We start from the raw sequence: 56,522 nt of genomic DNA, 5'->3' as shown, positions 1-56,522 counted from the left end.
GCACGGCGGCAGCGGACTGTCCGACGAGCAGTTCCGTGACCTGATCTCCCGGGGGTGCGCGAAGGTCAACATCTCGACCGCGCTCAAGGAGACGTTCATGAAGTCCGGTCTGGCCTTCCTCGAGACGGCGGCGGAGCGGCAGAAATGGGATCCGCCGTCGCTCTTCCGGGCCGTCCGCCAGGATGTCATCGAGTTGGCCGGTTCCCTGATGAGGCTCTTCGGCAGCGCCGGGCGGGTGGGCTGAGGCCATGCCCGCGCTCGTCTTCGACTGCGACGGAGTCCTCGCCGACACCGAACGCCACGGACATCTGCCCGCGTTCAACGAGACCTTCGCGGAATTCGGGCTGCCCGTGCGGTGGAGCAACCAGGAGTACGCGGAGAAGGTGAAGGTCGGCGGCGGCAAGGAGAGGATGCGGACACTCCTGACACCCGACTTCGTCGCTGCCGCCGGTCTGCCCGCCGACCCGGCCGCACTCGAGGAGCGGGTCCAGGGCTGGCACCGGCGCAAGACCGAGATCTACACCGGCATCATCCGCAGCGGACGCATTCCGCCCAGGCCCGGCGTACGGCGGGTCGCCGCGGAGGCACACGAGGCCGGGTGGACGCTCGCTGTCGCCTCCACCTCCGCGGAGGCGTCCGTCCGCAGCGTGCTCGAACTCGCCATGGGTTCCGAACTGGCCTCCCACTTCAGCGTGTTCGCGGGGGACGTGGTCCAGCGGAAGAAGCCCGCACCGGACATCTACGCCTTCGCCGTGCAGCGGCTCGGCCTCGCTCCCGAGTCGGCCGTCGCCATCGAGGACAGCCGCAACGGAATGCTGTCCGCACTCGGTGCCGGACTGGTCTGCGCCGTCACGACCAGCGCCTACACCGGGGAGGAGGACTTCACAGGGGCCTCCCTGGTGGTCACTTCGCTCGGCGATCCGTCGCCGGAGGAGACCGTCACCCGGGTGCTGAGCGATCCGCTGGGCGTCCGCCCGGGGCCATGGGTGGCGCTCGCCGACCTGGCCGCCCTGCTCACCGCCGGCGGCGACGAGGGCTCCACCACATCGGGTCCGACCGGGCCGCCCGGCGCCGCGCCGCCCGGTCCGCATCCTCGTTCGCAATGACGTCGCGGCAGTCAGGAGAATCATGCCATCGCCATCGCCACCCGTCGGCGACCTCGCCTTCGTCGTCCGGACCATGGCCCGGACGGCCGTCGACAACGAGAAGGCATTCGGTGACCTCGACGCCGTCGCGGGCGACGGGGACTTCGGGTACTCACTCGCCCGCGGCTTCGAGATCGTGCTCGCCGACTGGAACGCCCTCGCGGCGGATTCACCGGCCGACTTCCTGAAGAAGGTCGCTCTGGTGATCTCCAAACGAGTCGGCGGCACGTCGGGGCCGCTCTGGGGCACAGCCTTTCTGAGGGCGTCCGGGGCGGTGAAGGACCGGCCGGAGCCGACGGCCGCGGACGCGGTGGCCATGCTGCGGGCCGCGGCCGAGGGGATCAAGGCGCGGGGCAGGTCCGACCTCGGCGACAAGACGCTGCTGGACGCGTTGATACCGATGACCGACGCGCTGGAACAGCGGCTGGCCGGCGACGGACCGGCGGCCGGCGCGGCGGAACTCGCCCGGCTGGCCGCCACGACGGCACGTACCGCGGCGGACGCGACGACACCGATGCGGGCCCGACGCGGCCGGCAGAGCTACACCGGTGAGCGCAGCATCGGCTCGCCGGACCCGGGCGCGGTGGCGGTCGCGGTCATGGCGGAGCGCGTCGCGGCCGAGTGGGACGCGCGCGACTGACGGCGGACGACGGGCCCGGCTTTCGGACGGCCCCGCCAGGATCCGGGACCGGCACCACGAAGGAGTGGCGGGATGAAGAAGTTCGTCAACGACCCCAAGGACTACGTGGCGCAGATGCTGGAGGGGCTGGCTCTGGCCAACCCCGGGACACTGAAGTACGTCCCCGAGTACAACCTGATCATGCGCGCCGACGCCCCGCGGGAGAACAAGGTCTCCATCGTGCAGGGTTCCGGGTCCGGTCACGAGCCGGCGCACGTGATGACCGTCGGCAGGGGAATGCTCGACGCGGCCTGTCCGGGCGACGTGTTCGCCGCGCCGCCGGCCGACTCCGTCTACGAGACGGTCAAGCTGGTCGCCTCTGCGAAGGGTGTGCTGCTGCTCGTCAACAACTACACCGGGGACCGGATGGCCTTCGAGATGGCGGAGGAGCTGTCCCAGGCCGACGGGGTGACCGTCCGTACTCTCTTCATCGACGACGACGTGGCCGTGCAGGACTCGACGTACACCGTCGGCCGGCGCGGGGTGGCCGGCAACTTCTTCGTGATGAAGGCCGTCGGCGCGGCCGCGGAGCGGGGTGCGGACCTCGACGAGGTGCACCGGATCGGAGAGAAGGTCAACTCCGTCACCCGTTCCATTGGCATGGCGCTCACCGCCTGCACGCCGCCGGCGAAGGGGTCGCCGCTGTTCGAACTGCCCGAGGACGCGGTCGAGATGGGCGTGGGCATCCACGGCGAGCCCGGTCGCAGGCGCGAGAAGCTCCGGTCCGCGGACGCGATGGTGAGCGAACTCGTCGACGCGGTGGTCGACGACCTGCCGTACGTCTCCGGTGACCGCGTCGCCCTGATGGTCAACGGCCTCGGCGGCACACCGATCGGCGAGCTCTACCTGGTGTACGGGCGGGCTCACCGGCAACTGGCCGGGCGGGGCATCGAGATCGGGCGCAGCTACGTGGGCGAGTACTGCACCTCGCTCGACATGGCCGGAGCCTCCGTCACGCTGGTCCGGCTGGACGACGAGATCTCCGGTCTGCTCGCCGACCCCGCCGAGATCCCGATGCGTGTGTTCTGAGGGCCGACGCCCGCGCTTCCCGCTCCGACGTCCCGGTCCGCTGTGCGGCGCGGCGGTGCGCACGGTCGTCGGCTGCGGCGACCGTGCGCACCGTGACGCTCAGGGACGGACGCCGGTCACCAGGGCGCCGGGGCCGGTGGCGGGACCACCGGGGGCCGGTCGTCGCAGGTGATGGTGTTCGGCAGTTCCCAGGACGCCATCCAGGCGCCCGTCGTGCCGCCTCCGTCGTTGCCCCCGAGGTCCTGCGCCGCGAACTCGGAGCCCGTGGACGGGAAGTTGAACGATCCGCAGTTGTTGATGCCGACCGCGCCGACATTGCGGGCGTCCACGTTCTCGAAGGTCGCCGAGCCGGCGGAGCGGGCGCTGAGTACGGACGTGCCGGTTCCGTCCACGCGGATGTCCTTGAAGTGGACGCCCCGGATCGCGTACTTGTCCTTCACGGGGAAGTCGGAGACCAGCATGACCGCGTTGTAGGTGCTGTCGAGGAAGTGGTCGCCGGTGACCTCGATGTCGGCGTCGATGTCCCGTTCCAGGGCGTAGAACCAGATGGCGCCGAGCCCGATCTTCCAGTTGAGCTCGAACGGGCCGGAGCGGGCCGTGGTGTTGTCCGTGATCCACAGGTGTCCGGTGAACGGCTCGGCGCCGAAGCGGGAGCCGACCTGGATGGCGCTGCCCTCCCTGATGGGGTCGGCGACGAGGTTTCCGGTGACCGTGTTGTCGGTACCGCCGTAGAGAGCGATGCCGTTGGCGAGGACGGGCGTCTGCACGGTGTTGTGGGCGAAGACGTTGCGCGCGTTGCCGGTCTTCTCCGACCACATGGCCAGGCCGTCGTCACCGCTGTTGCGGACGAAGGTGTCCGAGACGGTGGAATCGGTGACCCCGGTATGGAAGTTGAGGCCGTCGGCGATCTGGTCGACGATCACGTTGCGCGTGATGCGCAGGCGCTTCATCGGGCCGTCGAACCACATGCCGACCTTGGTGTGGTGCAGATAGAGGCCGTCGATCGTCGAGTCGCTGAGGGCGCCACCGACGGCGTTGACCTGGTCGGTGTCGATGCGTTCACGGACGTCGCCCTCGACGGCGAAGCCGGACAGGTGGACGTCGTGACTGCCGCCGTCCGCCGCGTCCTTGCCGTAGAAGCCGACGCCGGTGTGGACGGAGCCGTCGGGGGCCGGGGTGTCCAGGGTGACCTGGTGGCCCTTGACGATCGTGTACCAGCTGCCCGCTCCGACGATCGTCACGTCGTCCACGACGATGTGCCGGTTCACCTGGTAGGTGCCTGGCGGCAGGTAGACGTCGAGGTGCCGCTTCTTGGCGTACGCGATGGCCCGGTCGAAGGCGTCGCCCGCGTCGCGCCGGCCGGTGGGGTCGGCACCGAACGCGAGAACGTTCGCCGCACGCACCTCGACGTGCGGCGCGGCCACGAGTTGCGTGTCGAGCACGTCGATCACGGTCCAGGCCGCGGCGCTGCCCTTGGGCGCCGTGAGGCGGACGGTGTCGCCCGCCCCGTACCGCTTGCCGAGCAGCAGCCGCTGCTCGTCGTAGAAGTGGCTGGGCCTGAACGGCTTGTCGACGGTGGGCGTCGGGGTGGTGGCGGCGGGGACGCATCCGCACTCGGTGATCCACCAGTCCGGGTGCAGCAGGTCGGCCCGGGGGTCGTTGGTGAACGGGTACTGGTTGTAGAGCCACGAGTACCGCGAGGTGAGCGTCATCGTGGAGCGGTGTCTGCCGTCGACGGCGACGTCGAGCGGTGCCGTGATGCCACCGCCTTCGGGCGCGTCGGGGATGCTGTAGCGCACGGTGAGGGCGTTGGCGGCGCGCGGCAGCGTGAACTCGACGTACTGGCCCGGCTTCAGGCGTACCGCGGTCCGGCCCGACGCCTCGGAGGGCAGGGTGTAGGCGGTGCGGTCGGGGCCTATGACGGTGCCGTCGGTCGACGCGTTCTCCGCCTCCTGCTCGGCGAAGTCCACCGCGGCTCCGCGCCCCGCGACCAGGGCGGGATCGAGCGCGGCCCGGGTCACCGCCGGGGTGCCCACGCCGGTGCCGTGCCCGGGGGACGCCGGGGCCGCGAGGGCTGCCGGGGCCGGAGCACCGAGCAGGAGAACGAGTCCGGCGGCCGCCGCCGTCACCACCGTGGCGATTCTGGCCGGTTTCCGCGCGTGGCCGCGGACCCGCTCCGCCGCCGCGCGCGTGCTGTACCGCGACATCAGATTCTCGTTTCTCTCGGAACGGACGAACGAGGACGGACGTGGGAGGAGCACGGTCGAACAGCGCCGGCTGAAGCCGGTGGACGCGCATGCGGAGACACTGGGGCCGCTCTGCATGCGGACGTGTGGAGGGACGGGCCGTGCCGGTGCGGTGACAGTAGGGCGTCGCCGGGCGCCCTCACAAGACGCCGGACGCCTCTTTCCAGCTTTCAGTACGAATTCTGCGTTGAATCATCGATTTCTTGCAAGGGCTCGACGGAGGTCGCGGAGGGGTCGGCCCGGCCGTCGGCTCAGCACTGCTGCACGCACTGGAGGTTCTCCCACCGCCCGGCGGCGATGTCCTCGCGGGTGGCCACCAACAGGTTCAGTGTGAACAGGTTGTAGTCGACGCCGTTTCCGGATATCTGGGCCAGGAGCACCAGCCCGTCCTGGTCGGGCGCCTCCTGCCACTGGTCGGAGAACCCGCCGATCTGCGCGACGGCGTGGGGCGCCGGCCCGCCGTGGACACTGTTGACGACCGCTTCCACGAAGCAGTCCAACACCTCGTCGTCCTCCTCTCTCCCGTCCTCGAAGGCCTCCGCCGCCGGAGAGCCGTACCAGTCGTGGTCGATGGTCAGACCCGGCAGGGCGTACAGCGGGCGGGGCTCGTACTTCGCGGCCTCGTGATCGTCCAGACCTTCGGGCGGTGGGCGCTCCGCGGTCGGGACACCGGCGGGAACGTGGAGAACGGCCGAGTCGTCCGGCTCGTACTTGAAGGTGGTGAAGAACAACAGTTCCCCGTCCGCGGGGAGTTCGATGTCGAGGCAGTCACGGGGCAGGGCCGCGCAGTCGACGCTCAGCACGAAGGGTCCGGCCCCGTCGGGCCATTCCACACCTTCGGGCAGCGAGGGAAGCCCGCCCGTGCGGCCGGCCGGCCGGAGGTCCGCCCGGCCGTGCTCCGGCAGGTCCTCGTACTTCACCAGGAGGACACAGGGCCGCAGCAGCCCCGCCAACTCCCTTGCCACGGTTGCCGGAACGCCGTGCTCCGCGGCCAGCTCGGTAAGGATGTGCTCGTTGATGAATGCCATGCCGGTGATCGTGTCAGGAGCCACCGACAACGGACCGGGCGGTTCTCGGGAGAGGACCGCCCGGGGACCCGAAATGAGGAGTTCGTACTCGCTGCCGCCCTTGTGGCGGGAGTTCAGGCGTGGGCGTTGTGCGATGCGGCGTGGTGGGCGGGCCGGCCCGTCTTGGGCGGCTCAAGGCGTCGCAGGGACAGGGCGGCGGTGAGGAGCAGGCCGCTGAAGACGGTGAGGAGGAGGGCGGAGACCCACATCTGCCGGCTTCCGGGCGACTGCCAGGCCGTCCAGAGGGTGGCTGCGCTCCACAGCAGGATGCCCACCATGTAGAAGGTGCGGACGCGGTGCAGTTGTCGCACGGCCCGCAGGAACATGACGCGTTCGGTCTTCGGTGCCATGGCGGGCCGTGTACCCCTATTCGACGGGACCACCGGCCGGGGCGGACTTTCCGCACCCGCGTCCCGCAACTTTCCAGGTGGCAGGCCGGAAAGCCGACTCGCCGGCTGCGGAGGCCTTCTCCGTCCTGGCTGGCTGTGGTGGCGCGGGGCGGATGACTGGTCCGCGGGTTCCAGGGAACCGGGCAAGGCACGCGTGCGTTCGAGCACGGGTGGATCACGTGGGGCCGGGGCGAGGGGTTCGAGCGATGAACGAGGCTCAGAGGTCGTTGCTGGACGGGCTGACCGTGGACGAGACCAGTCCCGAACAGCCGGTACTGCTGGACGGGGCAGGCGGCCCGATAGCGACATGGCGGGAGAACCATCCCTACGACCGCAAGGTCCGGCGCAGGGAATACGAACGGCAAAAGCGCGTCCTGCAGATCGAGATGCTCAAGCTGCAGCGCTGGGCCAGGGACACCGGCGCCCGCCTGATCGTCGTCTGCGAAGGGCGGGACGCCGCGGGCAAGGGCGGCACCATCCACCGGTTCACCGAACGGCTCAACCCCCGCAGCGCCCGCATCGTCGCCCTGGACAAGCCCACCGAACGAGAAACGGGACAGTGGTACTTCCAGCGGTACACCGCGCACCTGCCCGCACCGGGCGAGCTCGTCTTCTTCGACCGCTCCTGGTACAACCGGGCCGGTGTGGAGCGCGTCATGGGCTACTGCACCGGACCCCAGTACGAGCTCTTCCTCCGGCAGTGCCCCCGCTTCGAGGAGATGCTCATCGAAGACGGCATGACGCTGGTGAAGTTCTGGTTCTCCGTCTCCCGCGGTGAGCAGCGGACCCGTTTCGCCATCCGCCAGGTCGACCCCGTGCGGCAGTGGAAGCTCTCGCCCACCGACCTCGACTCCCTGGACCACTGGGACGACTACACCGTCGCCAAGATCGAGATGTTCCGTGCCACCGACACCGAACACGCCCCGTGGACCGTCGTGAAGAGCAACGACAAGCGCCGTGCCCGCCTCGAAGCCATGCGCAGCCTCCTCGCCCGCGTCGACTACGCCAGCAAGGACCCCGAGGCGGTCGGAACACCGGACCCGCTCATCGTCGGCCCGGCCGACACCCTCCTCGAGCCCGGCGAGGAGGAGTCCGCCCTCTCCCCCACGCCTCTCGCCCGCCACACCGAGGGACCCGGAAAGCACCCGACGGCCGGCTGACCGAGGCGACCCGGTCTCCGCTCGGGGCATGTCATGGATGCGGCCGAGGAGCGGGACTCTCGATCGTGCCGGCGAAGACGCTGAGCATCTGCCTGAGCTCCGTGAGGGCTTCGGTGTCATCGCCCGGGTGGGGTTGGCACGGAGACGGGGCCCCGCGCGGGACCCGCGGAACCCGCGTCGACGCCCGAGCCCGGCTGCGCCCCGCCCTGGACCGGCTGCGGGAGCAGTCGCACCCCGAGTGGCGGCCCGGTCCGGCCCTCAAGGCGGCGGCCGACCAGTACGCGCTGTTCACCCCCTACGCTCCTGATCTGACGCGCGCCGTGACGGCCTTCGACGAATGGATCAGCGGTCCCCTCCCACCGGACGCAGGGTGGCTGGTGGGTGTGGCGGGGCCCGGACCGCGCCGCCGGTCGAGGGACGTCTCGGCCCGAAGTGCGATCGGCCGGTACCTCAGGGCCTCGTCGGCGATCTCCTCCGCCGACGAGGCCCTGGAGGCGCCTGCCGTCCTGTCTCGACACAGCGTCCCTGTCGGCATCCACCAGTCGGACTCCGCCTGGGTCATGAGGACGGGCGGCCGCCCACCACCCTGTGAACAGGCTCAGTAGGCGTAGATCGATGTCGCCTTGATCCGCCTGTACGCGCCCCATGTCGTGCACAAGGTGGTGCTGGACTTGTTGTACTGGGTGCCGTGTGCGGCGATCCGCCAGCCCGGGTAGGCGACGAAGCCGCCGCCCTTCTTGTACAGACCGCCGTTGCCACCCATGGTGTAACCCTCCAGCAGGTAGTGGTACCCGGCCGCGGAGCGCAGGTACACACACCCGTCGGCGTGCTGGTAGGTGCCGTAGAACGTCCCCGTCCGTGAGGCGGCCGCTGCCGGCGTGGCCGCCTCACGGACCGGGGCGGCCGCGGCCGGCACCGCGGCACCCAGCATGAGGGTCAACGTGCCCGCGGCCAGGGCCGCTGTCTTCCTCCTGGTCATGATCCCTGCCTTCTCCGGTGCTCCGCGTAGAGGGGCTCCGGCGTTGGGGTGAGGTGACGCCAGTGGCATCACGAGGCGAAGGCGCGGTCGGCGCTCCGCCGTTGCGGGACACGGGTCAGCCGGTGCTGTCCCACTTCCAGCCGCTGCAGTTGTCCCGCTCCAGAGGAATGCTCACGCAGACGCGGTACTTGATGGTCTGGCCACCGGTGAAGCCGCGGTTGAAGTCTGCGTAGGTGTGGCAGCCCTTGGAGTTGCGCAGCGTCTGCTTGCTCGCGCCGGCCCGCTGATACTGGGCGTAGGACGAGAAGCCGTCGCAGAGGGTGTCGGACACCCTGAAGTCGTCTGTGCTGCTCCAGTAGTTGACGCGGGCGGCCTCCGTGCCCAGGTGGTACGCCGAGGTCTTGCCGGTCGCGGACGCCGAGCCGATCTGGAGGAACGACAGGACGCCGATCGATGCCACGGCGATTGCCCCGCGAGTGAGCTGCCGGACGGACATGGTGGTGCTCCTCTGGTCTGAACGCGTGTGTGTGCCGGACCCCCACCGCACCCCCCGTGGCTGCGGTGAGGGTCCGGCCGGCGACGATCCGTCAGCCGGTGGGGATGAGGTAGTAGCAGTAGTGGCCGGCCCCGCCGTAGTAGGTGCCCCCGGTGAGTTGTGTGTCCTCGATCAGGTGGTTTCCCGTGGCGGGTCCGACGATCCCGTCGGCGTAGCCGCCCATCCAGGCGTCCTGCGCGCGCCGGACCCAGTAGTCGGTCCAGTTGCCGAAGACGCCGTCTTCCGCCATCGGGCGCGAGTGATAGCCGTCGACGTGCCACTTCACGGCCCAGTCGTTGATCAGGTGCTGGACGCACCACACGGCGTGTGGGTTGTTGTCGTAACCCATCGCGATGTTGGGTGCCTTGGCGGAGGCGGTGGGCGCGAGGGCCAGCGTGCCGGCGGCTACGGCCGCGCTCACGGCGCCGGCCATGACGAGCCGGGACTTGGTCAGTGCGCTGGGCATGTTCACCTTCCTGTGGGGAACCGTGCGGCCTGCCGAAAGGGCCGCCTGGTCCAGGAGACGTCGGGGGCGGTACGGGCTGGGCATCGCCGCGCTGTTTGCGCCACCGAGCTTGCGCCGTCGGCGCAACCTCGTGCCACAGCTGGTCGGCAAGTGCCGAAATGGCGGGACGGTGCGTCCGTGACCTGCGCTGATGCGGGGCGGGACGGGATATTGCGGGACGCTGGCCGGATCAAGTCGGTGCGGGCCCGGGAAGGAGCGGTGGCAGGCCTTTTCTCAGTACTGTGGTGGGGCAGCACGGCACGTGTGAGGAATGGAAGCGGATCATGCGGCGATGGAAGGCGCTCCCGGCGGCTTTGGATCCATCGGCGCGCGAACTCGTCCTTCAGCTACGTCAGTTGAAGGACGCGCGGGAGCTGAGCCTTGCTCAGGTGGCTGCCAAGACCGGGTACAGCGCCTCCTCCTGGGAGCGGTATCTCGCGGGCCGCAACCTGCCGCCGCGCCAGGCCGTCGAAGCCTTCGCCCGCGCGTACGGCGCGGATCCGGACCGTCTGCTGGCGCTCCACGAGGTGGCCACCGTCACCTGGGCCGGCGCCGCCGTGCCGGAGCGGCGGGCCGCCGCGCCACCGGACACACCCGCCGACCCGCCCGCTCCGCAGCCGGCACCGGAGCGTCCCCGGCGCGGTCGGAGGATTCGGATCGCCGTGGTCGCGGGCGTGCTGGTCATGTCCGCCACGGCGGTGCTGCTGGCGGTACGGCCGTGGCACGACAGCGGTTCCGCCGCCCCACCGAGCTACGTCTGCCGCATCACCCGTACCGACGGTCTCTGGTACGCGGGCCTCAGCCGCACCCGGACCGACCTCGTCCAGCAGGGCATGGCCGGGGCGGAGGTCGCCGAGGTCCAATGCCTGCTCAAGCGCGCCGGCTTCCCCCCTGGAGACGTCGACGGGATCTACGGGGACCTCACCCAGCGGGCCGTCAGGAGGTTGCAGACGAAGCACCACCTGGCCGTCGACGGCGTGGTCGGGCCGCATACCTGGAAAGCCCTGCGCGGATGACGGCGACCGGCGGGACCGGAAACCGGGCGGCGAAGGGAACCGGGGATCTGCCCCCGGAGACCGCCCGCCTCGTCCAGGGTCTGCGCGGCCTCAGGGACCGCACCGGTCTCAGCCTGGCCCGCCTGGCCGCGGAGACCGGCTACAGCAAGTCCTCCTGGGAGCGGTACCTCAACGGTCGGACCCTGCCACCGCGCCGTGCGGTCCTCGCGCTGTGCTCGCTGGCCGACGAACCGCCCGCGCGTCTCGTGGCGCTGTGGGAGCTCGCCGCCCGGGCCGGCAGCACGCCGCCCGCCCCGGCCCCGCCCGCCCCGGCCCCGCCCGCCCCGGCCGCGAGCGCCCCGGCCGCGGCAGAACCGCCGCCGACGGCTCACCGGCTCCCGCGCACGCCGGTGATGGCCGGGGTCGCCCTCGGCTGCGCCGTCGTGGCCGGACTCGTCGTCGCCCTGTGGCCCGGTCCGGGCGGGTCCTCCGCGCCTGCCCCGCGGTGCCACGGCGCCGCCTGCGACGGCAGGAGCCCGGCCAGCACCTTCTGCGGACTGCAACTGACCACGCTCGCGACGGTCCACGCCACAGGCGGAGCAGAGCTCGACGTCCGTTACAGTCCGCGGTGCGAGACCGTCTGGGCACGCGTCACCCAGTCCCAGGTGGGCGACCGGATCGACATCACTGTGCCCGGCGGTCACGTGCGCGCCGCCCAGGTGACCGACAAACTCGACGCGCAGGCCTACGTCTACACCCCCATGGTGGCCGTCGGCTCAGCACACGACGTACGCACGTGCCTCACCCTCGCGCGCGGTGGCGTTCGCCAGTGCTTCACGGAGCACCCCCCGCGCTGACGCCGACCCCGGCTCCCGGCCTCGGGGGGTCGACTGCGGCCTCCTCGACCGTGATCGGCCCCGGGCCGGGCCCGCCGTACAACGGAGCCGCTGCGACGACGGCCTCCGCCGGCCCGGGGCGGAGCCGGTCGGCACGCCGGGCCCTCGAGCCGGTCGCCGTGACCGGCCGGCGTGCCCCCTCGACGGGGTTCGGATTCGGGCGTTCGGGGCGCCGCGAACCGTACGGGCACCCGGAACCCGGCACGGCGGGCGGCACTCGCCGGAAGGCCGTCAGCACGGCTGGTCCGGCGGTGACGACGGGCGCCGATATCGAGTGCGAGTCGATCGCCGCGCTCGAGCCGGATCTGATCGTCGGTGTCGACGTGCCCTACCTCGCCAAGACGTACCGGAAGCTCTCGGCCGTCGCGCCGACCGCCGTCACGTCCTTCAGCGACGGTGCCTCCTGGTCCACGTACCCCGGCGCCACGGCCCAGTTCGTGAGCCGCACCGGCCAACTGGCCCGGTTGGGGTAGACATACGACGACCGTGGCGCGGCGGTCCGGGGTGGTTCGCCAACACATGGCGATCACGAACACGCTGCGAGAGGATGGGAATCCGCATACTCCCCGGGGACGCCACTTCGTCGCCACGTTTCGTGCTCGATCCAGTCCGCATCCGAACTGCGAGGCCGTCTCGGCAGACGGAGAGCCCGAGGACTTCGTTCGGCGCGTCTGTATAGTGGGCGGCTGCGAAGGGGAGTAGCCCTGTAATACCGGTCGTCGACACACTGGAACCCTCGGGTTCCCGGTGGCCGGGCTCGTTTCCGGTGAGGACGCGGGTGGGCGAGACCTTCGGCCCTTTGTCGACGACGTGTACTGCGTGTCGGCGGGGTCGAAGCTTCCGCCGTCTCCCTTCGCGGTTGTTCTCGATGCCCCCGCCGGTGCGGGAAGGCTGAGCGAGACCCGTGATCCATTTCGTACTGCTGATCGTCTGCGCGGTGGCGATCTATCTCTCCTGTGAGTGGTTCGTCAACGCCGTGGAGTGGCTGGGCCGGCGCCTCAATGTCGGGAAGATGGCGGTCGGCACGATCCTCGCCGCCTTCGGCACCGCTCTGCCCGAGTCGGTGGTGACGCTGGTCGCGGTGACCACCGGCGCCACCGATGAGGCCAAGAACATCGGCGTGGGCGCCGCGATGGGCGGTCCGCTGGCGCTGGCCACCGTCGCCTACGGGGTGACCGGTGCGATGCTGCTGCTCAAGCGCCGCAAGGAGCGCAATGCCGTCTTCGCCGAGACGGGCATGGCTCCCACCGATCCGGCCGACTACCCGGAGGCCGAGGAGGCCCTCGGAAGCGTCGCGGACATGAAGCGGCTGGCGAAGGACCAGAAGTGGTTCCTGCCGATCTTCGTCGTGAAGGTGGCGCTCGGCCTGGTGGCGTTCGCGTTCAAGCCCGCGCTTGGCCTGCTGTTCTTCGCCGCGTACGCCGTCTACTTCTGGCGGGAGATCCGCGGCGGTGACGACGGGGACGGCGAGGAGGACGAGCTGGAGCCCCTGAAGTTCCAGCCGAGGGCCGCATCCCCCGCCACGTGGGCCGTTGCCGCCCAGACCCTGCTCACCCTCGTGGTGATCTTCTTCGCCTCGCAGCTGTTCGTGAAACAGCTGGACGCGATCGGTCCGATGCTCGGCCTGTCCGCCGCGGTCACCGCGCTGTTGCTGTCGCCGATCGCCACGGAGCTGCCGGAGATCATGAACGCGGTGATCTGGGTACGCCAGGGCAAGACCAAGCTCGCGCTGGCGAACATATCCGGCGCCATGATGATCCAGGCCACCGTCCCCTCGGGCCTGGGCCTGCTGTTCACGAAGTGGCACTTCGACACCGCCCTGTTGTGGTCCGGGCTGATCACCATGGCCGCGATCGTCTATCTCCTGCTGACCATGCGCGCTCGCAGGCTCACCCCCGCCCGCCTCGCTACCGCGGCCGGTTTCTACGTGGTCTTCGCCCTCGGCCTCATCCCGATCCTCAGCTGACCGAGTCCCTGCCGCCCTGTTCCGGGCGGCGGCCCCTCCTGCCGACGACGCGGCTCTTCCGTCGGCGACCGGGCCCTTCCTGTTCACACCTGACTCGGTACTCGGCCAGCGAAGGAACGTGTTTCCACCATGACAGGACACGCACGCACCACCCCCAAGGACGACCAGAGCATCTCCCCGCGAGGACGTCGTCGTCGGGGCCGTCCGCGCCGCCGGATCGGACGCTGGATCGCGCTCGCCGCCGCCGTCCTGGTCCTGGGCGCGGCCGCTGCCGGCGGTTGGGCCTACACCCACCTCAACGGGAACATCAAGGGCGCCGACGTGGGCGACGCGCTGGGTGACAACCGGCCCGAGGCCGCGAAGGGCGGCCAGAACATCCTCGTCATCGGCTCGGACAGCCGCAAAGGGCTCGGCGACACCTACGGCAAGAACCTCACGACCATGCAGTCCGACACCCTGATGCTGCTGCACACCGGCGGGAACGGCAAATGGGCCACCGTCGTGTCCTTCCCCCGCGACTCATGGGTTCAGATCCCCGCCTGCGACCGCGGGAACGGCACCCGCTCCAGCACCCACCACTTCAAGATCAACGAGGCGTTCGCGATCGGTGGTTCCACCGGCGACACCGCCAAGGCCGCCGCCTGCACCATCAAGACCGTCGAGGCCAACACCCATGTCCGGATAGACCACTTCATGATCGTCGACTTCCGCGGGTTCACCGGCATGGTCGATGCCCTCGGCGGCGTCGAGGTCTGTCCCGAGCAGCCCATCCACGACAAGAAGGCGCACCTCGATCTGAAGGCCGGCTGCCAGCTCGTCAGGGACGACAAAGCCCTCGGCTACGTCCGCGCCCGCTACAGCGTCGGCGACGGCAGCGACATCGGACGCATAGGACGCCAGCAGGAGTTCATGCAGTCCCTCGCCACCCGCGCCAGGTCCAAGCTGTACAACCCGGGCGCGCTGTACGGGTTCCTCAACTCGGCCACCAAGTCCCTCACCACCGACCCGGCGTTGGCGGGCATCAAACCCCTCTACAGCCTCGCCGGCAGCGTCAAGGGCATCCCCACCAGCCGGATCGCCTTCCTGACCGTGCCGAACTATCCCCGCGAGCGCGACGTTCCCACCGACAAGGCGAACGTCACCTGGCAATACCCCGCCGCACAGCGGCTGTTCACCGCACTCACCCAGGACCACGAAACCACCCAGGCGGACCTGAAGAAGGCCACCGCACAGCTGCCACCCGCTGCCTACACCATCAACATCACGGTCCTGAACGGCACCGGCACCCCCGGCGCGGCCCAGACCACCGCCGACCGGCTGACCGCCCTCGGCTACCGGATCATCGCCACCGGCAACGCCCCCGCCCGCGTGGAGAACAGCACGCTCACCTACCCGCAGGGTCTCGCCGAACAAGCCCGGGCGCTGGCCGCTCGCCTGCCCGGACTCACACCGGCACGCTCCGACCAGGCCGCCCCCGGCACCCTCACCCTCACCGTCGGCCCCGACCTGTCCGGGCCTCAGGGCTGACACCCGCGCTCCCGGGCGGGACCGATGTGCCGACGCGGCTGCGTACGCCGGCACGGGAAACAGGCTCTGCCCGGGTGCCGTACCGACGTGTCCTGGCCCGCAGCCGCTGACACGAGCCACCACCCGCACGCCTTTCCCCGTCCACGAAATGTGACTGGTATGCCCAACGATCCAGATGCCCGCGAAGAAGCGGATCCGCCTCCGTCGAACGGCTTCGTGCCCGTGCCACGGTGCTGGATCTGCGGAGTGCTGGCGACCGTCGCCCAGGCGGCATGGCACGGCGAAGAGGGCCTCACCCAGCGGGACTGGCTGTCCGTGACGGGCAGCGGGATGCGTCACCGCATGCACGACCACGGTCTCCCGCCGATCGCATGAGCCACGCACCCGATTCCGCGCCGGTCCAGCTCACCGATCGGCTCGCGGCCTCATCCGCTCACCGCGGCCGGCGCGTAGCGACTGGGCGTCAACGGCGGCCCGCAGCGTCACGTGATGATGAAGATGCTTCCACAGCCCCCAGGGCCCCCGCCACCTCCGCCGCCTCCGCCCGGGCCTCCCGGTCCGCCCGGTCCGCCCGGTCCGCCTGGCCCGCCACCGCTGCCGTTGTCGGGTGAACCGCCCTGAACGCAGTCACCGCCTGGACCACCGCCGCCCCCTCCCCCGCCACTCCCTCCCCCGCCGCCCCCGTCGTCACCGCCGCCGCCGCCGGAGATGCTCACAGCCTGGCCGACGTCGCCGCGCGGGGGGAGGCCGCCCGCGAACGCGCAGTTGATGCCGGCGACAGCGGCCGTGGTCGACAGTGCGGCTGCGGCTGCGAGCGCCGCGCAGCGTTGCGGGAAAGTCATCGCTTCTTCGCCTCTTCACTGTGTTGGCGGCCGGCCCGGGCGGATCGGTCGCCACACGCGGCCGCCGGCTGCTCACCCTCGCGGGAACCCGTGGAGCGCGGCGGCCATCGCACTCCCTTTCCGGATTAACACGGAGGCGACGACCCGGCAACTCGAGCAAAGCCGGCTCCGCCGCGGCGCGGCTCCGTCAGCGGTGCGGTCCCTTGATCGCGAAGCGGGGCGACTCCCCCTCCCAGGGTTCGGGCTCGTGACAGCGCATGACCGGCTTGAACGCGGAACGCCGCCGGTGGTCCTCCAAGAGCGAGACGGCCAGGCAGTGGTGACCGGTGGTGCGTCCGGCCGTGACGGCGACGGCCTCGTCCTCGTCCTCGTCCTCGTCCTCGTCCTCGAGGTGTCCCGAAACAGACCTTCGGTATGAGGGGGTTGGGCGGGGCCTGGGTCTGACCGGGGTCATGACCGCACGAGACAGCGGCGGCCGACAGTGGGCAGTCCTCCCGGCAACATGCTTATCCGGACCGGGAGATGAGCGACAGCTCCCCCTGCTATGGTGCGCCGATGTCATCGATCAAGCAGGTCCAGATCACCTTCGACTGTGCGGAACCCGAGCGCGTCGCGCGCTTCTGGTGCGAGGTGTTGGGGTACGTCGGACCGCCGCTACCGGAGGGGTTCGCCACTTGGGACGACTTCGACCGCTCCCTCCCTCCTGGGCATCAGGGCCCGGCGTCCGCATCATGCGCTGATCCCTCAGGCGTGGGCCCGCGACTGTACTTTCAGCGTGTTCCCGAAGGGAAGGTCGTCAAGAATCGGGTGCATCTTGACGTGCGGGTCGGCACCGGACTCGTGGGTGAGGAGCGCGTGGCCACGCTGGAGGCCGAATGCGCACGGCTGGTCGCGCTCGGCGCGGTACGCGTACGACTGCTGCTCGCCGACGAGGACAACGAGTCGTGCCTAGTGATGCAGGACGTCGAGGGCAACGAGTTCTGTCTCGACTGAGCATCGTCCGAGACGGCGAGGCGCGGAGCCGTCTCCCTCGGGCCTCCGTCGAAGTGGTCCACATGGGCCGGGAGTTGCCCGGTAAGGGCGTCCCAGCGCCGCGCGGCGGTCGTCCGGGACCGCTCCCGGTGGCCGGGCCCGATCCCGGTGACGGCATCGGTACCCCTCAGGCGAGGTGCTCGCGGAACCACGCGACGGCGGCGCTGCTCGCCTTGTCGAACTGGGTGGTGTACGGGTCGAAGTGGCCGCCCGGGATCGTCCGCAGTCGCTTGGGTTCCAGCGCGCGCTCGTAGGCCGCGAGGGCCAGGTCGGTCACGGTGACGGTGTCGTCGAGTGCGACCACCATGAGCAGCGGGGTGGGCGAGACCCTGTCGACCCAGATTCCGGGCTCGTACATGCGCGCGGCCCGGGTGGATCGGACCGTGACCTCGTTCTCCCACACACCGTCGGGCTTGGGCTGGAGGTAGAAGTCGATGGCCTCCCGCGCTCGGTAGGACACGGGCACCGCCGGGTCGCTGCCGACGACGGCCAGGGTGCGGGGGGCCTCGCCGCGCAACTGGGCGCGCTCGTCCTCGGAGAATCCCTCCTCCAGGGCGGCGACGGCCTCGGGGACGACACGGCGCCTGCCCTGCTCGAAGCCACTGATGGTCGGCACCTGGGAGACCACGGCCCGCAGTCGGCGGTCGGTCGCCCCCAGGACCAGGGCGTGGCCGCCGGCGTAGCTGGTTCCCCACAGGCCGATCCGCTCCGGATCGACCTCGGGGAGACTCTCCAGGAAGGAGATGGCCCGACGCCAGTCGGCGATCTGCCGCCATGGGTCGACGTCCTGGCGCGGTCGGCCGTCGCTCGCCCCGAAGCCGCGGTGGTCATGGACCAGGACGACGAAGCCGTTCTCGGCGAAGGCCCGCGCGAACGGTTCGAGTCCGTGCTCCTTGACCGCGGCGTAGCCGTGCGCCATGGTGATCGCCGGATGCGGGCCCGGGCCGTCCGGCAGGAAGAGCCATCCCCGCAGCTGTACCGCGCCGTCGGCCTTGAACTGGACATCCTTGCGCTGGATCATGGAACAACCTTCTCAGTGGGGAGGGCCTTCAGCCCTGGTGGAAGTGCCCTGGGCCTCGGCAAGGAGGCGGTCGAGGTGGGTGGCGACGTGGGCCGCCTGCTCGATGTGGGCCCAGTGGCCGGCCTCGGACACCGCCAGCGCGGTCACGGCGGTGAAGCGGGGCGCGATCGCGTCGTCGACCATGTTTTTGGTGACGAACCCGTCGCCCTCGCCGCGCAGGATGAGCACCGGGCCGGTGTAGCCGCTCGGCCGTTCGCCGCGGGGGTGGCCGGTGTTCCAGCAGTCGGCGAGGGCGCGGACGACCTCCGGACGCAGATGCAGGCCGGTCGCCACCAGCCGGTCGCGTTCGGCCTCCGGGAACGCGGCGGACAGCTGTTCGCGTACGCCCCGCTGCCCGTCGGCGTCGCCGCCCAGCGAGCGGAACTGTTCGATCGTCTCGTCGGGCAGGTGTACGCCCGCGAGGGGGACCGGGGTCACCAGCACGAGTCCGCGGGCCCGGTCGGGTCGCTGCACCGCGACCAGTTCGGCCACGGCAGCGCCCATGCTGTGACCGACGATCACGAAGGGCTTGCCGAGGGCGTCGACGACCCGGCCCGCCTCGTCGGCGAACCGGTCGTAGTCGTAGGGGCCGCCCACCGCGTCACGGTCGCCGCAGCCGGCCAGGTCGAGAGTGACGCACTCGATGCCGGGGGTGGCGAGCCGGGAGATCAGGCGGTCCCAGGCGTACTGGTCGTCGAGGAAGCCGTGCACGAACACCACGGCGAGGTCTCCGTCACCGGTGCGCCGATACCGTATGCCGGTGTCGGCGACGCGTTCCGTCTTCATGGAGGTCCTCACTGTCCGGGAGTGGACGTCGCCCCGGAAGGGGACCGGTCCTGGCTTTCGATGGGGCGGTCGGTCGGACGTGCGTCCAGGCGCCGCGTCCGGTGGATCGCGTCGATCCCGGCCGACGGCCAGGTCGCCGGGTTCACCAGCGCGGAGTTCCTTCGGCCAGCTGCAGTTCGCCCCTCCCGAACGAGAAGCTCTCGTTCGGGACCGGGACCAGGGCGATGAAGATGTCGTCGGGCGAGACTCCGAGCGCCTCGACGACCAGCCTGTTGATGGCCGCGGACACCGCCCGCTTGTCCTCCAGGGGCCGGTGGGCTCCGAGGAGAACCGTGATGATCATGGCGTCCGAGCTGCGCTGCATGCCCATGAACGTCGGGTCGAGGAACAGTTCGTCCGCGCCGTGTTCGCTGATCGCGATGAAGCGGTCACCCTCGGGGATGCCGAGCCCCTGGACCAGCGACTGGTTGAGCGCGTCGGCGAGCGCACGCTTCTGCTGCGACGAGAAGCGGTCGGCGGGGATGTGGGCGTTGAAGACCGGCATGGGGGACTCCTTCGGGGGGTGCGGTGTCGGGTTGCCCGACTTGTTCGGGGGGCCTGGTCGAGGCCCCGGTCGTGGTGCTGCCGCCCCGGCCGTCCACGGCGCACGGCACGAGCCTGCGGGGCGCGGATGCGGTCGGGGTGGGGCGTCGGTGACGTCAGGCCCTGGTGGCTCCGGAGGGGGACCATTCGGCGGTGTCCACCGGCGACCATCCGTCCGGGCGCTCGTCGAGGCGGTGGCTGCGCACGCCCAGACGCTCGCTCAGGATGTCCGCGGGCAAGGGAGGGACGAACGCGTTGTCGGCCAGGGTGTACTCGGCGGCGAGGCGGCCGACCGCCGGAATCGCCGCGGTGTCGATGCGTCCGTTCCGGGCGTAGACGTCGTCCCGGATGTGGAAGCGCACGACCTTGCCCCAGACGACCTGGTCGTTGACGTCGCCGACCTGGATGATCCGGTCGAGCGTGCACTCCATGGCGATCGGGGAGCCTTTCACCCGCGGCACCTTGACCACTTCACAGGCCTCTTTGGCCAGGCCGACCTCATCGAACTCGTCCTGTGAGCCGTCGAACTCGATCGCGCTGCGATGCATCTCGTGGGCCTGTGGAAGCGTGACCAGGTTGGTGACGAACTCACCGCTGTCCCGAATGTTGACGAACGTGTCCTTGAGCGTTCCGTCCGACCGCGGCTGCAGGGTCAGGGACACCATCGGGGGGACCCTGCTCACCACGGTGAAGAACGAGATCGGCGCCAGATTGGCGACACCGGACGACGACAGGGTGCTCACCCAGCCGATCGCACGCGGTGTGACCGCCCCGATGAGGAGCTTGTACGCGGACCTCGCGTCCAAGTCGTCGCTGTTGATGATCACGTCGATAGCCTCTCTGGCGTGCACGGCGGCCCAGCGCTGGTGAGCCGCCCGTCTTCTCGGAGTCGCCCGGGGTCCGCTCCGCGATCGGCGTCAGTGTGGACGGGGGTTCCCTCGGGGGTGGGTGCGCCGCGCCGTCGCGGTCGCGGGATCAGTTGGCCGCGGACGCGAAGAACTCGAGGCCCTCGAGCACGTCGCGCCCCTTGGCGGTGTCGGCGTACAGCCGCGCCTGCGTGATCAGTCCGTCGGTCACGGCGAACAGCAGGAGGTGCTCGTTCTCCATCGTGCGGCCGTTCTTCGCCTTCGCCCGGGCCCGGACGGGGACCACCACGTGCGATCCGGCGTCGAGCACCGTGTGCAGGTCGTAGTCGAAGTACTCGTAGTAGTGGTCGAAGAGATCCTTGTAGAAGGCCACGAAGCCCTCGCGCCCGTGGAACGTCCCGCCGTAGGGCAGTGAGGTGGGGAAGTTGAAGACCACGTCCGGCGACATCAGCGCCACCAGGTCGGACGAGTCGTTCTTCTCGAATCCGGTGTAGGCGCGGTGGCAGGCATCGACGATCGCCTGGTTGCTCGACATGCTTCCTCCATGCTCGTGGCTGTGCGCGGTGCCGGGTGGACATGTGTCCACGCACCCCGGTTTCCGTCCGGTCGTACACGGAGGGACCGGAGGCCAGGGGGTGGCCCGGTCGGCTCGTGGGACACGCGGCGGGCCGGGGGCCCGACGGGGCTCGGGCGGTCACCGAGCGGCTTCGCGGACCGACGGAGCGGTGGTGCCGGCCGACGGCCCGATGTCAGCTAAGTTCCCATTCGGAACTCAGGAAGTCAAGGCTGAGTTCCAAATGGGGACTCTGGGGTTATCCTGACTCCATGGAGTGGCGTGAGATGGATCTGGGCAATTGCAGCGTCGCCGCGGCCCTGGGGCTGATCGGCGAGCGGTGGACCCTGCTCGTCCTGCGCGAGGTCTTCGCCGGGCTGCACCGCTTCGACGAGATCGCGGAGCACCTCGGGATCTCCCGTCGCGTCCTGACCGAACGCCTGGGGCAACTCGTCGGCGCCGGCCTGCTGGAGCGCCGGAGCTACCAGGAGGCCGGACAGCGAGCGCGCCACGAGTACCACCTCACGTCGTCCGCCCACGACCTGCAGTGGGTGCTGGCCGCCCTCCTGCAGTACGGAGACACCCATCTCGGCGGCCCGGAGGGTCCGCCGACCCTGCTGAACCACGCGGGGTGCGGCGGCCAGGTGCACGTCGAGCTGCGCTGTTCCTGCGGGCAGGAGGTCTCCGGCTCCGAGGTGGTGCCGATCACCGGCCCCGGCGCGGTCAGCACGTCCCCGTGACGGCAACCGGAGTCGCGCGAGCCGCTTGCCGCCCCTGAAGGAGGCATCACCATGACCGCATCCGCATCCGCATCCACTCCCCTGGCGTACGAGGTTCTGGTCCAGGAGGGGACACCCCGGGCCGGCGGCGAACGGCTGCCCAACGGTGAAGAGCTCGTCTCCTCTCCCCTGACGTCGACGCTGATCTTCGGGGACGAGGACGCCGTGCTGGTCGACCCGCCTCTCACCATCGAGCAGACCCAGCGGGTGGGCGACTGGATCGAACGCTCCGGCAAGCGCCTGGCCCACATCTACGCCACCCACGGGCATGGCGACCACTGGTTCGGCACCGCCGATCTCGTCAAGCGGTTCCCCGGCGCCACCGTCTACGCGACCCCCGGAACCATCGAGGTCATGCACCAGCAGGCCACCGAGGGCCGCGAGGAACTGTGGGACAGACGCTTCCCCGGCCTGATCCCCGACACCCCGGTCCTGGCCCGGCCCGTACCCCCCGAGGGCTTCCTGCTGGAGGGCGAGCTCGTCGAGGCCGTCGAGGTCGGTCACACCGACACCGACAGGACCACGGTCCTGCACGTGCCGTCGATCGGTCTCGTGGTGGCCGGCGACGTCGTCTACAACGGCGTGCACCAGTACATCCTCGAAGGCGGAAACGGCGGCCTGGAGGAATGGCTCGTGGCCCTCGACCGCGTGGCCGCGCTTCAGCCGCGTTCCGTCGTGGCCGGTCACAAGAACAAGGACCTGCCCGACGACCCGGCCACCATCGACGAGACCCGCCAGTACCTGCTCGACGCCATCCGGCTGCTCGGCCAGAACCCCACCCCCCGCGAGTACTTCGACCGGATGACGGCCCTCTACCCGGACCGGCTCAACCCGGGCCCGGTGTGGTACGGAGCGGTGGGCCTGCTCGGAGCCTGAAAGAGTGTTCGACGGTGGTCGACGGCTCGTGCGGGCGAGGACGTGCAGGACATACCGCTCGGCCGTGGAGGCCGGACTACCGGGATCCGTCCTCGGGCGCCTCGGCGACGGCGTCGAGGTCCGCCCACGCGGCGTCGGTCAGGTCGGTGGCGGCCCACGCGGCGGCGGAGGTGACCTCGTCGGAGGAACGGAAGCCCGCGACCACCCCGGCCACGACGGGGTCGCGGAGCGGGAAGCGGACGGCGGCGTGCGGGAGGACGGTGCCGTGCCGGGCGCAGACGTCGGCGAGGCGCCGGGCGCGGCGCAGCACCGCGTCGGGGGCGGGACCGTAGTCGAAGGTGGCGTTGCCGGGAGGGCGGGACCGGCTGAGCAGACCGGAGTTGAACGGCGCCGCGGCGACCACCGAGACGCCCCTTCCCGCGCACGCGTCCAGCAGCGGGCGGGCGGTGCGGTCGAGCAGGGTCCACCGGCCGGCCATCATCACGGTGTCCACGTCCGCCTCGGCGACGACCCGCAGCAGTGGGGCGACGGCGTTCGTGCCGACGCCGACGGCGCCGATGACACCTTGGTCGCGGAGGGCCACCAGCGCGGGCAGTGCCTGGTCGACGGCGGCGTCCAGGTGGTCGTCCGGGTCGTGGACGTAGACGATGTCCACGCGGTCCAGGCCCAGGCGGGTCAGGCTGCCCTCCAGGCTCCGCAGGACGCCGTCACGCGAGTAGTCGGGGCGGCGGATCAGCGTGTCAGGTACGGCGAAGCCCCCGGCGGCCAGGTCCGATCCGGTGGGTGCGGGGTGCGGTTCCAGCATGCGGCCGACCTTGGTGGAGACGGTGAACTCCGCTCGTGGCCGGTGGGCGAGGGCCTCGCCGAGCCGTCGTTCGGAGAGTCCGAGGCCGTAGTGCGGGGCCGTGTCGTAGTACCGCACGCCGACGTCCCAGGCGGTCTCGACCGCGGCCCGCGCCCGGTCGTCGTCGAGGGGGGTGTAGAGGTTGCCGATGGGGGCGGCGCCGAACCCCAGGGGGCTGACGCGGACGTGCGTACGGCCGAGCCGGCGGCCGGTCACGGGGCGATCCCGTACCAGCGCGCGGCCGTCGTGCCGAAGACCGCCTCGCGCTCGTCGGCGCTCAGCTGGTCGGTGAGCGTCTCGACCACGGCGAGGACGTCGTCGTACTCGGCCGCGAGCAGGCAGACCGGCCAGTCCGAGCCGTACATGAGGCGATCGGAGCCCACCGTCGCGAGCAGTACGTCGACGTACGGGCGCAGAGCACGGGCAGGGGCGGCTCCGGTCCGGGTGACCAGGCCGGACAGCTTCACGGCGACGTTGGGGCAGTCGGCCAGCTCGGTCAGCAACGAGGTCCACGGCGTGAGGCCGTCGGCGCCGATGACCGGATTACCGGCGTGGTCGAGGACGAAGCGCACGTCGGGCAGTTCGCGTACGGTCCGGACGGCGGCGGGGAGTTGGTCGGGGCGGACGAGCAGGTCGTAGGCGAGGCCCGCGGCTCCGACCGCCGCGATGCCGCGGCGGACCTCGGGGCGCGCCGGCCAGTCCGGGTCGGTCTCGTCCTGGATGCCGTGCCGGATGCCGACGAGCGCGGACGCCCCGGGCAGTTCACGCAGTTGTGCGAGGCGGTCGGCGATACCGGGGTCGGTCAGGCTCGTCCAGCCGACGACCGCTCGGACGTGGCTGTCCTCGGCCGCCAGGGAGAGCAGTTCGGGGGTCTCCTCCGGCACGGCGATGGTCTGTACGAGGACGGTGGCGTCGATCGTGTTCCGGCGGAGGGCCGGCCGCAGTTCGGTGGCGGTGAAGGTTCGTCGCAGGACGGGGAGGTCGCGGGTCCACGGCTGGTCGCGCACTGCGAGGTCCCACAGGTGGTGATGAGCGTCGATGCGCACTGTTGGGTCCTTCGGGTCGGTGGACGGATGTCGGAAGGGCACGCGCGCCGTCCGGATGAGAGGCAGGACGGACCTGCGCGGGGGCTGCGTGAGGGCGGCGTGGGGCAGGTGGGGCACACGCCCCGTGCCGTCAGTCGAGGTGGAAGATCTCCTCGGCCGGGGCCCACCGCTGTCCCTCGGCCACGCCGGCCAGCGGCTGCTGGCACGGGTCGGTCACCGCCCACCAGTCGCGGGAGACCGGGTCGGCGGCGATCGCCGCGGTGTCGGTGGCGTAGTCGGTCCCGGTGTACTCCAGGTAGCTGAACAGCAGTCCGTCCCTGAGGAAGATGGAGTAGTTGCCGATGTTGGCCCGCTTGAGGGCCGCCAGTACACCGGGCCACGCGGCGGTGTGCAGTGCGCGGTACTCCGATTCCTTCTCGGGCCGCAATCGGATCACGGCGGCGAAGCGCTGCATCCCGCTCAGCCCTCTCGCCGCAGCCGCAGTCCGTCCATGCCGCCGTCCACGGCCAGAGAGGTGCCCGTCGTGGAGCCCGCGGCCGGGGAGGCCAGATGGACGACGGCGGCGGCGACCTCGTCGGCGCTCACCAGGCGGCCGTGCGGCTGCCGGGCGGCCAGTGCCGCGTGTTCGGCCGCCGGGTCGTCCGCCCGGTCCAGCAGCCGACCGACCCACGGTGTGTCGGCGGTGCCGGGGTTGACGGCGTTGACCCGGATGCCCTCGGGCAGAAGGTCCGCGGCCATGGCCCGGGTCAGCGACAGGACCGCGCCTTTGCTGGCCGAGTACAGCGCGCGTCGGGGCAGGCCGGCCGTCGCGGCGATCGAGCCGATGTTGACGACCGCCGCGTGGGTGGAGGCGCGCAGTGCGGGCAGCGCGGCGCGGGTGACCCGCACCAGACCGAGGACGTTGATGTCCAGCACGCGGTGCCACTCCTCGTCGGCGTTGTCCTCGATGCCGCCCTGCGCACCGATCCCGGCGTTGTTGACCAGGATGTCCAGGCCGCCGAGAGCGGAGACGGCCTCGCCGACGCCGCTCACGACAGAGGTGTCGTCGCCGATGTCGGCCCGGACGTGGAGGGCGAAGCCCTCGGGCGCCGCCTCGGCCAGGTCGAGCACGGCCACCCGCGCCCCCTCGGCGGCGAGCAACCGGGCGGTGGCCAGGCCGATGCCGGAGGCACCGCCGGTGACCAGAGCCCTGAGTCCGTCGAGAGCACCCATGGTCCTCACTCCGTCGGCCCCGGATATCAGGGGGCTTTCGGTTCCTGACGTGCCGTGCCGTGCCTGTCTCATAGCGGTCTCTCCCACGGGTGCGCGCTCGGGATTCCGCCGCCCGGGGCACCCTCGGGCCGCACGGCCCCGCGCTCCGGTCGCGGCTCGAGCCGGACGGCGGGTCCCGGTGGCAGCCGCGTCGGACGCCCGTCGCGGCGCCGCCGTGCTCCATCGAAGGATCTGCTTCATCCGACACGATGGACCATAAGGATCTGACTCTTCCTGTGCAATAACTCCAGGCGGGATATCCCTTTTTTCATGATAGATAGGGGTTCTGACGAGGCGTGAACAAAAATTTCCTCGGACTCTTTCCAGCCACGTAACGCGAATGCCATAGTTGCCTCCACCGATGAACCTGATTAATCCAAGCAAGAGGGGGGTTACGCATGGCAGGCCCGTCACAGGCCACCGGCGAAGGGGATGACGAAGAGTCGTCCCGCTACCGGCCGGGCTACGAGCTGGTAGCCGAGCAGCTGCTGAACTACATCGACGAGCAGAACCTGGGGGCGGGCGACCGGCTGCCCACGGAGCAGGGCCTGGCCGAGATCCTGGGCGCCTCCCGCAACGTCACCCGCGAGGCGGTGAAGGTCCTGGCCGCCATCGGCCGGCTGAGTGTGCGGCGCGGCGCGGGCATCTTCGTCGCCCAGTCGACCGGTGGGCTGGTGGACGACCAGCTCTCACGCTTCCGGCCGACGAGCATGGAACACGTCCTGATGCTGCTGGACTACCGGACAGTGATCGAGTCGGAGACGGCGCGCCGTGCGGCCTCCCTCGCCACGCCGCTCGAGGTCCGGGAGATCAGGGAGTGCGCCGAGTCGTCGCTGGAGGCGGCCCGGGCGGCCGACGGCCATGGCTTCGCCGAGGCCGACACGGCGTTCCACGACGCGGTGGGTGCCGCCGCGCACAACGTGTTCCTGCGATCGAGCGTCGCCAACGTGCGGCGCTTCGCGTCACAGTCCGACGTGCTGCTCTTCCACGGTGACGTACCGGGGTCGCTGGAAGTGGCCGCGGGACAGCACCTCGCCATTGCCGAGGCGGTCGCCGCGGGGGAGGCCGATCTCGCAGTAGAGCTGATGGTGAAGCACATCGCCACCACTCAGAGCCAGTTCGAACGCAAGATCCGTGACCGGTTGTTCAGTCTCGACGGCCGGGGAGCCCCCGGGGCGCAGCCGCAGCCGCCGAGGAACACCGGTGCCGCGGGGGAGCCACCGTCCTCGGAGACTTCCGCCTCGTAGTCCGGTATCGCACCGGTGTCACGGGCTCGCGGACCGAGCCGCCCCACGCCGGAGGAACCCGAAGGACGATCGGGTTCCCGGTCGTCACCTCATTCAGGCGATTGGATTTCTGTGTCTGCACCGTCTGTTCACACACGAATACCCGTTCCGCTCCGAAGAGTCTTCGTGGCCGCGCTCTCCCTCGCCGCGATCACGTCGCCGCTGGCCGCCGTGCCGGCCCAGGCGTCGCCGTCCGCGTCGGGCCTGGACGTCTACGTCTCGCCGGCCGGCCGGGACGCGGGCTCCGGTACCGCCGGGCATCCGTTCAGGACGCTGGAACACGCACGGGACTACGTGCGTGACGTCAAGGGCAGGGTCCACGGCGATGTTCGCGTGCTGCTGATGTCCGGTACCTACCAGCTGAGCCGCACCTTCGCCCTCACCGCGCGGGACTCGGGCAGCAACGGGCACCGGGTCGTCTACGGGGCCGCCCCCGGCGCGCAGCCGGTCATCAGCGGTGGCACGCGGGTCACCGGCTGGACCCGGGCCGACTCGGCGGGGAAGGTCTACAAGGCCGAGGTGGGCGACCTCGACACCCGCCAGCTGTACGTGAACGGTGAGCTGGAGACCCGGGCGCGCAGCGGCAAGAACCCTCCCGGCTTCAGCAAGACGTCCACCGGCTACACCTTCACCGACACGGGCATCAGCGGCTACAAGCGTCCCTCGGACCTGGAGGTCGTCAGCAGTTGGGGCTGGAAGCTCCAGCGCTGTCCGGTGCAGTCGATCTCCGGCAACACGATGACGATGCGGCAGCCCTGCTGGCACAACGCCAACCTCCAACAGGGCCAGGAGATCCAGAACCCGACCTGGCTGGAGAACGCCCGGGAGCTGCTGGACACTCCCGGCGAGTGGTACCTGGACAAGGGCGAGGGCGAGCTCTACTACATGCCCGAGGCCGGTCAGGACCTGTCGACCGCGACCGTCACGGTGCCGCGCGTGCAGGACCTGGTCGACCTGAACGGCACCAAGTCCGCCCCGGTGAGCAACGTGTCCTTCGAGGGCATCACCTTCTCCTACTCCACCTGGCTCGCCCCCAGTTCGTCCGACGGCCTCATCGAGGGCCAGGCGGGCTTCCGGATGGTCGGCGACGACAACCCCGACTTCGACTCCACCCGGCTGAAGTGGCGGAAGACCCCCGGCGCGGTCAACGTGAGCCACGGCCACGAGGTCGGCTTCCAGGGCAACACGTTCACCCACCTCGGCGCGGTCGGTCTCAACCTCGACACCGGCACCCAGGGCACCGACATCACGGGGAACACCTTCCGCCAGATTGCCGCCACCGGCATCCAGATCGGCGGCACCGACGTGATCGACGCCCACCCGGACGACCCACGTGACATCACCAAGGACACCACGGTCGACAACAACGTGGTCACCGAGGTCGCCGACCAGTACAACGGCTCGGTCGGCATCCTGGCCGGCTACACCGACCACACGGTGATCAGCCACAACAAGATCCACGACCTGCCCTACAGCGGCATCTCCGTCGGCTGGGGCTGGGGTCTGACCGACAAGGGCGGCGACACCAACTACCCGGGAAACTCCGGCGTACCGGTCTGGGACACCCCGACCACCAGCCGGGAGAACAAGGTCACTGACAACGATATCTCCGACATCATGAAGTCCCAGGCCGACGGCGGCGCCATCTACACCCTCAGCACCAACCCCGGCGGCGTGGTCGCCGGCAACTACATCCACGGCGTTCCGGAGCCGGCCTACGGTGCCATCTACCACGACGAGGGCAGCCGCTACTGGCGGAACACGGGCAACGCCCTGTGCGACGTGGCGTACCAGTGGCTGCTGATGAACCACGGCATGGACATCACCGCGACCGGCAACTTCACGACCCAGCCCAAGTTCAGCACCCAGGCCAACAGCACGGACGACACCGTGGGCGGCAACGTCACCGTCGACTCCTGCGCCCAGCTCCCGGCCTCGATCGTGAACAACGCCGGCCTCCAGCCGCGCTACCGTCACCTCGACCCGGGCCCGGCCGTCACCGACCACCGGGCGCCCACCGCGCCCGGCGCCCCGACCGCGGTCACCGACTTCCCGACCGTCGCCGAGCTCGACTGGCCGGCGTCCACCGACGACCAGGGCGTCACGGGCTACTCCGTCTACCGTGACGGCACGCTCGTCAGCGCCTCCGGAAAGACCTCGGTCCGCCTGTCCGGTCTGACGGCCGGCCGGACCTACCACTTCAGGGTCACCGCCCGTGACGCGGCGGGCAACGAGTCACGGCCGGGCCCGGCGCTGGAGGTCATCATGCCCTCCGGCTCCGACCTGGCGCTGAAGAGGCCGGTCACCTACTCGTCGTACTCCGAGGACAACACCCCTCAGAAGGCGGTGGACGGCGACCTCTCGACCCGCTGGGCGCAGGGCCTGGGGCTGCCCGACCCGTCCTGGATCCAGGTCGACCTCGGTGCCCCGTACGACGTGAACGGCGCGATCACCACCTTCGAGAAGAGCAGCGGCTACAAGTACCGCATCCAGGTGTCACCGGACGAAGTCCACTGGCGGACGCTGGCGGACCACACCTCCGCGAACACCACGGAGATGACCGACTACCAGCACACCGCCGATCCGGTCGCCGGCCGCTTCGTGCGACTGACGATCACCGGATCCAGCGGCAACGGCGGCAGCATCTACGACTTCCAGGTCTACGGCAGTCCGAGCGCACCCAGTTCGGACCACACGGCCCCCGCCGCCCCCGGGCGGCCCACCGTCAAGCCACTGCTGCCGAGCCTGGTGGACGTCAGCTGGCCGGCCGCGACCGATGACACCGGCGTGACCAGCTACGTCGTCTACCAGGACGGCCGGCGGATCGCCGTCACCGACACCACGAGCCTGCGCGTCTCCGGCCTCACCCCGCAGAAGCAGTACTCCTTCACCGTCGTCGCCCGCGACGCCGCGCTGAACGCCTCCGACCCCGGCCAGGCGGCCGTCATCACCATGCCGGCCGACCACGACCTGGCACTGGACAAGCCCGTCACCGCTTCGTCGTACTCGGAGGACAACACCCCTCAGAAGGCGGTGGACGGCGACCTGTCCACTCGTTGGGCGCAGGGCCTGGGTCTGCCGGACCCGTCGTGGATCCAGGTGGACCTGGGCCAGGACACCGAGGTCTCCGGCGTCGTGACCACCTTCGAGAAGCCCAGCGGCTACCGATACCTGCTCGAGTACTCCGCCGACGGAGTCACGTGGTCCACGCTCGATGACCACACCTCCGAGAACACCGTCTCAGCGGCCAACCACTCATTCGCCGAGACGCCCGTCACCGCCCGCTACCTGCGGCTGACCGTCACCGGGTCCAGCTGGAACGGCGGCAGCGTCTACGAGCTCCAGGCGTACGGCGACTTCTGACCCGTACACGCCCCTGGGGCCGACCCGCTCACAGAGAAATGACACCAGGATGAAGATCACCCATGTCGAAGTACACCGGATCGAGGTTCCGGCGGCCAGCCCGCCCTTCCGCTGGCGCGACGGACTGAGCGGAAGCGCTCCGGTGGGCGACGGCGCGGTACTGCGCATAGGCACCGACGAGGGAGCCGAGGGGGTGGCGCTGTTCGCCCGGCCGGGAGCGTTCGCCACCTTGCGGGACCTGGTGGAGCGGGTGTTCCGCGACGAGTTGGTCGAAGCCGACCCGTTCCAGCGGGAATGGCTGTGGCACCGGGTGTGGGAGCTGGACCGTATCCACGAACTCCCGCTCCCCACCCTGGGCCTGATCGACACCGCCCTGTGGGATCTGGCCGGCCGGTACCACGGTCAGCCGGTCTGGCGCCTGCTCGGCGGCTTCCGGGAGTCGATCCCCGCCTACGCGTCCACCTCGACGTTCTCCAGCGTCGCGGAGTTCCTCGACGTGGCGGACCAGTGCCTGGAACTGGGCTACCGCGGTATCAAGCTGCACGCCTGGGGCGACGCCCGCCGTGACGCCGAGCTGTGTCTGGCTCTGCGCGAGCACGTCGGTCCGTCGGTCCCCCTCATGTACGACGGGTCGGCCGGCTTCGACCTGCCCGACGCGATCCGTCTGGGCCGGGCGCTCTCGGAGGCCGACTACCTCTGGTACGAGGAGCCGATGCGCGAGTTCAGCATCTCCGCGTACCAGAGGCTGGCAGCGGCCGTGGACGTACCGCTGCTGGTGGCCGAGACCTCCGACGGAGCGCACATGAACTCGGCGGACTTCATCCGGGCCGGCGCCGCCACCTTCGGGGTACGGGCCGGCACCACCCTCCGAGGCGGAATCACCGGCGCCATGCGCACCGCACACCTCGCCGACGCCTACCGGCTGCGCGCCGAGGTGCACGGCTCGGACATCCCGAACCACCACCTGTGCATGGCCATCTCCAACACCACCTACTACGAGTCCCTGGTGACCGCGGCGAAGGTCGTCCGCGAGCGCCATGTGGACGCCCAGGGCCTGGTGCACGCCCCCACGGGGCCAGGCATAGCCCTCCCGCTCGACCTCGGCTACGGCAGGGAACTCCTGCCCTTCGTCGAGCAACCGCGCTGACCGGCGGTGGCCGTCCGCCCGGACGGCCACCGCACCCGGCCCCCCATCAGCTGCGTCACCTGTCCCACGCAAGAAACAAGAGAGGCAAGACGATGAGGTCTTCCGGATCTCCGAGAGCCGACCGGCGCCGCACCGTACCGCGCGCCGCGGCGGCCGCGCTCTCCCTGGCCGCCATGGCCGTACTGGCCGGCTGTGCCAGCGCCACCACCAGCCCCGACGCCTCCTCCTCGGGGGCGGCGTTCAAGCCGGTCACGCAGAAGGACGGCTCGCAGATCACGGTGTGGGCCGACTCGACCCGGCTGCCGTCCGTGCAGGCGTACCAGAAGTCGCACCCGGACGTGAAGATGAAGATCGTCACGTACGACGGTGGTGCCGACGGTTCGACGTATCTCCAGTCGAAGGTGCAGCTGTTCGACCGGACCGGCAGCGGCTGGCCCGACGTGGTGTTCGGCTCGCCCACCGACGTGACCTGGGCGTCGGAGGCCACCAAGCCCGGCGCGCGGCCGTTCGCCGCGCCCCTGGACGACAAGCTCGTCCCGCGGAGCACGCTCGACGGCTTCGCCAAGGGCTCCCTCACGCCCTGCGAGTTCAACGGCCACACCTACTGCCTGCGCAACGACATCGCGCAGGTCGTCCTCTGGTACAACCAGAAGCTCATGGACAAGTGGGGATACAAGGTCCCCACCACCTGGGAGGACTACGCGGCCCTCGGGAAGAAGGTCGCCAAGGAGCACCCCGGCTACCTCGTCGGCTCGGTCGGCGACACCAACTCCCACGAGTCGTACTTCTGGTCCGGTCAGTGCCCGGCGTTCAGCCTGACGAAGCCGGACACCCTGCGCAGCGACCTGCAGGACCCGAACTGCACCAGGACGGCGAAGCTGCTGGACGGGCTGATCTCCGCCAAGGCCGTCACCACCAAGGGCTTCTTCAGCCAGGGTTTCGCCAAGGAGAGCGGCAGCAAGGTCCTGATGGCGTACGGCCCGTCCTGGTACGGCCAGTACCTGTTCAAGGCCGCCTTCAAGACCCCGTCCAAGCAGATCGCCGCGGCAGCCCCGCTGACCTGGCAGGGTGAGACGACCGCCGCCACGGGCAACGTCGGCGGCGGCGTGTGGATGGTGTCCTCGCACAGCGCCAACCTCAAGGCGTCCACCGACCTCGCCACCTGGCTGACCACCTCCGACGAGAACCAGGCCTCCGCGCCCACCTACCCGGCCTACACCAAGGCCGCGCAGGCCTGGCTGGCCAACCCGGCCAACAGCGACTACTTCGCGAACGACGTGAGCAAGCCCTTCCAGGAGGCCGCGAACGAGGTGTGGACCGGCTGGTCGAACACCAGGTTCCCGGACGCCACCGCCTGGTCCAGCGTCGTCCTGCCGGCCCTGACCTCCGGCAAGAGCCTGACCTCGACCCTGCCCGCCTGGCAGCAGGAGATCAGCAACGAGGCGAAGGCCCAGGGATACAAGGTGGTCGACCAATGACCTTGCTGGAGGCCGAGCGCACCGCCGTCTCCCCCCGCCGCCGCGGCAGCACGCCGCGGCGGCGGGGCCGCGGTCTCGCGGGCTACTTCTTCGTCGCCGGATACGCGGTGCTGCTGCTGGCGTTCGGCGTCTTCCCCACCGGCTATTCGTTCTACCTGGCGCTCACCAACGAGCGGGGCCAGTTCACCGGCCTCAACCAGTTCGTCAAGGTCGCCCAGGACTACCGGTTCGTGCCGGCCTTCACCCACATGCTGATCTACCTGGTGATGTGGCTGGTCGCCCTGGTGGTCCTGGTCGTTCTGGTCGCCGTGGTCCTGCGCGGCAGGGTGCGCCCGGGCACGTCGGCGCTCTTCCGCTTCCTCTACTACATCCCCGGCGCCCTCGCCGGAGTGGCCAGCGTCCTGGTCTGGCTGTTCATGCTGGACCCGGACGTCAGCCCGGTGTCCTGGGTGCTCAAGAGCATGGGCATGGAGACGTTCGCGGCCGTGCTCGCGCCCGGCAACCTGCCGCTGATCCTCATGCTGATCGCCTTCTGGACCGGCGCCGGCGGCTGGATGGTCGTGATGTACGGGGCGCTGAACAACATCCCCGACGAGGTGCTGGAAGCCGCCCGGATGGACGGCGCGGGGCCGTGGCGGACCGCCTGGCACATTCAGATCCCGATGATCCGGCAGTGGATCGTCTACATGACGATCATGGCCTTCGCGACGGGAACCCAGCTGTTCGTCGAACCCCAACTGCTCCAGACCGCCAGCCTCGGCCGGGTGAGCCCCACCTGGTCACCCAACCAGCTGGCCTACGTCTACGCCTTCCAGCAGGGCGACTTCAACGGTGCCGCCGCCATCTCCGTCTTCCTGCTGGCCCTGGGACTCCTGGCCGCCGGACTGCTGGTCGCCCGATCGAACCTGTTCACGTTGGACGAGAAATGACACAGACCACGCTCCCCTCCCCTGCGGCGGGCCGGCGCGTCCGGCCGTCCCGGGCCCTCTCCTTCCTGGTGGTCGGCGTCCTGCTGGCCGCGCTGCTGGTGTTCTTCGTGCTGCCGGTGATCTGGCTGCTGCTCGCGCCGTCGAAGACCGCCGGCGAGGTGGTGCGGGACAACCCGTTCTCCTTCGGCTCGTTCCAGCAGATCGGCGCGGCCTGGCGACACCTGTTCGCCTTCCAGGACGGCGCCATGGTCACCTGGTTGCGCAACTCGGCCATCTACTCCGGCGGCTCACTGGTCCTGACCCTGGCCGTCAGCGTGCCGGCCGGCTACGCGCTCGCCCTGACGAAGTTCCGGGGACGCAAGACGCTCCTGATCATCACCCTGGTCACGATGATCATGCCGCAGGCCACCCTGGTGCTGCCGGTCTTCCTGGAGCTCAACCGCTTCCATCTGATCGGCACCATCTGGTCGGTGATCCTGCCCTTCTCCTTCTACCCGTTCGGCGTGTACCTCGTGTACATCTACTTCGGCAGCAGCCTGCCCAGGGATCTGCTGTCGGCCGCGCGGATCGACGGCTGTACGGAATGGCAGTTGTTCTCGCGCATCGCGCTACCGCTGGCGAAGCCGGTGGTCGGGCTGGTCGCCTTCTTCAGTTTCGTGGGCAACTGGAACAACTTCTTCCTGCCGTACCTCGTCCTGCCGAACAGCGAGCAGTTCCCCGTCCAGGTGGGCCTGAACCAACTGCTGACCTCCACTCCGTCCTTCAACCCGGTCGCGGGCGCCGGCCTGAACATCACCATTCCGGAACTGGCCCTGGCGATCATCGTCGCCATCCTGCCCGTGCTGGTGCTCTTCGTGTTCTCGCAGCGCACGCTGGTGTCCGGGATGCTCGCCGGAGCGACCAAGGAATGAACGCCCTCCGCCCTCCGCGTCACCCTCTTCCCGACCTGCGATCGCCACGGTCACCGTCCTCGAACAGCTCGGCGCCCGGGGTGGACTCCCCCGTCGGGCAGACCTGTCGGGGGCCTGTCACCTGGCCGCCGCCCGAGCTCGCCACACCGCCGGTACAGCTCCCTCCGACCGCACCCACCACCGGCGCCGACGGCGTCCGGCGTCACGACGGGCTGAGCTACGCCACCGGCTCCGGCTACCGGCCGCGGCTGCTGGATCTCTCCGTGCCCGCCACGGCCGAGCCTCCCGCCGTAGTGGTCTGGATCCACGGCGGCGCCTGGATGGAGGGCGACCGGCGCCACCCGCCGCCGACCGTGAGCGCGGACCTTCTGTTCGGCTCCCTGCTGCGGGCCGGACTCGCTGTCGCCACCATCGACTACCGCCACGCCGGCGAAGCCCCGTTCCCCGCCCAACTGCACGACGTCAAGGCGGCCATCCGCTACCTGCGCCACTACGCCGACCCCCTCGGTATCGAGGGGACGCGGGTCGGCCTGTGGGGCGAGTCGGCCGGCGGGCACCTCGCCGCGATGGCCGGGCTGACCGGCGCGAGCGACCCCGCGCTGGAGGGAACGGAGGGGATCGCGGCGGGTGACACGACGGTCGCGGCCGTCGTCGACTGGTACGGAATCAGCGACGTGGGAGCGCTGCTGCCGGACACACCCGGCCCCCACGACCCCTTCGTCACCTTCCTGGGCGGCGACCCGGACGACCGGCCGCGTCGCGCGGCGGCCGCCAGCCCGGTCAGCCATGCGCGGTCCCCGGCGCCACCCTTCCTTCTGGCGCACGGGACCCGTGACACGCTTGTCCCCTTCGAGCACAGCGAACGCCTGGCCGGACTCCTGCGGGCCGCCGGAAACCACGCGGAACTCCTCGCCGTACCGGATGCCGAGCACATCTTCCTCAACGCCGATGTCGCGCCGGTCGTCGCCCACTGCGTCGCCTTCCTCGCCCACCACCTGCGCCGTACCGCGACCGACTGAGCCCCGGGATTCCGGCCGGCTGCCGAGCGCCCCACGCCGTCGTCACCGCCCATGGCAGAACCGCCGCGGTCACCGGCAGCCCCTCACCAGCGGCCACCGGACACGGCGGGCAGCACCTGGCGCCGGGTGATGAACTGGCGCTCGGAGGCGAGGTAGCGGTCCGGCCTCGCGGTCCGGTTACCGCGGTCCAGCCGAGTACGAGGCCCGCCCGGCGGCCCGACCAGCCCGCTGCTGGTGCCCGTCGAAGCGGAACTGGCATCAGAGAGGAGACGCTCGTGGCACGGCGCCGGTACGAGGAGGTTCCGCGTTCGGACACAGGGCGCGCCGAAGCCTTCAGTGACGGCGTCCTGGCGATCGTCATCACGCTTCTGGTGCTCCATCTGAAGCCTCCCCCGATCGATGCGGGTCACCTGCTGGCCCAGCTGCTCCACCAGTGGCCGACCTATCTGGCCTATGTCGCCTCGTACCTCTACATCGCCGTCGTCTGGCTCAATCACAAGGCGGCATTTCAGCGCATCAAGGCCATGACCCGTGGCCTGCACTGGGCCAACCTCGGTGTGCTGTTCTCCACCGCGCTGCTGCCCTGGCCCACCGCGCTCGTCTCCGAAGCCGTCGCTGAGGCCAACCCCCCGGACGACCGGGTCGCCGTCGGGCTCTACGCGATCATCGGCGCGATGCTGTGGGTAAGCTGGATGATCTTCTTCCATGTGCTCTTCCGCCACCCCGAGCTCCTCGAGGACAGCGTGGAGGAGACCTTCTTCCTCGGCGAACGCCTTCGCGCCTTCGTCGGGGCCCTGCTCTACGCGGCCGCCGGCCTGGTCGGCGTACTGACCATCCCCGCCCTCGCACTCGCGATTTTCGTGCTCCTACCGCTCTTCTACGGCATCACGAGCCATGGCTACACCCAGCTGCAGGTCTTCGGGCGGCGTCTTCCGCCCAGACGATGAGCGGCATCACGGAGCCGGCGCCGGGCGCTCCGGATGGATGCGTCCGACCGGGCGACCGTGCCGCGGTCCGCAGCACTCGGTGGGTGCGGCCGATCGGCGTGACCGCGCCGCCAGACGCATCAACCCCACGCCGCAGAAAGCTCGGCCGCTGTACACCTGGGCCATGGCACCTCTGTTCCGCTACACCGCTGAGGTGGGCGTGGGGTGCGCCGCCGGGTGGGCCAGGTCGGCGAGGCGTTGCTGTTCGGCGAGGGCGTGCGCCTGTTCCCGCGTCGCGCGGTACAGGTCTCGGTAGACCGTGTAGAGGTCCTCGTACACGTCGCGGGTCCCGGCACGTGGTTCCACGCTGCGGCCGATGGTCGCCCAGCTGGTCGTCCGGTCGGCCAGGTCGACCGCACGGGCGGCGAGCAGGGCGTCGCCGTAGCTGGCGCCGATCCGCTGATCGGGCAGTTCCTGGGTGCGGCCGGTGACATCGGAGACGATCTGCGTCCACAGGTCCGCCGTGGTGCCGCCCCCGACGGCGATCAGCCTGGTGGGGCGTGCTCCGAGTTCGTCCATGACCTCCAGGTGGTGCCGCACCGCGTACGCGGTTGCTTCCAGTGCCGCGCGGTAGAGGTGGGCGCGGTTGTGCCGGAGGGTCAGCCCGAGGACGGCCCCGCGGGCATCGGGGTCGAACAGGGGGGTTCGTTCGCCGGCGAAGTACGGGAGCATGACGAGGCCGTGCGACCCGGCGGCGACCTGTTCCGCTTCGGCGGTCAGGTCCTCGAAGCGGGCACCGGTCAGCTCGCGCAGCCAGTCGGTGACGGCGCCGGAGGTCGCCGTTCCGCCGGCCAGGCTGCAGGAGCCCGGGTCGATCCCGCGGGTGGCCCACAGACGGGCGTCGGTAAGGGGCTGGTCCAGGATCTCGACGAGGAACATGGTCGTGCCGTACATGAGCATGCAGTCGCCGGTCTTCTCCACTCCGGCGCTGAGGGCCTCCGCCCAGGCGTCGACGGTGCCGGCGGTGACCGGTGTCCCGACGGGGACACCGGTGACCTTCGCGGCGTGCGCGTCGACGCGTCCGGCGATCTCGCCCGGCCACAGCAGGGACGGCAGGCGGATGCCGGGGGCGATGTCGGCGGCGATCTCGGGGATCCACGCGGCGGCGTGTAGGTCGTACAACGGGTCGCACTGGCTGGCCGAGTGATGGTCGAGGACGTACGCGCCGGTGAGCCGTTCCACCACGTAGGACGACGCCATGAGAAAACGGTCCGTACGGGCGTAGACGTCGGGCTCGTGGCGCCGGAGCCACGCCAGCTTCGGACCGATGGCCTGGCTGGTGAGAACGGAGCCGCCGCGGCGAAGGAGTTCCTCCGCCCCGTAGCGTTCCGTCAGTTCGTCGATCTCGCGGGTGGCACGGGTGTCGATACCGTAGAGGATCGCGGGCCGAAGAGGGCGGCCGTCGGCGTCGACGGGCAGGAGGCAGGGACCGAGGCCGCTGACACTGACGGCCGCCACGGTACCGTCCGCGGTGGGCAGCAGTTGCCGGCACAGGGCCACGACGTCGGCCCACCACACTTGTTCGGCGTCATGCTCGGCCCAGCCGGGCCGCGGCATCGACACGGCATGCGGCACCCGCGCCTGAGCGACGACGGTGCCGTCCGGTCGTGCGAGCACCGCCTTGGAGCTGGAGGTGCCGATGTCGATGCCGAGAAGCAAGGCGCTCATTGGATCCTCCTGAGGTGGGCGGACGTGCGGCCCGCGGGCTGCCGCGTCCTCCGCCGCCTCCGAGAAGCCGGCGGGCGGCGGAGTCGAGCGCCACGGCGAGCAACAGGACGAGGCCGAGAGCGCACGACCAGCCGGATCGTGGGGAAGTCCACGACAGTGGGGGCGTTGTCGACCATCGTGACGGCGAAGACGGCCGGAACCACTCCGGACACGCGTCCCGCGCCGCCCTACCGGTCGTTTCGGAATGAGCCGGGAAGGCCGATCGCGCCGGGAAGGCCGATCGCCCTCCCGTCCGCCCCCGTCCGGTTCACAGCCGCTTCGCGCTGCGGAACAGTTCGGCGTAGAAGCCGTTGCCGTCGATGCGGGACACACCGCCCGAGTCGCCGATCGTGGGTCCGTTCTGCTCCTTGCGGCTGGAGATGAAGACCTTGTGCCCCTCGGTGTCCAGCCCCAGGTAGAGGGCGACGTGGTCGATGTGGTCGGCGGTGCGGTGGTCCATCTTGAAGAACAGCAGGTCCCCCGGCTGCAGCATGTCGGTGTTCTTCGGCCGGGTGTACCAGGGGCCGGGGCCCTGGAGCTTGATGATGTCGACGCCGACCTTGGAGCGGGCCATGCCGTTGGCCGAACGCGGCAGGCCGTCGCCGAGGGTGTCGCTGGCCATCAGCGGGTAGCGGGACCGGTAGCCCCACACCATCCGCATGAAGCCGGAGCAGTCCAGCGCGCGGTAGCGCTCCTGGCGCGGGCTCATCGTGGTCCCGTTGCGGAAGGTGTACGGAATGCCGAGGTAGTCGTAGAAGTCGTTCTGCTCCAGGCGATCCACACCGTCCGCCTTGTACGGCCCGAACACCGCGTCGCCGGCGTACGGTACGCCCGCGGAGTCCTTCTTCACCGGCACGCCCTGCACGTACTGGAAGGCGATCGCGAAGATGTCGTCCTCCTGACTGCCGTAGTACTGCTTGAACCAGTCCTTGAACCACTGCTGGTTCTGGGCGCCCTTGGTCCAGGGCTCCGACATGAGACGGACCCAGTCGTCCGTGATCACCTTGGTGCTGGTGTTGGCCGGCTCGGTGAAGGTGCGGGACGGGCCCTTGAGGGTGGCGGTGCGGGCGCCGTCGGTGAAGGTGGCGATGATCGCGCCCTTGGCGTCGCGCAGCACGGATCGCGCAGGGTCGTTCAGCCGCTCCCAGGTCTGCTTGCCGGTCGCCTTGCCGGAGTTCTGCAGAGCGTTGTCGGTGACTGTCTGGGCGGCCGGGACCTTCGCCTGTTCGTCCGTGCGCAGTTCGTAGGTGAAGTACGCGCTGCCCGCGAGCAGCGCCAGCACTGTCGCCGTGTGGACGACGGGGTGGCCTTTGCGCTTCGGCATGGTGAGGGCTCCAGGATTGCGTCGGGGAACAGGCGGACTCAGGCGGAGGGCAGCGCGCCCAGCAGAATGCCGGCGGTCAGCACCACATAGGTGGCGAGGGTGACCGATCCGGTGGACAGCAGCGTCGCGCCCTTGGGCTGACGGACCAGCTGGTAGCCGATCAGGCCCGGGACGATGAACCCGAGCGTCTGGTTGGCGTACAGCAGGGGGAACTCCATCTGCAGCACGATGATCACGGTGGCCTGGATGAGCACGCCGCTGAGCACCACGGCCGCGAACAGCCGCTTGCCGTACAGGATCACGAAGCGCTGCATCAACAGCGTGGCGAGGTACGTCAGGACGGTCACGCCGACCACCAGCGCGGCCCGCTGCAGGTCCTCGATGAGGGTGAGCGCGAGCCAGCCGGGTGTGATCATGCCGCCCGGCGACAGGTTGGTGGCCAGGTAGCACATCAACGAGAACATCAGACCGAGGCCGATGCCGATCGCGGCGATCTCGGGGGTGAGGACGGAGGGGATCAACGCTGTTCTCCTGGGCTGTGCCACTGCTGGCTCTCGTCGGCGGAAGGCTGGGGGGGAATGCGGGGCTCGAACAGCCCGCGGTGCGGGACCTGTCCGGGTGAGGTGCCGCCTTCCGGGCGCGACTGCCGCGCGGCGGGGGCGGGATGGGCACCGTGGTGCTGCTGCGTCCGGGCGTCGTCCTGGTACGGTCGGCCGTCCCCTGTCCGGTTCGCCCGTTCCTGGTCCGGGTACGGGTTTCCGGCGTCGCGCTGCACGGGGAGCTGGGGGGCGTACGGCTGCTGTGCGTAGCGCGACTCGTACGCCTCCGAGTAACCCTGGTAGGGGTCGATGCGGGGCACGTACAGCTGCATGGTCTCGACGTGCTCGACCACGGCGGGCGCCGACCCCGCGCCGCCGGCCGGGGCGGCCTCCACGAGCTCGTCGGCGCTGTCGTCCGGCGGGAGTTCGGCGAGGTGCTCCAGCAGGATCTCGCCCTGGCCGTGGATGTTGCCGATCGCGACCAGCGAGGAGTCCGGACCGAGCTGCTCGAGCAGCCGGGCCATGAACTCCTCCGGGTCGCGCTTGTCGCCGCCGAGGTCGACGGCGCGCGAGCGGAACTCGGCGGGGATGGCGTCGATGGCGGACTTGGCGGGGTGGCCGATGACGAAGACGCGCTCGGGGTCGAGGTCGGGGATGATCTCGCCCATCTGCCCGTTTCGTTCGACGCGGTCGGGACGGCAGTTGATGACGACGTTGAGCGGCCGGTGGATGGCACCGAGGTCGAGCAGCTGGCTGATGTTCATCAGCGTCGACTCGGGGTCGTTCGCCGCGAAGACGTTGGCGAAGCGCAGCTTCTTCCCCTCGGGCGTCACATAGCGCTCGACGGAGAGGACACCGGGGTCCGGCGGGGCCTCGTACATGCCCGTCAGGGCCGTCTCCCGGTCGACGCCGAGGAGTTCGGCGACGGTCAGCGCGATGGCCACGTTCTCCTTGAAGGTGAACCAGCTGAAGCCGCGCAGCTCCTCGTCGCTGACGATCTCCGGATCCGCGTAGATGAGCTGGCAGTTCCGGGCGTCGGCCTCCTCCTGGAGGATGTGGAAGCGGTCCTTCTCCGCGGTGACGCAGATGCCGTCCTCCGGCATGGACCGGCACAGCGAACGGGCCACGTCGTCCAGGGTGGGGCCCATTTCGGCGAGGTGGTCCTCGCGGACGTTGCACAGCACGCCGATCGTGGAGCGGATCAGCTTGGACTGGTTGATCTCCTGCAGGGCCGGCATGACGGCCATGCACTCGATGACGAGCGCGTCCGGCTGGTACGCGGCGGCGCGCCGCACGATGCCGATCTGCTCGACCACGTTGGCGATGCCGAACTTGCGGTAGACCGGTTCCTCGGTGGCGTCCGGGTGGATGAACCGGGCCGCGGTGCCGGTCGTCTTGGCGACGGTGGTCAGACCACCGCCGCGCAGGGCGCCCGCGCAGAGCCGGGTGATGGACGACTTGCCGCGGATGCCGTTGATCAGGACCCGGGTGGGTATGTGGTCCAGGTTGGTGAAGTGCCGCCGCTGCTCCACGATGCCCGCGACGAGCAGGATCGTGCAGCACACCAGCAGTACGGTGTAGAGGAAGAGCACGGGCGATCAGTTCCTTGTGTACTGCTGCGGCGCGGACGCCTGCGGCGGGGTGCGGCGGGGTTGCTGCCGGCTCTGGTCCTGCAGTTGCTGGCGGATGAGTTCCAGGGAGCGGGTGACCGCGCCGACCTCGTCGTGATGCTGCGGGAACAGCACGGTCTTGCGGTCGCCGCCGGCCAGCGACTCGGCGCGCTCGGCCAGCGAGCGCAGCGGCCGGGCCACCACGATGTGCAGCCAGCCCAGGCAGGCGGCGGCCGCGGCGGCGCCGAGCAGTCCGGCGAGCACGGTGCGGTTCTGGCTGTCGTACTCGGGGATGGCGAGCCGGCTGGCGGCCTGCCAGCTGACGACGCTCCAGCCGAGAGACTCGGCGGGGCCGCTGCCGGCGAACGGGGCGGCGGCGGCGATCTGTACGCCGTGTTCGCGGTAGAGCACCCCGTTGGCGCGGGCCTTCTTGCCGAGCCGCTGGGCGCTGGCCGCGGCCAGGTCCGCGAGGTGGTCGTCGGGCAGCCGCTGGAAGGCGAGGAAGCCGGTGTTGCCGGCGATGACCTTGCTGTGGTCGTCGACGAGGCGGACCACGCCCAGGCCCGGTCGGGTCAGCAGTGCGTTGAGGAACTCGACGCGGAACTCACCGACGAGCCGGGCACCGCTCCGTCCGGGGATCTCGGCGTCGGCGACGACGACGGGCTCCTTGCCGCCTTGGCCCAGCAGCCGGATCGGGGTGTCCGAGACCCGGTGGGAGCGGATCACCTTGGGGCTCTTGCCCTTGCGGGCCAGGATCTGGCCGGAGGAGTCGACGACGTAGAGCGAGCGGTAGCGCTGGTTCTCGTCGAGGGTGCGCTCCAATACCTTCCCCATGGCGTCGGGTCCGGTGCGGTTGCCGATGAGGGAGGCGACCGATTCCAGGTCGGCACTGCCCTCGTTGAGCGCGCGGCGCACCCGGTCGCTGAGGGTGTCGGTGCGTTCGCGCTGGTCGCTGACGAGCTGCTGCGGTACGACGGCCTTGCTGTCGGCGCGGTTGACCAGCAACATCAGCGGCGCCGACCAGGCCAGCAGCAGTACCGCGCAGGCAGCCAGCAGGGCCCGGGTGCCCACCCGGCGCAGTCCGCGCGGGCGCGGTGCCGTGTCGGTTGCGTCGGCGCTCTCGCCGAGCAGTTGGCGGCGCAGCCGTTCCAGGGCGTGGCCGACGCGTCGTGCCTCGCCGTAGCCGGGGACGTTGACGGGCCGGGTCAGGTCGCCGCGGGTGAGCCGGCGGGACTCCAGGAACAGCCGGATCAGCGGGCGCTGCACCGTGCCCAGCAGTACGGCCACGGCGACGGCGCCGACGACGAGGAGCGCGCCGCCCGCCAGCAGGCCGAACACCAGGGACTGGGTGCGGGTGGGGTCCTCGCCCACCTTGACCATGGCCACCACGGACAGGCCGAGCCCGGAGGCGGTGGTGGTCTCCCCGGGGCCGGGCGCGGCCAAGGTGGCGTAGCCGGCGACGGTCCGGTTGCTGAGCACGTGCCCGCCGACCAGGCTGCCGCTGACGCCCTGGTAGCCGCCCATGCCGGGTTCTTTGCTGCTGCGCGGGTCCTGCCGGGCCTTGCGGGCGGCGAGCTGGGCGAAGTCCTTCAGCTGCTTGCCGGACGCCTTGATCTCCTCGCGGTCGGTGCCGGTGCGCACCTGCTCGGGCTCACGGATGCCGTCGCTGCTGAGGATCGCGCCGCCCTGGTCGGCCACGGCGATGGATCGGAACTGGCCGAGGCTGATGCCGGGGAACGTCAGGTTGCTGGACGCCACCAACAACAGCTGCGGTTTGTCCGGCCAGGACAGCAGCGCGAAGGACAGCAGTCGCGTCTCGCCGTTCTTCAGCCGGACCATGCGCGGCGCGAGGCCGCCCTCGTCGCCGAGGGCGCCGGTGTTCACCGAGGTCAGCGGCACGGTCTCGCCTCGGGCCGCGACCAGCTTGCCGGAGCGGATCTCGACGACCGCGGTTCCCGTCCACTTCTGGTAGGTGCTGCCGAGTTTGTCGAGTGCGGCGTCACCGGAGACCGGTTCGCCGGCGCTGAACAGCGCGGCGGACCGGGTGAGGTCGGTGACGGACTCGTCGATGGAGGCGCGCAGCGCGATGGCGCCGTCCTCCGCGAAGTGCTGCTGAGAGGTCAGCACCGCTTTCGGCACCACGGCGTTGTCGACACGGCCCAGCACGACCGCGGTGATGCCGGCGAGGGACAGCAGGAGCACCGACAGAACCGCGATCGGCGGGCGGATGCCTCCGATCAGCGACATGTCGGCTCGGCGGCGGGCTCGGTGCTGCCGTGCCGGGGGCGGTGACGCCAAGGGAGGGTCCTCTCAGGGTGTACAGGTGATCAGTCCGCGCGGGAAGCGGGGACGGTGTTTCGGTTGTGTGTGCGCTGCGGGAACATCCGTTGCGCGAGTGTGTCCGCAGCACTCAGACCGTCAAGAAACTCATGAAGTTGCACACGTTCTGCTGTGATCTACACAACATCCGCGTTTAGGCGGTCAGATTCGGGCACCCGGCCAGGTTGTCCGCGTGGTGCCGGCCGACCTCAGGGCATCTCATTCAGCGGCTTCAGGCCGTCCTCGGCCGCGCCGCGGTTGTACAGCGTGCCCTCGGTGCGCTCGAAGGCGAGCCGCAGCCGGGCCCGCTGCCGGTCGGTGAGGTCCTTGTCGTCCCGGAGCGCGGACGGCACGTCCAGCAGGCGGTAGTCCCGTGCGTCGTCCTCCGTGTAGGCGGTCTTGCCGCCGTCCGTGGCGTTCTCGGCGTCCGGCGGGATCTCCAGCAGCGTCGGCTCGAACCGCGGCTGGACGTCCCAGTGGCCCTTCCCGTGCTCGGTGAACGTGAACCAGGCGATCACGCCCTCCTCCGTGAGTCCGGTCGGCACCTCGTGCCGGGCGATCTGGTTGCCCATGCCGTAGGCGACCCAGGTCCCGTCGACCTTCTCCATCGGCTGCACGACGTGCGCGTGACAGCCGACGACCAGGTTGATACCGGTCTGCCGGGCGATCTTCCGGGCGAAGGAGAGCTGCTGGGCCGAGGGGTCCGGGTGGTGCTCCAGGCCCCAGTGGATGGAGAGGATCACCACCTCGGCCCCGGCCTTGCGGGCCCGCTGTTCAGCCGCCTTGATCGCCTTCAGGCTCATCTCGTTGGCGAGCCACGGCTTGCCCTTGGGGAACGTGTGCGGCTCGTTGAAGCCGTAGGCGAACGATATCTGCGCGACCTTGACGCCCTTCACGTCCATGACCAGCGGAGTGAGCGCGTCCTTCTGTGTCCGGAAGGAGCCGGTGTGCTTCAGGCCGGCGTCGTCCAGGGCGTCCAGGGTGCGCCGGACGCCCTCGTACCCGTGGTCGAGCGTGTGGTTCGAGGCGGTGGAGCAGGTGTCGTAGCCGAGGTCCTTGATCGTCTTGGCGGTCTGCGGGGGCACCTGGAAGTCCGGGAAGCCCTCGAAGGGGCCGTTCACGGCGCCCACCACCGGTTCGAAGTGGCAGATCCCCAGATCCGCCTTGCTGATCAGCGGCTTGATGCCGGCCATCATCGGCCCGAAGTCCAGCCCGGCAACGCCTTTGCCGGTGCGCTTGGCGTCCTTGCGGGCCTGGTCCACCAGCGCGGGATGCATCAGGATGTCCCCGGCCGCCGCGACCGTGAAGGAACGACCGGCGTCCTGGCGGCCTGCGTCGTCCGAGATTAGGCCGCAACCGGCGACGGTGGCGACGAGGGAGAGCGGGGCCAGCAGGCTCAGCGGGATGCGGCTAAGGCGTATGTTCACCGGTATATCTTGATACGACCATGAGTGCCACTCGCTCCCGCATCATAACGATCACAACAATTCTGCTGGCCATCGCTGGTCTGGCGGGTGCTGTGACCGCCGTGCTCCACGCCACCCGCGGGGGCGGCACGGACACCGCCGACTCCCGTCCCGACCGGGACGCCCAGCGGGGCGACCTCGCCCAGGAGGTGGCGGACTACACCAGCCGCTTCGGTCCGGACCACGGCTACCGGCAGCCCGGCCGGGGGGACCGCACGGCCATCGCCCAGGGGGTCGGCCTGCTCGTCGACGGGCACCGCGCACAAGCCGAGCGGTTGCTCTCCGAACGGGACTTCACGGTCCGCACGGTCCTCGACCGGGTCTCCGGACGCCGCTACGCGGAAGTGGCCGACCGCACCGACGACGCCGTGACGCCGCGGGGCTGGGGTCGCGTCTACATCGACCTGGAGCACACGCCGCGCTTCTCGATCCAGGTCCCGCACCCGGTCTTCGACGAGGGCACCGAGCAGCTCGGCGTGCGGGTCCTGCGCGACTCCCCCGGCGGCATCCTGGTGATGGCGGGAGCACATCGCAAGGCCGGAGTCGGGAACTCCGCGGACGTGGCGCATCGCCGGGACACCGTCTTCTACGCCATCTGCGCCGAGTTGGTCCGCCGCGGGATGCCCGGGGTCCAGTTGCACGGCTTCGCCGCCTCCACCGCCCCCGGCTACGACGCGGTCGCCTCCACCGGCGCCGGATCGGCCGGCCGCTCGGACGCCCGCAGGCTGGCCCGCGCCCTGGGCACCCATGGCTTCCATGTGTGCTCGGCCTGGGTGCGAACGTGCCCGGTGGAGGGCTCCACGAACATGGAGGGCCGGGCCGCCGACGCCGCGGACGTGCCGTTCCTGCACGTCGAGTTGGCCCCCGAGGTGCGCCTGAACGGAACGGCCGCCGAGCGCGCGGCCGGCGCCCTCAGCGAGATCACACGCCGCTGGGCGACCGCCCCTGTTGCAAGCTGAGGTCCTTGGAACGCAGGCCCATCACGTCAGGGTTCGACGTTCTTCCCGAGCCCGAACCCGACCGTGAGCCTGCTGGCTGCCTTCGGCCTCTTCCGCCTGACCTTCTCCGTGCGCCCACTGGGCACGCCCTGGCCGCGACTCACGGCGCGAGCAGCCCCAGGCGATCCGCCGAGGCCGAGAGGATCAGGCACTCGCGTGCCGTGTGTGGACGTGGCCATCGCGGGGGAAAGTGGGCGGCGCCGCGGGCAGGATGCTGTCCAGGTCGTACCGGCTCTTCTGCGCGACCCGGCACGATGCCGGATTGTCCACCTGGTGCACGAGTTCGAGACGCTCCAGCCCGTCGGCTGCGAAGGTGTCGAAGGCCCACCTGGTGAGTGCTTCCAGAGCGCGGGGGGCCACTCCCCGCCCGCGGGCGTGTGCCGCGGTCCAGTAGCCCACCTCGGCCGCCGGTTTGCCGGAGGTGACTTCCTTCAGGACCACGTTGCCCACCAACTGTGGGTGGGCTGGGCCCGGTTGTGCTTCGAGGACGGCGAAGCCGAACCGGTCCCCCGCTGCCCAGCTCCGTTGCTGGGCCTGCACCCACCGTGCCCCGTCCGCGGCATTGTCCACGACAGAACTCGTCCACCGGCGCAACGCGGGGTCCCGGCTCACCTCGACCAGTGCGGCGACGTCCTCCGGCCGCCAGGGGCGAAGAACAAGAGGGGGTAGGACCGGCGTCGCGGCCACCTGAAGTACGACGGGGGTACTCATCAACCGATCCTATGCGGCGGCGTTTTCACCCGACACCGGCTGCGCCGGGCCCGTACCGCCTTGCGACCGCCCCGTCATCGCGGTGTCCGAACGCGCAGAGCCCGGACGGACCAGTCGAACACTGGAACAGGACTCTCCGGGGCCGGCCAACCGTTGATCACTGCGAGCAGCTGGAGGTATCGCTCCCTGCGGGGATCGTTCACGCTCTCCAGCCGAGCGGCCAGCCGGCGGCGAAGCTCCACGTCGTCGGGGCGGCCGAGGAGGTACGCGTAGTACGCGGTGAACCCCGCGACGACCGGATCGGCCTGGGGTGAGGCGGGGTCGATGCCGGCGATCAGGGCCGGGCCGGCCTGGTCACGAACGGCTGCGGCGATGTCGCGGCGCGGGCCCGTCGTGTCGCTTCGGACCTGCTCGGCCGCCTGGTCCTCGGCCATCCGCCGCACGGCGGCACGAAAATCCGGTTCCAGGGACATTTCAGCCAATTCCACCCACGCCTGGACCTGCTCCGCCTCCGGGTCGTCGGGCAGTTCAGGGGTCATCGAGCGGATGACCCCCGCGAATGCGGGGTCGGCGTCAACACCGCCGAAGACGGCGTCGAGGAAATCGCCGATCAGCTGTCGCCGTTCGTCCTCGGAGAGCTGGGCCAGCCGGTGCATGAGTTCTGTCTCCTCGGGTGTGGACCCGCGCTCGGCCACCGCCGTCAGCACCGCGCGCCGCAGACGCAGGACGCGGATCTGCACTGCCAGTGCTTCGGCGTGCGCCGCGGCGACCTCGGGTAGGGAGAGCTCGCGGTCCACGACCTTGCGGATCACGGGAAGCCCCAGTCCCAGCTCGCGCAGGGTCCGCACGAGGTCGAGGCGTGCGACGGCGTCGATGTTGTAGAGGCGGTAGCCGGCCGGGCTGCGGTCCGTCGGCGCCACGATTCCGCGATCGGAGTAGAACCGCACGGTCTTGACCGTGAGACCGGTCCGCCGAGCGAGCTCGCCGATCGAGTAGTACGTGTCGCCGTCCATGCCCCCACCTTCGCGTCTCCCCCTACGGGAGACTCAAGCCCCTTCGCCTGCCGGCGGGCAACCACTCCTCACCCACACGTCTTGACACCCTCGCGGTCGAGATCTCCGCGTCGCCATGTCCCTGTGGCCGCTTCCGCTCCGTGCGCGGCGGGTAGCTGCGAGGCGAGAACGGACCAATGAGGGGGCCGGCGCCTGACAGCCTCGTGCCGTGGCGGGGCCCATGGCGGGTCTCTGCGCCCTCTGCAAGTAGGCGATATAGCGTCAGCGTCGGCCGTGACATGAGAGGAAGTACGCGATGCCCAGGGCAGTGAAGTTCTCTCGCTACGGCGGCACCGAGGTACTGGAGATCGCCGAAGTGGAACGGCCCTCCCCCGGAAAGGGAGAGATCCTGGTCCGCACCGTGGTGGCGCCGATCAATCCAGGCGAGATCGGTATCCGCGAAGGAGTCTTCGCCGACTTCTGGCCTGCGGCGTTTCCCGAAGGACAGGGCAACGATTTCGCCGGCTGGGTCGCCGAGACCGGTGACGGCGTCAGCGGGTTCGCCGTGGGAGACGAAGTGATCGGCTACGCCCCCAGGGCCGCGCAGGCGGACTATGTCGTGCTTCCGGCAACGGTGGCGGCGCGCAAGCCTGCCGGGATCGCCTGGGAGCAGGCCGCACCACTGTCCGCTGTCGGCGTCACGGCGTGGGCCGCGGTGAACGCGGTCGCACCTGCCGCGGGTGAGACGGTCGTGGTGTCCGCGGCCGCAGGCGGCGTGGGAGTGCTCGCCGCCCAGCTCGCCGTTCTGCGAGGAGCCCGCGTGATCGGCACCGCGGGGCGGCAGAACTCGGACTTCCTTCGCTCCATCGGCGTTGTCCCGGTGCTCCACGGTGAGGGGTTGTCCAACCGTATCCGCGAGGTGGCGCCAAACGGCGTGGACGCCTTCATTGACACCTTCGGCAGCGGAAACGTCGACGTCGCCATCGCGTTGGGGGTGCAGCCGCGGCGCATCAACACCATCGCGGACGGCCGTGCGGTTGCTCGCCACGACGTCCGACACCAGGCCCAGGAACAGGCTTTCACACCCGAACTGGTGGAGGAGCTGGCCTCGTTGGTCGAGCAGGGACTGCTCTCCGTGCCGATCGCCCGGGTCTATCCCCTTGAGGAGGTGCGGGCTGCCTACGACGAGCTGGGCAAGAGGCACACGCGAGGCAAGATCGTCCTCAGTCTTGTCGCAGCCTCCGAGCGCCACACGCCCCTGCGCTGAAGCACGTCGCACAGGGCCGCGATCAGGGCATCTCCCTTGTGTGACCGGGAAGTTGAAGGCCGAACGGGGCTCGGTGCCGAGAACACCGCATCGAAGATCTCTAGGACTTCAGCCAGGCGGTCAAGACCACCAGAGCCGCGCCGATCACAGCGCCGACGACTTCCAGGGACGCACGGACGGCCAGGTCGGAGCGGTCGGCCACAGCCCAATCCGCGCCCGCGAAAAGGGATATGCCCGTCACCCGCTCCTCATCGTCCTCGAAGGTCAGACCGTCGATCTCACCCCGACCCAGCTGCCCGCCGGGCAGCCGCCACGCGCCTTGGCACCGGCCGTCCCAGTCGCAGTGCACATACCCTTCCGTCAACGTGTGGTGACCGTCGATGAACCGGTAGGTGTTCTTCGCGGCGAACCACAACGGCAGCGTGAGTGCACACAGGCACACGATCAACACCACCCGTTGCCACACCTTGAGCCCGCTCATCACCTCGGCGCTCCACGACAATGGGTTCACCCCCCGCACCTCACTTCGTCTGATCCCTCGACCGTCCTGCCGGTCTCCTCGATCACCGCACGGAAGTCGGCGGCCCGAGCAGGCAATCCAGCTCGCCCCGCGTTCCAACTCGCCCACCGCCGACATGTGATCGGCCCCGCGCGACCGATCGTCCGGCCCAGGTCAGCCGAGGTTCGGGGAGCCGCGGAACGCCCCGGCCAACACGGGGACCAACCACCGCTCGATCTGCTCGGGGGGCTCGGCGGCCAGTTCGGCGCCGATGGGCGCCAGCGCGAGCCAGTTCAGCAGGCCGGCGGCGCACCGGATACGGAAGTCCAACTCCTGTTCACCGACTCCTGGAAGGTTCGCCGAGAGCTTGCTGACGACGTCCCGCCGGGACTGCAGGAACTTCGCACCCAGCCGGTCCCAGCCCTCGGGGGGGTCGATCCCGACTCGCGCCACGGTCCGCATGACCGCCAGGTCCCGTCCGCCGGTCATCAGTGCGTGCATCATCGGCCTGGTGAACGCCGCGGCCAGGTCCTCGATGCTCGACGTGGCGCCGAGCGAGGCGACCGCGCTGATCTGCGCGTCGAGATACTGTTCCAGCGCATGTTCTATCGCCGCATCGCACAGCGTCTTCAGCGATCCGAAGTGGTAGCTCACTGCGGCGACGTTGGCTCCGGCGTGGTGGGTGATCTCACGGAGGGTCACCCCCTCCGGGCCGCGTTGCGCGAGCAGCTCCACCGCGGCGGCCAGCAGGCCGTCCCGCGTCCGCTGGCCGGCCTCGCGGCGCTGATCCGTGCGTTCCGTCGCCATGGGCAGTATTCAAACAGCTGATTGATTTTACTGTCAAGCAGCGACTCGCATGGCGGAGGCGAGCCGCCGAAGGTGAACCGCGACGACGGAACCTTCCTGACCGCCTACTGATGACCCGTCAGTCGACGCGCCGGGCCGACGCGCCCCAGAGGCACGGCACCTCGACACATAAATCAAACATTCGCTTGACAGGCTCGAGTCGGCGCGCATAATGTCAAGCGATCGTTTGATTTGAAAGCGCCGCCCATGGTGCTCAACCGTTTCGACGGATCACCCGATCCCGAGAACCGACCAGGAGGAACACGACGTGAAGTCGCTCGGATGGAAGACGATCGTCACCACCGCCGCGGTCGCGAGCCTGAGTGGTCTCGCCCTTGCCGCCGCGCCGACACAGGCCGCGAGCCCAGTCGCCGACAGGGCGCGGGTCCACGCCGTCGGCAACTCGAAGGCGCACGCGGGCCTGACTCCTCGCGAGCTGTCGAAGCTGCCGCTCACGAACCGCCACCTGAGCAGGCACGAGATAGCCAATCTCGCCGTCGTCCTGAACGCGTACCACGTGGCGGAGGGCGACAGCCTTGACGTCGACGCGTTCACCGACAGCTTCGCCAAGGACGGCGTCTTCAACGACGAGGTCGCCGGCCAGGCCTATCGGGGCAAGGCGCTCGGTGACGTCCTGCCCTACATGGCCAACCTCTTCCCCGATGTCCACCGCAACCTCAAGCGCATCACCGTGAACGGCGACGAAGTCAGCATCGAGCTGTCGATCCAGGGCACGTTCGAGGGACCCCTGCAGTCACCGGCAGGCACCGTCGAGCCGAACGGCGCGAAGATCGACGCGCCGACTGCCGACTTCTGGTACCTGCGCGACGGCAAGGTCGAGAAGTTCAACTGCTACGTCGGCTACACGGCCATGTACGCCCAGATGGGTGTGAACCTCGACTGGGCCTCGGCGGTCGACAAGCACTGAGTCGTTCACCCGGCTGGTGATGCCCGGCACTTCCAGCCGCCCATCAATGCGGGAGTTCCTGAGGACGCGACCGCGGCCGGTCATCGGCCCGTCCCGGCCGGGGAGCACCGGCAGACAGCTCTTCACTTTCACCGGCCACAACGCGCGTTGGCGGCGCGCTGTGGCCGACTGAGCCACTGCGCGCCGCCAGGCGCTCATCGGATTCGGGGGTGACCGGCTGCGCGGTCACCGGGGGACGGGGTCAGCGGCGGTGGCCGTGGTCGCCCCGGTGGTCGCCGTCGTGGCCACGGTGGTGACGGCCGCCCCAGGAGGCGTCGTCGACGAAGCGGCCGTGGTCGTTGCGGAGGGTGGCGGTGTCCGAGCGCCAGTCCCACACGGACGTGCGACGGTCCTGGTAGACGTCGCGGTAGGTGTCCCGGCCGACGCCGGTGTGGACGCGGACCGTGGCACGGCCGTCAAGGCGGTAGTGGTGGAAGGTGTAGGTGTGGCCGTCCCTGTCCGACAGGGTCCAGCCGTCGAGGTTCACGCTGCGGCGGGAGGTGTTGGTGACATCGATCCACTCCCGGTTCAGGGAGCGGTTGCTGCGGTCGTTGAAGCCCGGGGAGTCGTGCTGCACGCTGCCGATGACCACACCCGAGCGGTACGCGGCGGCCTGGACGGGACTGGACTGGGCGGAGGCCGGGAGTGCGGCCGCGCCGAGGGCGGCGCCGGCCGCGAGCGTGGCGGCGGCGATACGGCGGATCGAACGAGAAGACATGAGAGCTCCCCTGAGTACGAGCCCACAGGCCGACCGGTGAGGGACGGCTGGAGCGGGCGGTGTGCGGATCCCGGCTGGTGCCGAGAACCCACAGCCTGGACGCTCGCCGGACTCAAGGGGAGTTGCGCCGTTTCATGTTGCTGTATGCGGACATTTCCGTGACGGTCACCTGCAACGTTCAACTACTCCCGCGGGCCGTGGCGCCCGGTTCGCGGGAGAGGGCACCCATCCGTTGACCGTCGCCATGGAAGCGGTTTCCAGCTCCCCGCACGCCCGGACCGCGCCACCCTCCCGCTTCCCACCAGAGCGCCCTTCGGTGCGTAACAGATGAAAACGGGACACTGGCGAACAAAGACCTGGTAATTGACGGTGTGTGCGATTCCGCAGGCCGCATCAAGAGCCCCGTCCGCGTTGCCGCGCGACCGATGACACCGGCCCGTCCCGCCGACCCAGGCCCCCACGCGCACCTCGGCTCGCCGGACTGGGGGAGGACGACCGAGGTCGTCCGGCCTCCCGACCGCCAGGCGTCGCGCCCGTCGCTCACCCCGGCAAAATGCGCGCTATGGCACATAAGTGCGCCATTCTTGCCATGACGGTAGAGCGAACACCACCGACAGGTGGACGGGATGGAGTCGAGATGAGCCCTGCGGCCGGCGAGAAGCGGCGCATTGATGTGGGGGGCACCGGGATCGCGTTCGTCGAAGCGGGGCAAGGCGACCCGATCGTCTTCCTCCACGGCAACCCGACCTCGTCCTACCTGTGGCGCAACGTGATGCCCCACCTCACCCGGCTCGGGCGCTGCCTGGCACCCGACCTTGCCGGAATGGGCGACTCCGACCCCCTTCCCGGGCAGGGCATGCGCCTGGCCGACCACGCCGCTTTCCTGGAACGCCTGCTGGAGCGGCTCGACGTCCGCGAGCGCGTGGTGCTCGTGGTGCACGACTGGGGCTCGGTCCTCGGCTTCGACTGGGCGCGCCGTCATCCGGACGCCGTGCGCGGCATCGCCTACATGGAAGCGATCGTGGCGCCACTGACACCGGCGCACTTCGCTGACGGCGGCGAGTTCATCGGACGCATCCGCGGCCCCGAAGGTGAACGGCTCGTCCTCGACGAGAATGTGTTCATCGAGGAATTCCTTCCCGGCGGCGTGCTGCGCGAGCTCACCTCGGAGGAACTCGACGCCTACCGCCGCCCATGGTGCGAGCCCGGCGAAGCGCGCCGCCAGCTGCTGGTCTGGCCGCGCGAGCTGCCCCTTGACGGCGAGCCCGCCGATGTCACCGCTGTCGTCGAGGCCAACGCCGCGTGGCTGGGCACCACACGGGTGCCGAAGCTGTTCGTCAACGCGGAGCCGGGCATGTTCCTCACCGGCGAGGCCCGCGAGCTGTGCCGCACCTGGCCCGACCAGCGCGAGCTCACCGTTCCCGGAATGCACTTCGTCCAGGAGGACGCCCCCGACGAGATCGGCACCGCCCTCGCGGCATGGCTGCGCGACCTGCCCCTTGAACCCGCCGGTCACTGAACACCGTCCGCTTCACCTCCCGGAACAAGCCGCTCCCGGACCGGGCTCGGAGCGCCCCATCAGCGCAAGATAGAGGCCAATGAGCATCTAAATGGAAACTAGAATGGACGGGAAATGGCGTCCTCCGAGGGGAGTGATTCCGTGGGCCGCGTGTCCAGGGCGCATGCGGAGGAGAAGCCGCAACGCGCCGTAGCCCCCGTCTCCCGGACGTTCCGTGGGACAAAGACCTCCGGACTCCCCCACCGGCCGGTCAACAGCTTCGTCATCCTGCTTCTCAGCGTCGTCCTGGTCTCGGGTGCGCAACTGGCGCTCGCTGCCGCTGACCTGCACATCATGGGCATAGCGGAGTACGCCGTCCTGATCCCCGTCGTGGCCAGTGCTCTCCTGTCGGTGCGACAGACCTTGATCGTCGGGTTGTTCAACCTGGCCGCGGCCATCACGGTCTACGGAGTTCTCCTCCCGGACGTGGGCCACACCAACCAGATCACGATGATCACGGCACTGGCCGTCGCGCTGGGCATCAGTGTGGCCGTCTGCCGCCTCCGCATCGCGGGAGAGAGACGATTCAGGCGACTCATGGTCGCTCGCGAGCGGCTGATGGTGCTCGGTGAGGCCAGCTGTCGCGTCGGAAGGACCCTCGACGCCACGAGGACCGCCGAGGAGCTGACCGAGGTCGTGGTGAACGGTTTCGCGGACCACGCCACGGTGGACCTCTTCGAGAGTGTCCTGGAGGGCGAGGAACCCGTCCTGGAACCTGGCATCGGCGACGTCGTCCTGCGCCGGAGCGCCGAATCGGGCTCATCCGCAGCTCTGCGGGGTGTGCGTCCGGGGGAGGCCGTCGTCTACCGGGAGGGGGCGGAGGCAACCCTCGGTCTGGGCACGGGCAAACCCGTGCTGCTGGAGATCACCGGGACCGTCTCGTCCGCTTCCGGGCCCGCCGATCCCGGCCACGTCGGCACGAACGCGCCCCACTCCGCGCTGGCGATCCCCCTCCGCGCGCGCGGCGTGACCCTCGGCAGCACGCTGTTCGCCCGCTCCCCGGCCCGGGAGCGCTTCGACGCCGACGACCTCCTCCTGGCTCAGGAGATCGTGGCACGAGCCGCGGTGTGCGTGGACAACGCCCGCCACTACACCCGCGAGCGCAACACCTCCCTGGCGCTTCAACGCAGCCTGCTCCCACCGATGGCGCCGAAACATCCGGCACTGGAAGCGGCCACGCGTTACCTGCCCGCGGGCCCGTACTCGGGCGTGGGCGGCGACTGGTACGACATCATCCCGCTCTCGGGAGCCCGGGTCGCCCTGGTGGTCGGCGATGTCGTCGGCCACGGCGTCAACGCGTCGGCGACGATGGGGCGGCTGCGTGCCGCCGTACGCACCCTTGCCGACATCGACCTGCCGCCCGACGAACTGCTCACCCACCTCGACGACGTCGTCACCCGCACCCGGGACCGCCTCGAGACGAGTGAGGTCCGCGAGGGCAGCCGTGATCCCGGACCGGATACCGGCGAGACCGTGGCGACCTGCCTGTACATGATCTACGACCCGGTCTCACGCCGCTGCTCGGCCGCCCGGGCCGGCCATCCGCCACCCGCTGTCATACGTCCGGGATCGAACGTCGAATACCTCGACATCCCCGCCGGTCCTCCGCTGGGTGTGGGCGGGCTCCCCTTCGAGACGGCCGAACTGGAACTGCCCGTGGGCACCCGGCTCGCCCTGTACACCGACGGTCTCATCGACGTTCCCGGACACAACCTGGACGAAGGCCTCGAGCACCTTCAGAAGGCCCTGTCCCAGCCGATCCCCGCGCTGGAGGACATGTGCGACCACGTACTGAACACGGTGGTCGGTGACGGCTCCCGAGACGACGTCGCCCTCGTCATCGCCCGCACCCGGGAACTCGACGGCACGCACACCGCCGCGTGGAACCTGACCGACGATCTCGCCGACGTCGCCCGCGCCCGCGACCTCGTCTCGTCCCGGCTGGCCGGCTGGGATCTGGAGGAAATGGCGTTCACCACGGAACTCGTCATCAGCGAGCTGGTCACCAATGCGATCCGCTACGGGTCCGAGCCGGTACAGCTGCGGCTCATCCGTGAGGACACCCTGATCTGCGAGGTGTCCGACGGCAGCAACACCGCGCCCCACCTGCGCCGAGCCCGGATGCTCGACGAGGGAGGGCGCGGGCTCTTCATCGTCGCGCAGATCGCCGAGCACTGGGGGACCAGGCAACGGTCCGACGGCAAGACGATCTGGGCCGAGCTCGCCCTTCCCGACGTACGCACCAAG

General features: G+C 70.2%; 54 protein-coding genes (2 of these 54 only partly in view). 27 read left to right on the top strand and 27 right to left on the bottom strand.

What is annotated here, in order from left to right:
• From OG199_RS38005 to dhaK, 4 genes are all read left to right on the top strand, one after another.
• Positions 1–244, top strand: partial view of a class II fructose-bisphosphate aldolase gene (locus OG199_RS38005; RefSeq protein WP_356798929.1) — the 3' end only. Its footprint begins 617 nt before the window's first position; only the last 244 of its 861 coding nucleotides appear in the window; the start codon falls outside the window, past its left edge; it ends in the stop codon at positions 242–244.
• 4 nt (positions 245–248) lie between these two features.
• Positions 249–1,106 carry an HAD-IA family hydrolase gene (locus tag OG199_RS38000; protein ID WP_405833390.1) on the top strand — a complete coding sequence of 286 codons (858 nt, stop codon included), beginning with the start codon at positions 249–251 and terminating at the stop codon, positions 1,104–1,106.
• A gap of 22 nt (positions 1,107–1,128) precedes the next feature.
• A complete protein-coding gene (gene dhaL, locus OG199_RS37995; RefSeq protein WP_356798933.1) occupies positions 1,129–1,785 on the top strand; it encodes a dihydroxyacetone kinase subunit DhaL in 657 nt (218 codons plus the stop codon).
• Positions 1,786–1,857: 72 nt separating this feature from the next.
• A complete protein-coding gene (dhaK, locus tag OG199_RS37990) occupies positions 1,858–2,853 on the top strand; it encodes a dihydroxyacetone kinase subunit DhaK (RefSeq protein ID WP_405833388.1) in 996 nt (331 codons plus the stop codon).
• Between the two features lie 116 nt (positions 2,854–2,969).
• Here dhaK and OG199_RS37985 read toward each other — a convergent pair whose 3' ends face one another.
• The 3 genes from OG199_RS37985 to OG199_RS37975 all read right to left on the bottom strand — a co-directional run bounded on the left by OG199_RS37985 (position 2,970) and on the right by OG199_RS37975 (position 6,516).
• Positions 2,970–5,060 (bottom strand): glycosyl hydrolase family 28-related protein, encoded by a 2,091-nt coding sequence (locus OG199_RS37985; protein ID WP_405833386.1) that lies wholly within the window; start codon positions 5,058–5,060, stop codon positions 2,970–2,972.
• Between the two features lie 290 nt (positions 5,061–5,350).
• A complete protein-coding gene (locus tag OG199_RS37980) occupies positions 5,351–6,127 on the bottom strand; it encodes a DUF1963 domain-containing protein (protein ID WP_405833384.1) in 777 nt (258 codons plus the stop codon).
• Positions 6,128–6,240: 113 nt separating this feature from the next.
• On the bottom strand, positions 6,241–6,516 hold the full coding sequence (locus OG199_RS37975) for a hypothetical protein (protein WP_401802098.1): 276 nt from the start codon (positions 6,514–6,516) through the stop codon (positions 6,241–6,243).
• Positions 6,517–6,761: 245 nt separating this feature from the next.
• Here OG199_RS37975 and ppk2 point away from each other — a divergent pair, with 245 nt between their 5' ends.
• The gene (ppk2, locus tag OG199_RS37970; protein WP_356798943.1) at positions 6,762–7,715 is read left to right on the top strand and encodes a polyphosphate kinase 2; all 954 of its coding nucleotides are present in this window, start codon (positions 6,762–6,764) and stop codon (positions 7,713–7,715) included.
• A gap of 598 nt (positions 7,716–8,313) precedes the next feature.
• Here the strand turns inward: ppk2 and OG199_RS37965 are convergent.
• From OG199_RS37965 to OG199_RS37955, 3 genes are all read right to left on the bottom strand, one after another.
• Complete coding sequence (locus OG199_RS37965; RefSeq protein ID WP_405833381.1) at positions 8,314–8,694, bottom strand: hypothetical protein; 381 nt, start codon at positions 8,692–8,694, stop codon at positions 8,314–8,316.
• Between the two features lie 115 nt (positions 8,695–8,809).
• Positions 8,810–9,190 (bottom strand): hypothetical protein, encoded by a 381-nt coding sequence (locus tag OG199_RS37960; protein WP_405833379.1) that lies wholly within the window; start codon positions 9,188–9,190, stop codon positions 8,810–8,812.
• 91 nt (positions 9,191–9,281) lie between these two features.
• The gene (locus tag OG199_RS37955) at positions 9,282–9,695 is read right to left on the bottom strand and encodes a peptidoglycan-binding protein (protein WP_405833377.1); all 414 of its coding nucleotides are present in this window, start codon (positions 9,693–9,695) and stop codon (positions 9,282–9,284) included.
• 323 nt (positions 9,696–10,018) lie between these two features.
• On the opposite strand from OG199_RS37955, the gene OG199_RS37950 reads away from it, so the two are divergent.
• The 6 genes from OG199_RS37950 (at position 10,019) to OG199_RS37925 (ending at position 15,493) form a co-directional block, all read left to right on the top strand.
• The gene (locus tag OG199_RS37950; protein ID WP_405833375.1) at positions 10,019–10,750 is read left to right on the top strand and encodes a peptidoglycan-binding protein; all 732 of its coding nucleotides are present in this window, start codon (positions 10,019–10,021) and stop codon (positions 10,748–10,750) included.
• Positions 10,747–11,586 carry a DUF2690 domain-containing protein gene (locus OG199_RS37945; RefSeq protein ID WP_405833373.1) on the top strand — a complete coding sequence of 280 codons (840 nt, stop codon included), beginning with the start codon at positions 10,747–10,749 and terminating at the stop codon, positions 11,584–11,586. The genes OG199_RS37950 and OG199_RS37945 overlap by 4 nt, the downstream gene beginning before the upstream one ends.
• A 290-nt stretch (positions 11,587–11,876) precedes the next feature.
• The gene (locus OG199_RS37940; protein ID WP_405833371.1) at positions 11,877–12,098 is read left to right on the top strand and encodes a hypothetical protein; all 222 of its coding nucleotides are present in this window, start codon (positions 11,877–11,879) and stop codon (positions 12,096–12,098) included.
• A 431-nt stretch (positions 12,099–12,529) separates the two neighbouring features.
• Positions 12,530–13,591, top strand: a complete 1,062-nt coding sequence (locus OG199_RS37935; protein WP_401802086.1) for a sodium:calcium antiporter — start codon at positions 12,530–12,532, stop codon at positions 13,589–13,591.
• A 129-nt stretch (positions 13,592–13,720) separates the two neighbouring features.
• A complete protein-coding gene (locus OG199_RS37930) occupies positions 13,721–15,118 on the top strand; it encodes an LCP family protein (protein ID WP_405833369.1) in 1,398 nt (465 codons plus the stop codon).
• Between the two features lie 159 nt (positions 15,119–15,277).
• Entirely contained in the window at positions 15,278–15,493 is a 216-nt protein-coding gene (locus tag OG199_RS37925; protein ID WP_356798960.1) for a hypothetical protein, read from the top strand.
• Between the two features lie 654 nt (positions 15,494–16,147).
• On the opposite strand, the gene OG199_RS37920 is transcribed toward OG199_RS37925, so the two are convergent.
• Positions 16,148–16,414, bottom strand: a complete 267-nt coding sequence (locus tag OG199_RS37920; RefSeq protein ID WP_405833367.1) for a hypothetical protein — start codon at positions 16,412–16,414, stop codon at positions 16,148–16,150.
• Positions 16,415–16,515: 101 nt separating this feature from the next.
• On the opposite strand from OG199_RS37920, the gene OG199_RS37915 reads away from it, so the two are divergent.
• A complete protein-coding gene (locus tag OG199_RS37915; protein WP_405833365.1) occupies positions 16,516–16,953 on the top strand; it encodes a VOC family protein in 438 nt (145 codons plus the stop codon).
• A gap of 166 nt (positions 16,954–17,119) precedes the next feature.
• On the opposite strand, the gene OG199_RS37910 is transcribed toward OG199_RS37915, so the two are convergent.
• The 5 genes from OG199_RS37910 to OG199_RS37890 all read right to left on the bottom strand — a co-directional run bounded on the left by OG199_RS37910 (position 17,120) and on the right by OG199_RS37890 (position 20,821).
• On the bottom strand, positions 17,120–18,013 hold the full coding sequence (locus tag OG199_RS37910) for an alpha/beta fold hydrolase (protein WP_356798964.1): 894 nt from the start codon (positions 18,011–18,013) through the stop codon (positions 17,120–17,122).
• Between the two features lie 12 nt (positions 18,014–18,025).
• Positions 18,026–18,838, bottom strand: a complete 813-nt coding sequence (locus tag OG199_RS37905; protein WP_405833363.1) for an alpha/beta fold hydrolase — start codon at positions 18,836–18,838, stop codon at positions 18,026–18,028.
• Between the two features lie 142 nt (positions 18,839–18,980).
• A complete protein-coding gene (locus OG199_RS37900) occupies positions 18,981–19,382 on the bottom strand; it encodes a tautomerase family protein (protein ID WP_405833361.1) in 402 nt (133 codons plus the stop codon).
• Positions 19,383–19,536: 154 nt separating this feature from the next.
• Positions 19,537–20,247 carry a flavin reductase family protein gene (locus tag OG199_RS37895; protein ID WP_356798970.1) on the bottom strand — a complete coding sequence of 237 codons (711 nt, stop codon included), beginning with the start codon at positions 20,245–20,247 and terminating at the stop codon, positions 19,537–19,539.
• A gap of 148 nt (positions 20,248–20,395) precedes the next feature.
• Entirely contained in the window at positions 20,396–20,821 is a 426-nt protein-coding gene (locus tag OG199_RS37890) for a nuclear transport factor 2 family protein (RefSeq protein WP_405833359.1), read from the bottom strand.
• 290 nt (positions 20,822–21,111) lie between these two features.
• Between OG199_RS37890 and OG199_RS37885 the strand changes: the two genes are divergently transcribed.
• Positions 21,112–21,579, top strand: a complete 468-nt coding sequence (locus OG199_RS37885) for a helix-turn-helix domain-containing protein (RefSeq protein WP_356798974.1) — start codon at positions 21,112–21,114, stop codon at positions 21,577–21,579.
• A 51-nt stretch (positions 21,580–21,630) separates the two neighbouring features.
• Positions 21,631–22,494 (top strand): MBL fold metallo-hydrolase, encoded by an 864-nt coding sequence (locus OG199_RS37880; RefSeq protein WP_405833356.1) that lies wholly within the window; start codon positions 21,631–21,633, stop codon positions 22,492–22,494.
• A 76-nt stretch (positions 22,495–22,570) separates the two neighbouring features.
• Here the strand turns inward: OG199_RS37880 and OG199_RS37875 are convergent, their stop codons facing one another.
• The 4 genes from OG199_RS37875 to OG199_RS37860 all read right to left on the bottom strand — a co-directional run bounded on the left by OG199_RS37875 (position 22,571) and on the right by OG199_RS37860 (position 25,596).
• Positions 22,571–23,554, bottom strand: a complete 984-nt coding sequence (locus tag OG199_RS37875; RefSeq protein WP_356798978.1) for an aldo/keto reductase — start codon at positions 23,552–23,554, stop codon at positions 22,571–22,573.
• Entirely contained in the window at positions 23,551–24,384 is an 834-nt protein-coding gene (locus tag OG199_RS37870; protein ID WP_356798980.1) for an amidohydrolase family protein, read from the bottom strand. The genes OG199_RS37875 and OG199_RS37870 overlap by 4 nt, the downstream gene beginning before the upstream one ends.
• 130 nt (positions 24,385–24,514) lie before the next feature.
• Positions 24,515–24,838, bottom strand: a complete 324-nt coding sequence (locus tag OG199_RS37865) for an L-rhamnose mutarotase (protein ID WP_405833354.1) — start codon at positions 24,836–24,838, stop codon at positions 24,515–24,517.
• A gap of 5 nt (positions 24,839–24,843) precedes the next feature.
• A complete protein-coding gene (locus OG199_RS37860) occupies positions 24,844–25,596 on the bottom strand; it encodes an SDR family NAD(P)-dependent oxidoreductase (RefSeq protein WP_405833352.1) in 753 nt (250 codons plus the stop codon).
• Positions 25,597–26,033: 437 nt separating this feature from the next.
• Between OG199_RS37860 and OG199_RS37855 the strand changes: the two genes are divergently transcribed.
• From OG199_RS37855 to OG199_RS37820, 8 genes are all read left to right on the top strand, one after another.
• Positions 26,034–26,882 (top strand): FadR/GntR family transcriptional regulator, encoded by an 849-nt coding sequence (locus OG199_RS37855; RefSeq protein WP_401802068.1) that lies wholly within the window; start codon positions 26,034–26,036, stop codon positions 26,880–26,882.
• Positions 26,883–27,047: 165 nt separating this feature from the next.
• Complete coding sequence (locus tag OG199_RS37850; RefSeq protein WP_405833349.1) at positions 27,048–30,284, top strand: discoidin domain-containing protein; 3,237 nt, start codon at positions 27,048–27,050, stop codon at positions 30,282–30,284.
• 49 nt (positions 30,285–30,333) lie between these two features.
• Positions 30,334–31,431 (top strand): enolase C-terminal domain-like protein, encoded by a 1,098-nt coding sequence (locus OG199_RS37845; RefSeq protein WP_405833347.1) that lies wholly within the window; start codon positions 30,334–30,336, stop codon positions 31,429–31,431.
• 92 nt (positions 31,432–31,523) lie between these two features.
• Positions 31,524–32,909, top strand: coding sequence for an ABC transporter substrate-binding protein (locus OG199_RS37840; RefSeq protein WP_401802061.1), 1,386 nt, complete (start codon positions 31,524–31,526; stop codon positions 32,907–32,909).
• Complete coding sequence (locus OG199_RS37835; protein ID WP_405833344.1) at positions 32,906–33,838, top strand: carbohydrate ABC transporter permease; 933 nt, start codon at positions 32,906–32,908, stop codon at positions 33,836–33,838. Before OG199_RS37840 ends, OG199_RS37835 begins: the two co-directional genes overlap by 4 nt.
• Entirely contained in the window at positions 33,835–34,749 is a 915-nt protein-coding gene (locus OG199_RS37830) for a carbohydrate ABC transporter permease (protein ID WP_329292899.1), read from the top strand. The genes OG199_RS37835 and OG199_RS37830 overlap by 4 nt, the downstream gene beginning before the upstream one ends.
• Positions 34,750–34,829: 80 nt before the next feature.
• Entirely contained in the window at positions 34,830–35,768 is a 939-nt protein-coding gene (locus tag OG199_RS37825; protein ID WP_405833342.1) for an alpha/beta hydrolase fold domain-containing protein, read from the top strand.
• Between the two features lie 275 nt (positions 35,769–36,043).
• Positions 36,044–36,715: a TMEM175 family protein gene (locus tag OG199_RS37820; protein ID WP_356798997.1), complete on the top strand. Its 672-nt coding sequence runs from the start codon at positions 36,044–36,046 to the stop codon at positions 36,713–36,715.
• Positions 36,716–36,895: 180 nt separating this feature from the next.
• On the opposite strand, the gene OG199_RS37815 is transcribed toward OG199_RS37820, so the two are convergent.
• The 6 genes from OG199_RS37815 to OG199_RS37790 form a co-directional block, all read right to left on the bottom strand.
• Positions 36,896–38,422, bottom strand: a complete 1,527-nt coding sequence (locus OG199_RS37815; RefSeq protein ID WP_405833339.1) for an FGGY-family carbohydrate kinase — start codon at positions 38,420–38,422, stop codon at positions 36,896–36,898.
• 307 nt (positions 38,423–38,729) lie between these two features.
• On the bottom strand, positions 38,730–39,785 hold the full coding sequence (locus tag OG199_RS37810; protein ID WP_356799001.1) for an NlpC/P60 family protein: 1,056 nt from the start codon (positions 39,783–39,785) through the stop codon (positions 38,730–38,732).
• Between the two features lie 38 nt (positions 39,786–39,823).
• Positions 39,824–40,306: a poly-gamma-glutamate biosynthesis protein PgsC/CapC gene (locus OG199_RS37805; RefSeq protein ID WP_266696795.1), complete on the bottom strand. Its 483-nt coding sequence runs from the start codon at positions 40,304–40,306 to the stop codon at positions 39,824–39,826.
• Complete coding sequence (pgsB, locus tag OG199_RS37800; protein WP_405833336.1) at positions 40,303–41,916, bottom strand: poly-gamma-glutamate synthase PgsB; 1,614 nt, start codon at positions 41,914–41,916, stop codon at positions 40,303–40,305. Before pgsB ends, OG199_RS37805 begins: the two co-directional genes overlap by 4 nt.
• Before the next feature lie 6 nt (positions 41,917–41,922).
• Complete coding sequence (locus tag OG199_RS37795; RefSeq protein WP_356799005.1) at positions 41,923–44,181, bottom strand: HAMP domain-containing protein; 2,259 nt, start codon at positions 44,179–44,181, stop codon at positions 41,923–41,925.
• A 281-nt stretch (positions 44,182–44,462) separates the two neighbouring features.
• Positions 44,463–45,674 (bottom strand): CapA family protein, encoded by a 1,212-nt coding sequence (locus OG199_RS37790; protein WP_401802482.1) that lies wholly within the window; start codon positions 45,672–45,674, stop codon positions 44,463–44,465.
• Positions 45,675–45,700: 26 nt separating this feature from the next.
• On the opposite strand from OG199_RS37790, the gene OG199_RS37785 reads away from it, so the two are divergent.
• Entirely contained in the window at positions 45,701–46,678 is a 978-nt protein-coding gene (locus OG199_RS37785) for a hypothetical protein (protein ID WP_405833334.1), read from the top strand.
• A gap of 183 nt (positions 46,679–46,861) precedes the next feature.
• Here the strand turns inward: OG199_RS37785 and OG199_RS37780 are convergent, their stop codons facing one another.
• Both OG199_RS37780 and OG199_RS37775 read right to left on the bottom strand, forming a co-directional pair.
• Positions 46,862–47,428 carry a GNAT family N-acetyltransferase gene (locus OG199_RS37780; protein ID WP_405833332.1) on the bottom strand — a complete coding sequence of 189 codons (567 nt, stop codon included), beginning with the start codon at positions 47,426–47,428 and terminating at the stop codon, positions 46,862–46,864.
• Between the two features lie 74 nt (positions 47,429–47,502).
• Complete coding sequence (locus OG199_RS37775; protein WP_405833330.1) at positions 47,503–48,441, bottom strand: MerR family transcriptional regulator; 939 nt, start codon at positions 48,439–48,441, stop codon at positions 47,503–47,505.
• 295 nt (positions 48,442–48,736) lie between these two features.
• Here OG199_RS37775 and OG199_RS37770 point away from each other — a divergent pair, with 295 nt between their 5' ends.
• Positions 48,737–49,687, top strand: coding sequence for an NADP-dependent oxidoreductase (locus OG199_RS37770; protein ID WP_405833328.1), 951 nt, complete (start codon positions 48,737–48,739; stop codon positions 49,685–49,687).
• 100 nt (positions 49,688–49,787) lie between these two features.
• Here OG199_RS37770 and OG199_RS37765 read toward each other — a convergent pair whose 3' ends face one another.
• Both OG199_RS37765 and OG199_RS37760 read right to left on the bottom strand, forming a co-directional pair.
• A complete protein-coding gene (locus OG199_RS37765) occupies positions 49,788–50,198 on the bottom strand; it encodes a hypothetical protein (RefSeq protein ID WP_405833326.1) in 411 nt (136 codons plus the stop codon).
• A gap of 162 nt (positions 50,199–50,360) precedes the next feature.
• A complete protein-coding gene (locus OG199_RS37760; RefSeq protein ID WP_356799019.1) occupies positions 50,361–50,993 on the bottom strand; it encodes a TetR/AcrR family transcriptional regulator in 633 nt (210 codons plus the stop codon).
• 307 nt (positions 50,994–51,300) lie between these two features.
• Here OG199_RS37760 and OG199_RS37755 point away from each other — a divergent pair, with 307 nt between their 5' ends.
• Positions 51,301–51,960, top strand: a complete 660-nt coding sequence (locus tag OG199_RS37755) for a nuclear transport factor 2 family protein (protein ID WP_405833324.1) — start codon at positions 51,301–51,303, stop codon at positions 51,958–51,960.
• Positions 51,961–52,201: 241 nt separating this feature from the next.
• Here the strand turns inward: OG199_RS37755 and OG199_RS37750 are convergent, their stop codons facing one another.
• Positions 52,202–52,717: a lamin tail domain-containing protein gene (locus tag OG199_RS37750; RefSeq protein WP_356799023.1), complete on the bottom strand. Its 516-nt coding sequence runs from the start codon at positions 52,715–52,717 to the stop codon at positions 52,202–52,204.
• A gap of 637 nt (positions 52,718–53,354) precedes the next feature.
• On the opposite strand from OG199_RS37750, the gene OG199_RS37745 reads away from it, so the two are divergent.
• Together OG199_RS37745 and OG199_RS37740 are read left to right on the top strand one after the other, a co-directional pair.
• Entirely contained in the window at positions 53,355–54,236 is an 882-nt protein-coding gene (locus OG199_RS37745; RefSeq protein ID WP_405833322.1) for a haloalkane dehalogenase, read from the top strand.
• A 150-nt stretch (positions 54,237–54,386) separates the two neighbouring features.
• Positions 54,387–56,522, top strand: the 5' portion of a protein-coding gene (locus OG199_RS37740; RefSeq protein WP_405833320.1) for a SpoIIE family protein phosphatase. It continues 27 nt past the right edge of the window; 2,136 of the gene's 2,163 nt are visible here — the first part of the coding sequence; its start codon is at positions 54,387–54,389; its stop codon lies off the right edge, out of view.

It is taken from the genome of Streptomyces sp. NBC_01176 (genome assembly GCF_045039825.1).
GTDB lineage: Bacteria > Actinomycetota > Actinomycetes > Streptomycetales > Streptomycetaceae > Streptomyces.
The sequence above is the reverse complement of the archived record's forward strand: the minus strand, read 5'-3'. Positions and strand labels throughout refer to the sequence as shown.

Excerpts from the sequence above, each read along its gene's own strand:
- OG199_RS37975 (WP_401802098.1), bottom strand. The coding sequence starts at position 6,516 with ATGGCACCGAAGACCGAACGCGTCATGTTCCTGCGGGCCGTGCGACAA.
- OG199_RS37780 (WP_405833332.1), bottom strand. The coding sequence starts at position 47,428 with ATGAGTACCCCCGTCGTACTTCAGGTGGCCGCGACGCCGGTCCTACCC.
- OG199_RS37910 (WP_356798964.1), bottom strand. The coding sequence starts at position 18,013 with ATGATCCAGCGCAAGGATGTCCAGTTCAAGGCCGACGGCGCGGTACAG.
- OG199_RS37775 (WP_405833330.1), bottom strand. The coding sequence starts at position 48,441 with ATGGACGGCGACACGTACTACTCGATCGGCGAGCTCGCTCGGCGGACC.
- OG199_RS37770 (WP_405833328.1), top strand. The coding sequence starts at position 48,737 with ATGCCCAGGGCAGTGAAGTTCTCTCGCTACGGCGGCACCGAGGTACTG.
- OG199_RS37760 (WP_356799019.1), bottom strand. The coding sequence starts at position 50,993 with ATGGCGACGGAACGCACGGATCAGCGCCGCGAGGCCGGCCAGCGGACG.
- OG199_RS37930 (WP_405833369.1), top strand. The coding sequence starts at position 13,721 with ATGACAGGACACGCACGCACCACCCCCAAGGACGACCAGAGCATCTCC.
- OG199_RS37845 (WP_405833347.1), top strand. The coding sequence starts at position 30,334 with ATGAAGATCACCCATGTCGAAGTACACCGGATCGAGGTTCCGGCGGCC.
- OG199_RS37915 (WP_405833365.1), top strand. The coding sequence starts at position 16,516 with ATGTCATCGATCAAGCAGGTCCAGATCACCTTCGACTGTGCGGAACCC.
- OG199_RS37795 (WP_356799005.1), bottom strand. The coding sequence starts at position 44,181 with ATGTCGCTGATCGGAGGCATCCGCCCGCCGATCGCGGTTCTGTCGGTG.
- OG199_RS37835 (WP_405833344.1), top strand. The coding sequence starts at position 32,906 with ATGACCTTGCTGGAGGCCGAGCGCACCGCCGTCTCCCCCCGCCGCCGC.
- OG199_RS37785 (WP_405833334.1), top strand. The coding sequence starts at position 45,701 with ATGAGTGCCACTCGCTCCCGCATCATAACGATCACAACAATTCTGCTG.
- OG199_RS37860 (WP_405833352.1), bottom strand. The coding sequence starts at position 25,596 with ATGGGTGCTCTCGACGGACTCAGGGCTCTGGTCACCGGCGGTGCCTCC.
- OG199_RS37945 (WP_405833373.1), top strand. The coding sequence starts at position 10,747 with ATGACGGCGACCGGCGGGACCGGAAACCGGGCGGCGAAGGGAACCGGG.
- OG199_RS37815 (WP_405833339.1), bottom strand. The coding sequence starts at position 38,422 with ATGAGCGCCTTGCTTCTCGGCATCGACATCGGCACCTCCAGCTCCAAG.
- OG199_RS37905 (WP_405833363.1), bottom strand. The coding sequence starts at position 18,838 with ATGAAGACGGAACGCGTCGCCGACACCGGCATACGGTATCGGCGCACC.
- OG199_RS38000 (WP_405833390.1), top strand. The coding sequence starts at position 249 with ATGCCCGCGCTCGTCTTCGACTGCGACGGAGTCCTCGCCGACACCGAA.
- OG199_RS37885 (WP_356798974.1), top strand. The coding sequence starts at position 21,112 with ATGGAGTGGCGTGAGATGGATCTGGGCAATTGCAGCGTCGCCGCGGCC.
- OG199_RS37960 (WP_405833379.1), bottom strand. The coding sequence starts at position 9,190 with ATGTCCGTCCGGCAGCTCACTCGCGGGGCAATCGCCGTGGCATCGATC.
- OG199_RS37865 (WP_405833354.1), bottom strand. The coding sequence starts at position 24,838 with ATGCAGCGCTTCGCCGCCGTGATCCGATTGCGGCCCGAGAAGGAATCG.
- OG199_RS37920 (WP_405833367.1), bottom strand. The coding sequence starts at position 16,414 with ATGACCCCGGTCAGACCCAGGCCCCGCCCAACCCCCTCATACCGAAGG.
- OG199_RS37965 (WP_405833381.1), bottom strand. The coding sequence starts at position 8,694 with ATGACCAGGAGGAAGACAGCGGCCCTGGCCGCGGGCACGTTGACCCTC.
- OG199_RS37750 (WP_356799023.1), bottom strand. The coding sequence starts at position 52,717 with ATGTCTTCTCGTTCGATCCGCCGTATCGCCGCCGCCACGCTCGCGGCC.
- OG199_RS37830 (WP_329292899.1), top strand. The coding sequence starts at position 33,835 with ATGACACAGACCACGCTCCCCTCCCCTGCGGCGGGCCGGCGCGTCCGG.
- OG199_RS37890 (WP_405833359.1), bottom strand. The coding sequence starts at position 20,821 with ATGTCGAGCAACCAGGCGATCGTCGATGCCTGCCACCGCGCCTACACC.
- OG199_RS37950 (WP_405833375.1), top strand. The coding sequence starts at position 10,019 with ATGCGGCGATGGAAGGCGCTCCCGGCGGCTTTGGATCCATCGGCGCGC.
- OG199_RS37810 (WP_356799001.1), bottom strand. The coding sequence starts at position 39,785 with ATGCCGAAGCGCAAAGGCCACCCCGTCGTCCACACGGCGACAGTGCTG.
- OG199_RS37880 (WP_405833356.1), top strand. The coding sequence starts at position 21,631 with ATGACCGCATCCGCATCCGCATCCACTCCCCTGGCGTACGAGGTTCTG.
- OG199_RS37745 (WP_405833322.1), top strand. The coding sequence starts at position 53,355 with ATGAGCCCTGCGGCCGGCGAGAAGCGGCGCATTGATGTGGGGGGCACC.
- OG199_RS37840 (WP_401802061.1), top strand. The coding sequence starts at position 31,524 with ATGAGGTCTTCCGGATCTCCGAGAGCCGACCGGCGCCGCACCGTACCG.
- ppk2 (WP_356798943.1), top strand. The coding sequence starts at position 6,762 with ATGAACGAGGCTCAGAGGTCGTTGCTGGACGGGCTGACCGTGGACGAG.
- OG199_RS37980 (WP_405833384.1), bottom strand. The coding sequence starts at position 6,127 with ATGGCATTCATCAACGAGCACATCCTTACCGAGCTGGCCGCGGAGCAC.
- OG199_RS37900 (WP_405833361.1), bottom strand. The coding sequence starts at position 19,382 with ATGCCGGTCTTCAACGCCCACATCCCCGCCGACCGCTTCTCGTCGCAG.
- dhaL (WP_356798933.1), top strand. The coding sequence starts at position 1,129 with ATGCCATCGCCATCGCCACCCGTCGGCGACCTCGCCTTCGTCGTCCGG.
- dhaK (WP_405833388.1), top strand. The coding sequence starts at position 1,858 with ATGAAGAAGTTCGTCAACGACCCCAAGGACTACGTGGCGCAGATGCTG.
- OG199_RS37925 (WP_356798960.1), top strand. The coding sequence starts at position 15,278 with ATGCCCAACGATCCAGATGCCCGCGAAGAAGCGGATCCGCCTCCGTCG.
- OG199_RS37955 (WP_405833377.1), bottom strand. The coding sequence starts at position 9,695 with ATGCCCAGCGCACTGACCAAGTCCCGGCTCGTCATGGCCGGCGCCGTG.
- OG199_RS37855 (WP_401802068.1), top strand. The coding sequence starts at position 26,034 with ATGGCAGGCCCGTCACAGGCCACCGGCGAAGGGGATGACGAAGAGTCG.
- OG199_RS37985 (WP_405833386.1), bottom strand. The coding sequence starts at position 5,060 with ATGTCGCGGTACAGCACGCGCGCGGCGGCGGAGCGGGTCCGCGGCCAC.